General features: G+C 39.2%; 53 protein-coding genes (2 of these 53 cut by a window edge). 36 read left to right on the top strand and 17 right to left on the bottom strand.

What is annotated here, in order from left to right:
* Window positions 1–787, top strand: the 3' portion of a protein-coding gene (uvrB, locus tag NE535_RS08525) for an excinuclease ABC subunit UvrB (RefSeq protein WP_261298215.1). It extends 1,232 nt beyond the left edge of the window; 787 of the gene's 2,019 nt are visible here — the last part of the coding sequence; its start codon lies beyond the left edge, outside the window; it ends in the stop codon at window positions 785–787.
* Between the two features lie 93 nt (window positions 788–880).
* Here the strand turns inward: uvrB and asnS are convergent, their stop codons facing one another.
* Window positions 881–2,281 (bottom strand): asparagine--tRNA ligase, encoded by a 1,401-nt coding sequence (gene asnS, locus NE535_RS08520; protein WP_261298214.1) that lies wholly within the window; start codon window positions 2,279–2,281, stop codon window positions 881–883.
* Window positions 2,282–2,511: 230 nt separating this feature from the next.
* Between asnS and NE535_RS08515 the strand changes: the two genes are divergently transcribed.
* On the top strand, window positions 2,512–2,847 hold the full coding sequence (locus NE535_RS08515; RefSeq protein WP_261298213.1) for a hypothetical protein: 336 nt from the start codon (window positions 2,512–2,514) through the stop codon (window positions 2,845–2,847).
* A gap of 3 nt (window positions 2,848–2,850) precedes the next feature.
* On the opposite strand, the gene NE535_RS08510 is transcribed toward NE535_RS08515, so the two are convergent.
* Window positions 2,851–3,426 (bottom strand): CoA pyrophosphatase, encoded by a 576-nt coding sequence (locus tag NE535_RS08510; RefSeq protein ID WP_261298212.1) that lies wholly within the window; start codon window positions 3,424–3,426, stop codon window positions 2,851–2,853.
* 222 nt (window positions 3,427–3,648) lie between these two features.
* Here NE535_RS08510 and NE535_RS08505 point away from each other — a divergent pair, with 222 nt between their 5' ends.
* Window positions 3,649–4,554 carry a DMT family transporter gene (locus NE535_RS08505; RefSeq protein ID WP_261298211.1) on the top strand — a complete coding sequence of 302 codons (906 nt, stop codon included), beginning with the start codon at window positions 3,649–3,651 and terminating at the stop codon, window positions 4,552–4,554.
* A gap of 299 nt (window positions 4,555–4,853) precedes the next feature.
* Here the strand turns inward: NE535_RS08505 and NE535_RS08500 are convergent, their stop codons facing one another.
* Window positions 4,854–6,263, bottom strand: coding sequence for an anti-phage deoxyguanosine triphosphatase (locus tag NE535_RS08500; protein ID WP_261298210.1), 1,410 nt, complete (start codon window positions 6,261–6,263; stop codon window positions 4,854–4,856).
* A gap of 193 nt (window positions 6,264–6,456) precedes the next feature.
* On the opposite strand from NE535_RS08500, the gene NE535_RS08495 reads away from it, so the two are divergent.
* Window positions 6,457–7,122, top strand: coding sequence for an SDR family oxidoreductase (locus tag NE535_RS08495; RefSeq protein WP_261298209.1), 666 nt, complete (start codon window positions 6,457–6,459; stop codon window positions 7,120–7,122).
* Between the two features lie 410 nt (window positions 7,123–7,532).
* Here the strand turns inward: NE535_RS08495 and yfaE are convergent, their stop codons facing one another.
* The 5 genes from yfaE to ubiG all read right to left on the bottom strand — a co-directional run bounded on the left by yfaE (window position 7,533) and on the right by ubiG (window position 13,397).
* A complete protein-coding gene (gene yfaE, locus NE535_RS08490; RefSeq protein ID WP_261298208.1) occupies window positions 7,533–7,931 on the bottom strand; it encodes a class I ribonucleotide reductase maintenance protein YfaE in 399 nt (132 codons plus the stop codon).
* Window positions 7,921–9,051 carry a class Ia ribonucleoside-diphosphate reductase subunit beta gene (gene nrdB / locus NE535_RS08485; protein WP_261298207.1) on the bottom strand — a complete coding sequence of 377 codons (1,131 nt, stop codon included), beginning with the start codon at window positions 9,049–9,051 and terminating at the stop codon, window positions 7,921–7,923. The genes yfaE and nrdB overlap by 11 nt, the downstream gene beginning before the upstream one ends.
* Window positions 9,052–9,128: 77 nt before the next feature.
* Window positions 9,129–11,417: a class 1a ribonucleoside-diphosphate reductase subunit alpha gene (nrdA, locus tag NE535_RS08480; RefSeq protein WP_261298206.1), complete on the bottom strand. Its 2,289-nt coding sequence runs from the start codon at window positions 11,415–11,417 to the stop codon at window positions 9,129–9,131.
* 569 nt (window positions 11,418–11,986) lie between these two features.
* Entirely contained in the window at window positions 11,987–12,673 is a 687-nt protein-coding gene (locus tag NE535_RS08475; RefSeq protein ID WP_261298205.1) for an HAD family hydrolase, read from the bottom strand.
* A gap of 1 nt (window position 12,674) precedes the next feature.
* Window positions 12,675–13,397, bottom strand: a complete 723-nt coding sequence (gene ubiG / locus NE535_RS08470; RefSeq protein WP_261298204.1) for a bifunctional 2-polyprenyl-6-hydroxyphenol methylase/3-demethylubiquinol 3-O-methyltransferase UbiG — start codon at window positions 13,395–13,397, stop codon at window positions 12,675–12,677.
* 379 nt (window positions 13,398–13,776) lie between these two features.
* On the opposite strand from ubiG, the gene gyrA reads away from it, so the two are divergent.
* Window positions 13,777–16,473 (top strand): DNA gyrase subunit A, encoded by a 2,697-nt coding sequence (gene gyrA / locus NE535_RS08465; RefSeq protein WP_261298203.1) that lies wholly within the window; start codon window positions 13,777–13,779, stop codon window positions 16,471–16,473.
* A 173-nt stretch (window positions 16,474–16,646) separates the two neighbouring features.
* Window positions 16,647–17,738, top strand: a complete 1,092-nt coding sequence (serC, locus tag NE535_RS08460) for a 3-phosphoserine/phosphohydroxythreonine transaminase (RefSeq protein WP_261298202.1) — start codon at window positions 16,647–16,649, stop codon at window positions 17,736–17,738.
* Window positions 17,739–17,795: 57 nt separating this feature from the next.
* Here serC and NE535_RS08455 read toward each other — a convergent pair whose 3' ends face one another.
* On the bottom strand, window positions 17,796–18,986 hold the full coding sequence (locus NE535_RS08455) for an amino acid aminotransferase (RefSeq protein ID WP_261298201.1): 1,191 nt from the start codon (window positions 18,984–18,986) through the stop codon (window positions 17,796–17,798).
* Window positions 18,987–19,376: 390 nt separating this feature from the next.
* On the opposite strand from NE535_RS08455, the gene aroA reads away from it, so the two are divergent.
* The 9 genes from aroA to NE535_RS08410 all read left to right on the top strand — a co-directional run bounded on the left by aroA (window position 19,377) and on the right by NE535_RS08410 (window position 27,496).
* On the top strand, window positions 19,377–20,678 hold the full coding sequence (gene aroA, locus NE535_RS08450) for a 3-phosphoshikimate 1-carboxyvinyltransferase (protein ID WP_261298200.1): 1,302 nt from the start codon (window positions 19,377–19,379) through the stop codon (window positions 20,676–20,678).
* A 172-nt stretch (window positions 20,679–20,850) separates the two neighbouring features.
* Window positions 20,851–21,537 (top strand): (d)CMP kinase, encoded by a 687-nt coding sequence (cmk, locus tag NE535_RS08445; protein WP_261298199.1) that lies wholly within the window; start codon window positions 20,851–20,853, stop codon window positions 21,535–21,537.
* 137 nt (window positions 21,538–21,674) lie between these two features.
* Window positions 21,675–23,342, top strand: a complete 1,668-nt coding sequence (gene rpsA / locus NE535_RS08440) for a 30S ribosomal protein S1 (RefSeq protein WP_188839695.1) — start codon at window positions 21,675–21,677, stop codon at window positions 23,340–23,342.
* Window positions 23,343–23,421: 79 nt separating this feature from the next.
* Window positions 23,422–23,709 (top strand): integration host factor subunit beta, encoded by a 288-nt coding sequence (gene ihfB / locus NE535_RS08435; RefSeq protein WP_261298198.1) that lies wholly within the window; start codon window positions 23,422–23,424, stop codon window positions 23,707–23,709.
* Between the two features lie 122 nt (window positions 23,710–23,831).
* On the top strand, window positions 23,832–24,140 hold the full coding sequence (locus NE535_RS08430) for a LapA family protein (RefSeq protein ID WP_261298197.1): 309 nt from the start codon (window positions 23,832–23,834) through the stop codon (window positions 24,138–24,140).
* Between the two features lie 2 nt (window positions 24,141–24,142).
* A complete protein-coding gene (gene lapB, locus NE535_RS08425; protein WP_261298196.1) occupies window positions 24,143–25,303 on the top strand; it encodes a lipopolysaccharide assembly protein LapB in 1,161 nt (386 codons plus the stop codon).
* Between the two features lie 72 nt (window positions 25,304–25,375).
* On the top strand, window positions 25,376–26,080 hold the full coding sequence (gene pyrF / locus NE535_RS08420; protein WP_261298195.1) for an orotidine-5'-phosphate decarboxylase: 705 nt from the start codon (window positions 25,376–25,378) through the stop codon (window positions 26,078–26,080).
* A 38-nt stretch (window positions 26,081–26,118) separates the two neighbouring features.
* Window positions 26,119–26,931 carry an SDR family oxidoreductase gene (locus tag NE535_RS08415; RefSeq protein ID WP_261298194.1) on the top strand — a complete coding sequence of 271 codons (813 nt, stop codon included), beginning with the start codon at window positions 26,119–26,121 and terminating at the stop codon, window positions 26,929–26,931.
* A gap of 13 nt (window positions 26,932–26,944) precedes the next feature.
* Complete coding sequence (locus tag NE535_RS08410; RefSeq protein ID WP_261298193.1) at window positions 26,945–27,496, top strand: DUF2058 domain-containing protein; 552 nt, start codon at window positions 26,945–26,947, stop codon at window positions 27,494–27,496.
* A gap of 37 nt (window positions 27,497–27,533) precedes the next feature.
* Here NE535_RS08410 and NE535_RS08405 read toward each other — a convergent pair whose 3' ends face one another.
* A complete protein-coding gene (locus tag NE535_RS08405) occupies window positions 27,534–28,418 on the bottom strand; it encodes a hypothetical protein (protein ID WP_261298192.1) in 885 nt (294 codons plus the stop codon).
* A 172-nt stretch (window positions 28,419–28,590) separates the two neighbouring features.
* On the opposite strand from NE535_RS08405, the gene NE535_RS08400 reads away from it, so the two are divergent.
* On the top strand, window positions 28,591–30,345 hold the full coding sequence (locus tag NE535_RS08400) for an acyl-CoA dehydrogenase family protein (protein WP_261298191.1): 1,755 nt from the start codon (window positions 28,591–28,593) through the stop codon (window positions 30,343–30,345).
* 218 nt (window positions 30,346–30,563) lie between these two features.
* On the opposite strand, the gene dacB is transcribed toward NE535_RS08400, so the two are convergent.
* Window positions 30,564–32,084, bottom strand: a complete 1,521-nt coding sequence (gene dacB / locus NE535_RS08395) for a D-alanyl-D-alanine carboxypeptidase/D-alanyl-D-alanine endopeptidase (protein ID WP_261298190.1) — start codon at window positions 32,082–32,084, stop codon at window positions 30,564–30,566.
* A 231-nt stretch (window positions 32,085–32,315) separates the two neighbouring features.
* Between dacB and NE535_RS08390 the strand changes: the two genes are divergently transcribed.
* From NE535_RS08390 to NE535_RS08365, 6 genes are all read left to right on the top strand, one after another.
* Window positions 32,316–32,648 (top strand): DUF1904 domain-containing protein, encoded by a 333-nt coding sequence (locus NE535_RS08390; protein ID WP_261298189.1) that lies wholly within the window; start codon window positions 32,316–32,318, stop codon window positions 32,646–32,648.
* A 10-nt stretch (window positions 32,649–32,658) separates the two neighbouring features.
* Entirely contained in the window at window positions 32,659–33,972 is a 1,314-nt protein-coding gene (gene pssA, locus NE535_RS08385; RefSeq protein ID WP_261298188.1) for a CDP-diacylglycerol--serine O-phosphatidyltransferase, read from the top strand.
* Window positions 33,973–34,041: 69 nt separating this feature from the next.
* A complete protein-coding gene (locus NE535_RS08380) occupies window positions 34,042–34,803 on the top strand; it encodes a tRNA-uridine aminocarboxypropyltransferase (RefSeq protein ID WP_261298187.1) in 762 nt (253 codons plus the stop codon).
* A gap of 97 nt (window positions 34,804–34,900) precedes the next feature.
* The gene (locus NE535_RS08375; RefSeq protein WP_261298186.1) at window positions 34,901–35,269 is read left to right on the top strand and encodes a hypothetical protein; all 369 of its coding nucleotides are present in this window, start codon (window positions 34,901–34,903) and stop codon (window positions 35,267–35,269) included.
* 21 nt (window positions 35,270–35,290) lie between these two features.
* Window positions 35,291–37,249: a RecQ family ATP-dependent DNA helicase gene (locus tag NE535_RS08370; RefSeq protein WP_261298185.1), complete on the top strand. Its 1,959-nt coding sequence runs from the start codon at window positions 35,291–35,293 to the stop codon at window positions 37,247–37,249.
* Window positions 37,246–37,521 (top strand): hypothetical protein, encoded by a 276-nt coding sequence (locus NE535_RS08365; RefSeq protein WP_261298184.1) that lies wholly within the window; start codon window positions 37,246–37,248, stop codon window positions 37,519–37,521. The genes NE535_RS08370 and NE535_RS08365 overlap by 4 nt, the downstream gene beginning before the upstream one ends.
* A 60-nt stretch (window positions 37,522–37,581) precedes the next feature.
* On the opposite strand, the gene eco is transcribed toward NE535_RS08365, so the two are convergent.
* Window positions 37,582–38,127 carry a serine protease inhibitor ecotin gene (gene eco / locus NE535_RS08360; RefSeq protein WP_261298183.1) on the bottom strand — a complete coding sequence of 182 codons (546 nt, stop codon included), beginning with the start codon at window positions 38,125–38,127 and terminating at the stop codon, window positions 37,582–37,584.
* A gap of 260 nt (window positions 38,128–38,387) precedes the next feature.
* On the opposite strand from eco, the gene NE535_RS08355 reads away from it, so the two are divergent.
* On the top strand, window positions 38,388–39,419 hold the full coding sequence (locus NE535_RS08355; RefSeq protein WP_261298182.1) for a GGDEF domain-containing protein: 1,032 nt from the start codon (window positions 38,388–38,390) through the stop codon (window positions 39,417–39,419).
* Between the two features lie 7 nt (window positions 39,420–39,426).
* Here the strand turns inward: NE535_RS08355 and NE535_RS08350 are convergent, their stop codons facing one another.
* A complete protein-coding gene (locus NE535_RS08350) occupies window positions 39,427–40,476 on the bottom strand; it encodes a GGDEF domain-containing protein (RefSeq protein WP_261298181.1) in 1,050 nt (349 codons plus the stop codon).
* A 232-nt stretch (window positions 40,477–40,708) separates the two neighbouring features.
* On the opposite strand from NE535_RS08350, the gene NE535_RS08345 reads away from it, so the two are divergent.
* The 8 genes from NE535_RS08345 to NE535_RS08310 all read left to right on the top strand — a co-directional run bounded on the left by NE535_RS08345 (window position 40,709) and on the right by NE535_RS08310 (window position 49,705).
* Complete coding sequence (locus NE535_RS08345) at window positions 40,709–41,626, top strand: M14 family metallopeptidase (RefSeq protein WP_261298180.1); 918 nt, start codon at window positions 40,709–40,711, stop codon at window positions 41,624–41,626.
* A gap of 284 nt (window positions 41,627–41,910) precedes the next feature.
* Complete coding sequence (locus tag NE535_RS08340; RefSeq protein WP_261298179.1) at window positions 41,911–43,503, top strand: ABC-F family ATPase; 1,593 nt, start codon at window positions 41,911–41,913, stop codon at window positions 43,501–43,503.
* Window positions 43,504–43,601: 98 nt separating this feature from the next.
* Entirely contained in the window at window positions 43,602–43,970 is a 369-nt protein-coding gene (locus NE535_RS08335; RefSeq protein WP_261298178.1) for a hypothetical protein, read from the top strand.
* A 31-nt stretch (window positions 43,971–44,001) separates the two neighbouring features.
* Complete coding sequence (locus NE535_RS08330) at window positions 44,002–44,811, top strand: alpha/beta fold hydrolase (RefSeq protein WP_261298177.1); 810 nt, start codon at window positions 44,002–44,004, stop codon at window positions 44,809–44,811.
* Between the two features lie 123 nt (window positions 44,812–44,934).
* Window positions 44,935–46,932: a methyl-accepting chemotaxis protein gene (locus NE535_RS08325; protein WP_261298176.1), complete on the top strand. Its 1,998-nt coding sequence runs from the start codon at window positions 44,935–44,937 to the stop codon at window positions 46,930–46,932.
* A 169-nt stretch (window positions 46,933–47,101) separates the two neighbouring features.
* Complete coding sequence (locus NE535_RS08320) at window positions 47,102–47,893, top strand: class I SAM-dependent methyltransferase (RefSeq protein WP_261298175.1); 792 nt, start codon at window positions 47,102–47,104, stop codon at window positions 47,891–47,893.
* A gap of 133 nt (window positions 47,894–48,026) precedes the next feature.
* Window positions 48,027–48,437, top strand: coding sequence for a LexA family protein (locus NE535_RS08315; RefSeq protein ID WP_261298174.1), 411 nt, complete (start codon window positions 48,027–48,029; stop codon window positions 48,435–48,437).
* A gap of 11 nt (window positions 48,438–48,448) precedes the next feature.
* Window positions 48,449–49,705 carry a Y-family DNA polymerase gene (locus tag NE535_RS08310; RefSeq protein ID WP_261298173.1) on the top strand — a complete coding sequence of 419 codons (1,257 nt, stop codon included), beginning with the start codon at window positions 48,449–48,451 and terminating at the stop codon, window positions 49,703–49,705.
* A 146-nt stretch (window positions 49,706–49,851) separates the two neighbouring features.
* Here NE535_RS08310 and NE535_RS08305 read toward each other — a convergent pair whose 3' ends face one another.
* From NE535_RS08305 to NE535_RS08295, 3 genes are all read right to left on the bottom strand, one after another.
* Window positions 49,852–50,991: a serine hydrolase domain-containing protein gene (locus NE535_RS08305; RefSeq protein WP_261298172.1), complete on the bottom strand. Its 1,140-nt coding sequence runs from the start codon at window positions 50,989–50,991 to the stop codon at window positions 49,852–49,854.
* 495 nt (window positions 50,992–51,486) lie between these two features.
* The gene (locus tag NE535_RS08300) at window positions 51,487–51,675 is read right to left on the bottom strand and encodes a G5P family DNA-binding protein (protein ID WP_261298258.1); all 189 of its coding nucleotides are present in this window, start codon (window positions 51,673–51,675) and stop codon (window positions 51,487–51,489) included.
* Window positions 51,676–51,926: 251 nt separating this feature from the next.
* Window positions 51,927–52,148 carry a hypothetical protein gene (locus NE535_RS08295; protein ID WP_261298171.1) on the bottom strand — a complete coding sequence of 74 codons (222 nt, stop codon included), beginning with the start codon at window positions 52,146–52,148 and terminating at the stop codon, window positions 51,927–51,929.
* A gap of 176 nt (window positions 52,149–52,324) precedes the next feature.
* On the opposite strand from NE535_RS08295, the gene NE535_RS08290 reads away from it, so the two are divergent.
* On the top strand, window positions 52,325–53,896 hold the full coding sequence (locus NE535_RS08290) for a DUF3369 domain-containing protein (protein WP_261298257.1): 1,572 nt from the start codon (window positions 52,325–52,327) through the stop codon (window positions 53,894–53,896).
* A gap of 7 nt (window positions 53,897–53,903) precedes the next feature.
* Here NE535_RS08290 and NE535_RS08285 read toward each other — a convergent pair whose 3' ends face one another.
* Window positions 53,904–54,353 carry a hypothetical protein gene (locus NE535_RS08285; protein WP_261298170.1) on the bottom strand — a complete coding sequence of 150 codons (450 nt, stop codon included), beginning with the start codon at window positions 54,351–54,353 and terminating at the stop codon, window positions 53,904–53,906.
* A gap of 266 nt (window positions 54,354–54,619) precedes the next feature.
* Between NE535_RS08285 and ccoN the strand changes: the two genes are divergently transcribed.
* The 4 genes in view from ccoN to ccoP are tightly spaced (at most 12 nt apart) and all read left to right on the top strand, a layout consistent with a single transcriptional unit that may run on beyond the window.
* Window positions 54,620–56,053, top strand: a complete 1,434-nt coding sequence (gene ccoN / locus NE535_RS08280; protein ID WP_261298169.1) for a cytochrome-c oxidase, cbb3-type subunit I — start codon at window positions 54,620–54,622, stop codon at window positions 56,051–56,053.
* A gap of 12 nt (window positions 56,054–56,065) precedes the next feature.
* A complete protein-coding gene (gene ccoO / locus NE535_RS08275; RefSeq protein WP_261298168.1) occupies window positions 56,066–56,680 on the top strand; it encodes a cytochrome-c oxidase, cbb3-type subunit II in 615 nt (204 codons plus the stop codon).
* A 9-nt stretch (window positions 56,681–56,689) separates the two neighbouring features.
* Window positions 56,690–56,866, top strand: a complete 177-nt coding sequence (locus NE535_RS08270; protein ID WP_261298256.1) for a cbb3-type cytochrome oxidase subunit 3 — start codon at window positions 56,690–56,692, stop codon at window positions 56,864–56,866.
* 5 nt (window positions 56,867–56,871) lie between these two features.
* Window positions 56,872–57,671, top strand: partial view of a cytochrome-c oxidase, cbb3-type subunit III gene (ccoP, locus tag NE535_RS08265; protein WP_261298255.1) — the 5' portion only. 157 nt of this gene lie beyond the right edge of the window; only the first 800 of its 957 coding nucleotides appear in the window; it begins with the start codon at window positions 56,872–56,874; the stop codon falls past the right edge of the window.

Below are 57,671 nucleotides of genomic sequence, written 5' to 3'. Positions count from 1 at the left end.
ACAGGTTGTAAGGCCTACAGGGTTACTCGATCCTGAGATTGAAGTAAGACCTGTTGGTATTCAAGTTGATGATTTACTATCTGAAATTCATAAAAGAGTCGCTGTTAATGAGCGGGTGCTTGTGACGACATTGACCAAAAAAATGAGCGAAGATTTAACTGACTATCTTGACGAGCATGGGGTAAAAGTTCGTTATATTCATTCAGATATTGATACCGTTGAACGGATGGAAATTATTCGTGATCTACGCCTAGGGCATTTTGATGTGATCGTCGGAATCAACCTATTACGTGAAGGTTTAGATATGCCAGAAGTGTCGTTGGTATGTATTTTAGATGCGGATAAAGAAGGCTTTTTACGCTCAGAACGATCACTTATTCAAACTATTGGACGTGCGGCGCGTAATATCAACGGCAAAGTGATCCTGTATGCTGATAGGATCACAAACTCGATGGCCAAAGCGATAGGTGAAACTGAGCGACGTCGTGATAAACAGCGTTTACATAATCAAACCCACGGTATTACGCCAAAAGGGGTCGTCAAGAGTATTACTGATGTCATGGACGTGGGTGACAGTAAGCAAGGTAAACGCTCTAAAACTTTTGAGAAGAACGATAGAGTGGCAGAATCTAGCCCTCAATACCTGAGCATAACGGATATTAGTCATCAAATAGATTTACTTGAAAAGCAGATGCTTGAACACGCTAAAAATCTTGAGTTTGAACAAGCCGCAGCGTTAAGAGATGAGGTTAAGCAACTTAGAGAGCAACTTATTATCGCTTCTTAGCCGTAAAATTGTTGAGTGTTATTATTTAAAAATAAAAAATTTAGACATAAAAAACGCGCTAATTAAGCGCGTTTTTTTCTGCAAGCTGATTATTTAGAAGTTTGCTGAACGTGGTGCGCGAGGGAATGGTATCACATCGCGAATGTTGTTTACGCCAGTGACATAAGAGACTAAACGCTCAAAACCTAAACCAAAGCCCGCATGTGGCACAGTACCGTAACGACGTAAATCGCGATACCACCAATAATCTTCCTGGCTTAGATCCATTTCAGCTAAACGGGCATCAAGTACATCCAAACGCTCTTCACGTTGCGCACCCCCGATAATCTCACCAATACCGGGCGCTAAAACGTCCATTGCAGCAACAGTTTTGCCGTCATCGTTCAGACGCATGTAGAAAGCTTTAATGTCTTTTGGATAGTTTTTAACAACTACAGGCGCTTTAAAGTGTTCTTCTGCAAGGTAACGTTCATGCTCAGATTGTAAATCGATACCCCATTCAACGGCGAATTCGAATGTCTTGCCACAATTCTTTAAAATTTCAACAGCGTCAGTATAATCGACCTGCGCGAAATCGCTGTTTACGAATGATTGCAAACGCTCAATCACTGTGTTGTCTACACGCTGATTAAAGAAAGTTAAATCATCCATACGCTCTTCAAGTACAGCATTGAATGCGAACTTAAGCATTTTTTCAGCAAGTTCTGCAGCATCATCTAACGTTGCAAACGCCACTTCAGGTTCTACCATCCAAAATTCAGCCAAATGGCGAGTGGTATTGGAGTTTTCTGCACGGAAAGTTGGCCCAAAAGTGTACACTTTAGATAAAGCACACGCATAAGTCTCAGCATTTAACTGACCCGATACGGTTAGGAATGCTTCTTTACCGAAAAAGTCTTTGTCATAATCCACTTTACCTGCGTCAGTTAGCGGTAAGTTTTCCATGTCCAGTGTTGAAACACGGAACATTTCTCCCGCACCTTCACAGTCAGAAGCTGTGATAAGTGGGGTAGAAACCCAAATAAAACCTTCTTGATGGTAAAAACGGTGAATAGCCTGTGATAAACAGTTACGTACGCGGGCAACTGCACCAATGATATTGGTACGTGGACGTAGATGAGCTAATTCACGAAGGTGTTCAATTGAGTGACGCTTAGCTGCCATTGGGTAGGTATCTGGATCATCGACAAAACCCGTTACATTTATTGAGGTAACTTGTAACTCAAATGCTTGTCCTGCACCTGGAGATTCTACAACCGAACCGGTCATTTCAACGGCACAACCTGCGGTTAATTTTAAAACGTCTTGCTCATAATTATCTAAGCTATTTGGCACAACGCCTTGGATAGGGTCAAAACATGAACCATCATAAACGGCTAAGAATGAGATACCCGCTTTTGAATCACGACGAGTTCTAACCCATCCTTGTACGGTTACTGATGAACCAACAGCGTGTTCACCTTTAAAAACTGAAGCGACAGATGCAATGCTCATTGTTGCTTTATTCTCCAAGATCAAAATAGTAAGTAATTTTGTGTTTATCTTACCTTTATGGTGGCTTTTCTCAAGCTGAAAAAGTTATTCTAAGCGTATTAATGTGATAGTTTTACCAAGCAGAGGTAAATAATCTGCTAAATTGATACTTTTAAAGTTATTTAAGCAATTTTGATGTGTTGGGGTAAATGGTTAATGACCACAAATCAAATATTGGATAAGGAAGTAAAATGTCTCGGTTAGATGTACTACAAGTTATATTGACAGTGTTGTCAATTCTAGGTTGGAGTTTGGCCATCTATGCATTACTGATTTATGGTGAAGCAAGACCTGATCGTGCGGTAGGCTACTTTTTGTCCAAAGGCGTTGAAGTCCGTTTTGATTGGGATCCGGCGTTAACTGTGAAGTTAGAACATATTATTTGGTGGTGCGCAGGAGTGAGTTTACTTAACTTACTGGTAAATTTTTATGCCAAAACCACTGCTCGAATTGGATTTTGGTTTAATATTCCATTGTTGTGTCTTGTTTCTTTATCAGCAGGTTTGTATATACGCTACGTTGTGTAGCGTTCAGTTATCAATATGGCGGCACAATAAATCAATAATGGCTGCTGTGACGCCCCAAATAAATTTATCTTCGAACGGCATATAATGCACCTTATATAATTTACCTTTGCGCCAATGTTGTCCCAAATGACGATTTTCATTTTGTTTAAAGTAATTCAAAGGTACTTTAAAGCAACTGTCTACCTCACCAGGATCGATAACTAACTCGAATGGTTTGTTAATAATGCCTACAATCGGGGTGATGGTAAATCCGGTAAAGGTTTTATGGGGAGGAAAAGCACCGATAACCGTTACATTGTTTCTCTTTAATCCAATTTCTTCTTCTGCTTCACGTAATGCGGTGTCCATCGCATCTTTATCCTTAGCTTCAAATTTACCACCTGGAAAACTGATTTGGCCTGGATGATGCCTAAGGTGTAGCGGGCGTTTAGTTAACAATAAGTATAGCTGGTCATCAATTTGCTCAATTGGGATCAACACGGCGGCTTCACGTCCAGGAAAATGAGCTGGGGCTGAAGTGATGTTATTGGCAGAAAGTGGCTGTAATTGAAAGCGGATCAAGAATTCATTTAATTGCATAAGAAAGTGTATAAGCCATTAGTATCTTGCAAAAGTGCTGTCATCGGTTAGCTGACAATTGAAAAATTGTGAGTGTGTTAATGCGATTAGTTTAAGTTAACTCAGTCGTGGTCTAATCAAAAGCAATATCTTAATTTTGTCTTGGAATAATAATTATCTGTGGTGCTTGTAGTCAATCGGCAACTTAAGTAGTCTTGTTTTCTTTTGTCGATGGAATGCGCTGTGATAGCCAATTTATTACTCCTGTTAACTGCTGCGGTATGGGGCTTTGGTTTTGTTGCTCAATCAATGGGTATGGACCATTTATCGCCTTTTATGTTCAACGGGTTACGCTTTTTAATTGGGGCGATAAGTTTACTGCCTTTGCTGTGGTATTTTGCGAATAAAAAAACACTGTTAGTCGGTAATCAAAAGTCATTACTTTTGGCATCAATTAGCGCGGGTTCTGTGCTGTTTTTCGCTGCTTCATTACAACAGGTAGGATTGCAATTTACCTCTGCAGCCAATGCCGGTTTCATCACGGGATTGTATATTGTCATTGTCCCAGTATTGGGATTAATCCTTAAGCATCAGACCGGAGTGAATACTTGGGTCGGTTGTGCTATTGCTGTTGTTGGGCTTTATTTTTTAAGTATTAAAGATGACATGAGTATTGGCTATGGAGATTTATTACAACTTATCGGTGCGTTTTTTTGGGCTATTCATATTCTCATTATCGACCATTTTGCTAAAAAGCATTCTCCAATTTTATTATCACATCTACAGTTTATTTTTTGTGGTTTGTTAAGTATCGCTGTCTCTTTGATAATTGAGACTACGGTTGTAGGTAACATAGGGTTAGCCTGGGCTGCATTGGCATATTCTGGCATTGTTTCTGTTGGTGTTGGGTATACATTACAGGTAGTCGCCCAAAAAAATGCTCATCCAGCGCATGTGGCCATTATTTTAAGCTTAGAAACGGTTTTTGCTGCCGTAGGTGGCATTTTATTATTAGGTGAAACACTAGAACCACGCGCTTTGTTAGGCTGTAGCTTAATGTTGGCGGGGATTTTAGTCTCACAGATCCCACTGCGATATTTTATTAAATCGTGGAAACAAACTAAACATACTCAAGTTCAATCTGATTAATGTATGACTAGCCCTTAAGCATCTTATTGAATGAATAGTGATTTAAAGCTGTGACAGGTAATTATTTAATATTGAATAGTCTAATGGTTCCACTCAATTTTACCGCTAACTAAAAATCAATGATTTATTAACGGTAAAGTTGAGTAGTTTTAATCAATAATGCTTTTTCTGTTGTTCATTTAAAGGCTTAAGCAGAGCCTAACTTGCTATGCCTGCTTGTTTCAGTGTTTGTGCCTTAATGTTTCGCAAGATAAGCATAAACTCAGTTTTAAAAATCGACCATGACAAACATTTTTTTGTTAAAGCTCTCTATTCAGTTCTAAAATACCGGCATTTTTACTACCAAATAGCTGTTGATGAAGCCTTGCCGCGAATTCGTCTGTCATGCCAGAAATATAATCCGCCATCACCCTCATGGGATTATTGTTTTCTTGTTCAGATTTTGCCCAACGTTCTCCGGTGTTTAGGGGCAAAAGCCGCTGTGGATCTGAAGCAAAAGCTTCAAACAATTCCATCACAATTTGCTGACCTTTATATTCAAGCATTTGAATTTCAGGCTTTCGGATCACGTACTTAAAAACAAACTGTTTAAGCACAGTTAATGTGGTGGCAAAATCTAATTCAAGTTCAGCATGATACTTGAGTAAATGTTCATCAAATTCAGGTTTTATTTGAATATTGATTGCCGTGACAAACGCGTTAACCAAAGTGCCGATAGCGTCTTTACGTAAATGATGTTGATTCGAGAATAATTTGGCACCTATGCTGTGAATTTCATTCTTTAGCCAGCTATCTTGTATGTGTTGCAACGAGGCCACTACATCTTCCTGCCACTGGTGTGGATTAACGATCCCCATGACGATAGCATCTTCTAGATCGTGTACCGCATAAGCAATATCGTCGGCTAATTCCATAATGGAACAATCGAGTGATTTAAATTTTGTTTTTAAATGTGGGTAATTAGGGTGGTGCTGACTTTGCTCACTTGATAAAAATAACCGGCGATCATTTTCTGTTAAACTTGATAACACCCAATCTAAGATGGGTTTATCATCATCGAACACCCCCTTAACGGGTGGCCAATCTGATGGTTTTAACTGCCTGTGATTTATCACAGGGGCGGGATGAGTGTTTATTCTTAATTGGGAATAGGGTGCTGGATATTTCAATATACCCAATAGTGTTCTACGGGTTAAATTCATCCCTGTGGATGGAGTGTATGGTTCTAAACGAGTCAATATTCTGAATGTTTGGCCATTTCCTTCAAAGCCCCCATGATCGCGCATCATGTAATGTAATGCGACTTCCCCCCCGTGGCCAAAGGGCGGATGACCAATATCATGTGCTAAACACAATGATTCTATTAAGCTCATGGAGTTAAGCAAATATTTAAGGTTAGGGTATTTACGTCTTAATTGCGCGGCAATACCCGTGCCTATCTGTGACACTTCAAGTGAGTGAGTTAAGCGTGTACGATAAAAATCATTCATGCCTATGCCTAAAACCTGTGTCTTTGCTTGTAGGCGTCTAAACGCTGCACTGTGTAATATTCTTGCTCTGTCACGCTGAAAAGGGCTGCGATGATCGTTTCTGCGCTGTTTATCTTCACCGGATATGCGCTGGTGCCAGATATTCTCATGGGCCTGAATATTATCGGGACTTGAAATAGCAGATTGAGGTAGAGAAGGTGAATTAGAGGCAGATGGCATAGCCGAAAATCCTTATAATTTCAGATGAACATTACCATTTAACTATTTTGTTAAAGCATGCTCAAACATTGGCTAAATTAATAACCAGATCTTACTGTACTTTACGCACTAATATCTTGATATGCTAGTTTTTATCTTTTGCACAATGGTATTGATTCATCCAATATTGATACGAAAAGTAAGGTAGATGATTATGAATAAGAATGTGGTTATTACAGGGGCTAATCGGGGTATTGGACTGGCCTTGGTAAAGGGTTATATTGCACAAGGTTATCAAGTGTATGCAGTTTGTAGGCATTCATCTGTTGAGTTAAATGCATTACCTGTTATTACGGTCAAAGATGTAGATGTGACGTCTGATGATGGGATTAATAAGCTTTTAAGAGACCTGGAACAGATAACCATTGATGTGCTTATTTGTAACGCTGGGATACTTCGTGATGAAAGTTTATCCGAACTAAACATTGATACCATTCGCGCACAGTTTGAAGTAAATGCCCTCGCGCCTCTTAGAATCGTATCTGGATTACAAGCACAATTAAACAGTGGCGCTAAAGTCGCCATGATAACCTCTCGAATGGGTTCTATTGCTGATAATGGATCTGGCGGGCGTTATGGATATCGCATGTCAAAAGCTGCCTTAAACGCCGCTTCAATGTCGCTCAGTATAGATCTTAAACCCCGTAATATCGCTGTTGGCATTTATCACCCAGGGTATGTGCAAACTGATATGGTTAATTACGGCGGAGATATTTCTGCAACAGAATCAGCGTCGCTATTAATCGGCTTAATCAATCAACTCGATGTTACGGAAACAGGAGTGTTTAAACACTCAAACGGACAAATGTTACCCTGGTAACAATGATAATCCAGACTTTTTAACCATTCTTTATAACCACTCTATTCTAGAGTGGTTATTCGATTTAATAACTTAAAATAGCATGACGAGTTTTATGTTGAGGATTGCTTCAATAACAATGTCAATTAATAAGTGTTTTTATATTTAACACACTCCACTAAATACCCTGATGCACATGTTGAGAAACTTGCAATCAAGATGATGTTAATCATTTTGAAACTGTTGATTTATAGATTCAATTTCAATGTGATAAATGGTGAGGATATCACTAAGCTTAATATGAATTATTTTTGTCGATGAAAGTGGTTTTTGTAATGTTTGAACTCTTTCTGTAGAATATTACGCTTATTAACAAGTGCTTGGGGTGTAAGTTTGGTTTGATTTAATTTGATGAGTTTAGTTTTAATGCGTTAGCTTTGCGGTGCTGTTGCCGTTTCAATATCGAAATTTAATGCAGCCGTATCTGTAGATTGGGTTGTTGAGATTTTCTGAATGGGCTTTTTTCGAACAGCTAACTCGACACTATCTATTGATAAAGCAAGATTAAGATCCGTTTGCGGAATACAACAGCAAGGCAAGCATTCGTTTGCTTTAAGTTCAGCTAATGGTTCTTTGATATAAGTCACTTCGCCTGAAATGACTTGGGTTTTACAAGCACCGCAAAATCCATTGCGGCACTCTGAAAACACTTTTACTTTTTTATGTTCAAGCGCCTCAAGCAAGGTTTCTTTCTTGCCATCAAATAAGATAGCAGGTTGGCCTTTGAGGCTAACTATCGGCGCTTTAATAAAAAAATGCTTATAGGTCAAAATCAGAAAACTCGTCGCTGTCAACCGCAGAATCAATTTGGCCAACAAGGTAAGAAGAAACTTCCACTTCCTGTGGAGCCACTTGAACAGCATCACTTTCTAACCAATTTTTCATCCAAGGTAGTGGGTTTGATTGCTCTTCGTAAGGAAGAGGTAAGCCTACGGCTTTCATACGCTGATTCGTGATGTATTCAACATATTGACAAAGGATTTGCTCATTAAGACCAATCATTGAGCCATCTTTGAATAAATATTTGGCCCATTCTTTTTCTTGTTCAGCGGCTTTAAGAAATAGGTCATATGACTCTGAATAACATTCAATTGCTATTTCTGCCATTTCAGGGTCGTCTTTACCGCCTTGCATCAAGCTAAGAATGTGCTGTGTACTGTTTAGATGCAGCGCCTCATCACGGGCGATTAAACGAATAATCTTTGCATTACCTTCCATTAATCGACGTTCTGCAAAGGCAAATGAGCATGCAAAGCTGACATAGAAACGAATGGCTTCTAATGCGTTAACCGACATCATGCAAAGATATAAAGTCTTCTTTAAAATACGAAGGCTAACAGTGACTTCTTGACCACCAATCAGGTGAGTGCCTTCACCATGTAAATTATGAATTTGCGTTAAAAAAATCAAATCATCATAATATTTAGCAATATCACCCGCACGTTTTAAAATCTGTTCATTTTCAACGATATCATCAAAAACAACTGAAGGGTTATTGACAATATTACGAATAATATGGGTATAAGATCGTGAATGAATGGTTTCAGAAAATGACCAAGTTTCTATCCATGTTTCTAACTCTGGGATTGATACTAACGGTAAAAATGCCACGTTAGGAGAGCGACCTTGAATCGAATCAAGTAAAGTTTGATACTTCAAATTAGACAGGAAGATGTGTTTTTCATGTTCAGGAAGACTGGCAAAGTCAATTTTGTCGCGGCTAACATCCACTTCTTCTGGACGCCAAAAGAAAGACAATTGTTTTTCAATTAACTTTTCAAATATCTCATACTTTTGTTGATCGTAGCGTGCAACGTTAACGTTTTGACCGAAGAACATGGGTTCTTGGGTTGCGTCATTCGGTGTTTGACAAAATGTTGAGTAAGCCATGTTTGTTTTCCTAAAAAGCGGGGAAGTTACCCCGCATTTAATTCCTTATTAAAATTAGCAATCAATAAACCTAAGATTTATATCTTGCACGCACCACCGGCACAATCATCATCTTCTTTTTCGATAGACAAAATATCATCGTGTTGATCAGATGCACCGTCACGGGTGTTATGATAATAAAGTGTTTTTACACCAAGTTTGTATGCGCTAAGTAAATCTTTTAATAAGGTTTGCATTGGCACTTTACGGCTTGGGAATTTAGTAGGGTCATAATTGGTATTAGCAGAAATAGCCTGGTCAATAAACTTCTGCATAATGCCCACAAGCTGTAAGTAACCTTCATTATTTGGCATATTCCAAAGTAACTCATATTGATCTTTTAATAGATCAAAATCGGGAACAACTTGCTTTAACTGACCATCTTTACTGGCTTTAACACTGATTAACCCGCGTGGAGGCTCTATACCATTGGTTGCATTTGAAATCTGAGACGAGGTTTCTGATGGCATTAATGCAGATAACGTAGAGTTTCGTAAACCATATTGTTGGATATCTTTACGTAAACCTTCCCAGTCTAAATGTAATGGCTCATCACAAATTTTGTCCAGATCGCGTTTGTAAGTATCAATTGGCAAGATGCCTTTAGAATAAGTGGTCTCATTAAATAACGGACACGCACCTTGCTCTTGAGCTAACTTCATTGACGCTTTTAACAAATAAAACTGGATAGCTTCAAATGTTTTATGGGTGAGGTTGTTTGCTGAACCATCAGAATAACGTTTACCATTTTTTGCTAGATAGTTAGCAAAGTTAATCACACCTATCCCTAAGGTACGGCGATTCATCGACCCCAATTTGGCCGAAATAATAGGGTAATCTTGGTAATCCAATAAATTATCTAATGCTCGTACAGCCAATTCTGCTAAAGGCTCTAACTCTTCCAAATGCTTAATTGCACCTAGATTCAACGCCGATAAAGTACACAGTGCAATTTCGCCATTTGGATCATCGATATTCTTTAATGGCTTGGTTGGCAGGGCAATTTCTAAACATAAGTTCGATTGTTTAATTGGCGCAACTTTAGAATCAAAAGGACTGTGCGTATTACAATGATCAACGTTTTGAATGTAGATACGACCTGTAGAGGCACGTTCTTGCATCATTAACGAGAATAATTCGACAGCTTTGATTTGCTTTTTACGAATAGCTGGATCCTGTTCGTACTGAAGATACAAACGTTCAAACTCAACCTGATCTTCAAAGAAGGCATCGTACAAACCTGGAACGTCAGATGGGCTAAATAAGCTGATATTTTCAGCTTTAATCAAGCGTTGGTACATTAATTTGTTTAATTGCACACCATAATCTAAATGGCGAACACGGTTATCATCAACACCGCGATTGTTTTTCAATACAAGAAGCGATTCAACTTCTAAATGCCATAACGGGTAGAATAGGGTGGCAGCACCACCACGAACACCGCCTTGAGAACAAGATTTGACCGCAGTTTGGAAGTATTTATAAAAAGGTAAGCAACCCGTATGGAAGGCTTCACCGCCGCGTATAGGGCTGCCTAATGCACGAATTCGACCCGCATTGATACCAATACCTGCACGTTGGCTAACATATTTTACAATAGAAGATGCGGTGGCATTGATTGAGTCTAAGCTGTCGTCACACTCGATTAATACACAAGAGCTAAATTGACGCGTAGGTGTGCGTACACCTGCCATAATTGGGGTCGGTAGAGATATCTTGAAGCTAGAAGTCGCATCATAGAAATCTTTTACATATTGTAAGCGGTTCTCTTTTGGATATTTTGAAAACAGGCATGCTGCAACAAGAATGTATAAGAACTGTGCGCTTTCATACACCTCGTGTGTCACACGGTTTTGAACTAAATATTTACCTTCTAACTGTTTCACGGCCGCATAAGAAAAGTTCATATCACGCCAGTGATCAATATAGCTGTCGAGTACATCTAATTCTTCACGGCTATAATCTGCCAGAATATGCATGTCGTATTTACCCATTTCAACTAAACGGGTGACATGGTCGTAAAGCTTTGGTGGTTCGAACTGACCAAAGGCTTTTTTACGTAAATGGAAAATGGCTAAGCGTGCGGCAACAAATTGATAATCAGGTGCTTCTGGCGAAATAAGGTCAGCTGCAGCCTTAATAATCGTCTCATGAATAGCTTCAGTCGGAATACCATCAAAGAATTGCAGGTGAGATCTGAGTTCAACTTCAGAAACCGAAACGTTTTTTAATCCCTTGGCAGCCCAAGTGATCACGCGGTGAATTTTATCTAAATCGATAGTTTCACGTTCGCCACAGCGTTTTGTGACAGTCATATTGCTATTCATTGAAGAGAGGCCTTGATTATATCTGTTATTGTGATTGAGCGCTTATTACAACAGGCGATCGTGTCTAACCACACGGTTACGTTCCCTTGTAAAAACAATCATCCTTAAGCATTAAAGACGACGGTTTGTGACATTTCAGCAAGATAAGTCACCCGTTCAGCTTAAAATAGTGAGTCGTTTATATTGACACACTAGTGTCTGAGATTGTATTTGACACACAAGATATGGTGTTATTTAGAATCTAAGATACAAGATAGTGAGGTTGGCGGCATTTTGCAAGCCACAATTTTCAGAACATCTTGTGGATAAGTTGAGGATAAATGCTGGGGTTAGTAAAAGCTAACCCTACACCCCAAATTTCAATAGCTTTTCTATCTACTGTTGTTTAATTGTTCTAAAAATGAAAAAAGTTTGATCGCTAAAATTATCGTCGATCGCATTAGCGAGCGCATTTTTTTATTGATCTTTAAATCAATGTTTGGATCAAAGACTCATGACAGGAAAATCATTTTAATTGGCCCAAAATGAGTGATTAAATTGTCACAAACCAGTTGTCATTAGAACCATATTTAAGTTGTAACAAAAAAGTCATGTAAACATTTTGAAGTTTTAAAATGTAATTGCCCAGGCCAATGTTCAGGGGTGTCAAAAGCAGACAGATAACCCCAATAGGCAACACCACCGATCATGTTGGCATTTTGTGCCGCAACGAGATCCCTTTCGGCATCCCCTAAATACAAGATATTTGATGCAGGCACACCGATTTGTTGTGCCGCAAGTAACATAGGGGCAGGGTGCGGCTTGGAATAAAGGGTGCTGTCACCACTTATGATTGACTTCATCCTTGAGGTTAAGCCCAGTTTATGGACTAAAGGCCGCGCGAAACATGCATGCTTATTGGTAACAATGCCATATGGAACGTTATTTTCATCTAAATAAGTTAACAGTTTATCAAGCAGGCCAAATAAAACGCTTTTATCGCCATTAATGACTTTATAGTGACTTAATAATGATTGTTGTAACTGGCATTGCAATGCTTCATCAACATTAGGAAGCGCAGCTTTTACTAGGGCGAGACTACCATGGGTTACAGCATGTTTAACCTGTTCAATCTGGCACGTTGCAAAGCCTGCATCTATTAAAGCAAGATTCAACGCGTAGATTAAATCGGGCGCGGTATCAGCAAGCGTACCATCTAAATCAAACAGCACGCCTTTAATCGCTGACTTATCAAGTCCATGGGTTGAAGTTGCCAATTTAATCAATCTTTTGAGTGGCAATCATGTAATTCACATCAACACTTTTACTGTATTTAAATACACCAGATAACGGGTTGTAAATTATACCTAAAGCGTCTTTGCACAGTAAATCCGTTTTATCGACAAGATCAATCAACTCAGACGGGCGAATAAATTTACTATGATCATGGGTGCCAACTGGCAGCATTTTTAACAGATACTCTGCACCAACTATCGTTTGTAAATAAGACATCCAATTTCGGTTAATGGTTGAGAAAAACACATAACCATTCGGTTTAACCATGTCGCAACAGGCTTGAATAACCGATAAGGGGTCTGGTACATGTTCAAGCATTTCCATGCAAGTGACGACATCGTAATAACCTTTATGGCTATCCCTATGTTGTTCAGCGGTACTTTTTATGTAGTTTACCGTGACACCACTTTCTAAGGCATGAAGACGAGCAATGTCTAACGGCTCATCACCCATATCGAGTCCATCGACATGGGCACCAATTTTAGCCATGCTTTCTGATAAAATCCCACCGCCACAGCCAACATCAAGCACTTTTTTAGCAAAAATGCCCTTTGAGGTTTGATCGATATAGTTAAGTCGTAACGGATTTAATTGATGCAATGGTTTGAATTCACCATTTGGATCCCACCATGTTTGAGCCATTGCTTCAAATTTCGCAATCTCTTGTGGATCGACATTTATATTAGAAGAGGTTTCAGTAGACATGCGGTACCTAATTTATCCATTATTGATTATGTCGACATTATATCGACTCAAACAGTTTTTAATAGCGCTAAAATATCGCATTGCGTGTGATCAGCCTCGATAATCAAAGTGAAGCGCATGTTATTTGAACAATTAATCGAGTTGATACTCACATATCTGTAATTTAGGATAAATTTTAGCGTAATTTTATTGAATACAAACTTTGCTAACTTATTGTCACATTTGTTAATTCGTATTTTTTTTATCCCTAAAATCAAATTGGTTTCGGTTTGCTCTAGCGACAATATATATCTGTGTTAGAATGCCAAATCACGTTTTAAAGCTCGACGATAATATGGAATAAAAGTCGTCAGCTCAATTTCAGGGGAACGCGCAGTTTATGACTGATCTGGCTTCATCTATTTCGCCAATTAATATTGAAGACGAACTAAAAAATTCGTATCTAGATTACGCTATGAGCGTAATTGTGGGTCGTGCATTGCCTGACGTGCGTGACGGCTTAAAGCCGGTACACCGCCGCGTATTATTTGCGATGAGCGAACTAAAAAACGACTGGAACAAACCTTATAAAAAATCCGCTCGTGTTGTTGGTGACGTTATCGGTAAATATCACCCGCATGGTGATACTGCTGTTTATGACACTATCGTTCGTATGGCGCAGCCATTCTCGTTACGTTACACCTTAGTAGACGGCCAAGGTAACTTCGGTTCGGTTGACGGTGACTCAGCGGCGGCAATGCGTTATACCGAAATTCGTATGGAAAAGTTAGCCCATTCTTTATTGGCTGATTTAGAGAAAGAAACTGTAGATTTTGTACCTAACTACGATGGTACTGAATTTATTCCTGCTGTATTACCAACACGAGTGCCGAACTTATTAATTAACGGCTCTTCAGGTATTGCGGTAGGTATGGCGACCAATATTCCACCACACAACTTAAGTGAAGTGGTCAAAGGCTGTTTGGCATTAATTGATGAACCTAGCTTATCGATTGAACAGTTAATGGAATACATTCCTGGTCCAGATTTTCCCACTGCTGCATCGATTAACGGACGTAAAGGCATTATTGATGCTTATAACACCGGCCGTGGTCGCGCCATTATGCGCTCTAAAGCCGACGTTGAAACCGATGAAAACGGCCGTGAGCGTATTATTGTTCATGAAATTCCTTATCAAGTTAACAAAGCACGTTTAATTGAAAAAATTGCTGAGCTTGTTAAAGATAAGAAAATCGAAGGTATCAGTGGATTACGTGACGAGTCTGACAAAGACGGTATGCGTATTGTCATTGAAATTAAACGCGGTGAAGTAGGCGAGGTTGTACTTAACAACCTATATGCGCAAACTCAAATGCAATGTTCTTTTGGTATTAACATGGTTGCCCTAACGAATGGTCAGCCTAAGTTATTCAATCTAAAGGAAATGCTAGAGTGCTTCATACTTCATCGTCGTGAAGTTGTCACTCGCCGTACGGTATTTGAATTACGTAAAGCTCGCGATCGTGCTCACATACTTGAAGCATTAGCCATTGCATTAGCTAACATTGACCCAATTATTGCGTTAATTAAAGCCTCTCCAACTCCAGCTGAAGCCAAAGCCAAATTAATATCCCAAGGTTGGGAATTAGGCCACGTTCAAGGCATGTTGGAAAAAGCTGGTGATGATGCAGCACGTCCAGAATGGTTAGAACCTGAATACGGTATCCGTGATGGTCAGTACTATTTAACTGAACAGCAAGCGCAAGCCATTCTTGAATTACGTTTACATCGTTTAACCGGTCTTGAACACGAAAAAATTCTGAGTGAATACGAAGAATTATTAGTGCTTATTGCTGGATTGCTGCTGATTTTGCGCAGCCCAGAACGTTTGATGGAAGTCATCAAAGAAGAATTGCAAGAGATCCTTGAGCAATACGGTGATGAGCGTAGAACCATTATTAACGCTAATGAAATTGATATGAGTCTTGAAGATTTGATCAATGAAGAAGACGTTGTGGTAACGCTCTCTCACTTGGGCTATGCCAAATACCAGCCATTAACAGATTATCAAGCGCAGCGTCGTGGCGGTAAAGGTAAAGCCGCTACCAAAGTTAAAGATGAAGATTTTGTTGAAAAACTATTAGTAGCTAATACCCATGATACGATTCTTTGCTTCTCTGATTTTGGTAAAATGTACTGGTTAAAAGTTTATCAATTACCGCTTGCAAGTCGTACGGCTCGTGGTCGACCCATTGTTAACTTATTACCGTTATCTGATGGTGAGCGTATTACCGCGATTTTACCTGTTCGTGAATATGCTGATGATAAATTTATTATCATGGCTACCGCGCACGGTACTGTAAAGAAAACAGCCTTAACCGCTTATAGCAACCCACGTGCAAACGGAATTATTGCTGTTAACCTTAAAGAAGGCGATCAGCTTATTGGTGTTGATATTACTGAAGGTAGTGACGACATCATGTTGTTCTCTAACGAAGGTAAAGTGGTACGCTTTAACGAGAAAGCTCGCGATTCTGAAACTGGTGCAGTGAAAATTGACCCTGAAACCGGTGAAGAAATCATTGCGCTACGTCCGATGGGTCGTACTGCAACGGGTGTTCGTGGAATCAAGTTAGAAGAAGGCCAACGCGTTGTATCCTTGATTGTTCCTAAGGGTGATGGTGCCATTTTAACTGTGACTGAAAACGGTTACGGTAAACGAACTGAGCTTGAAGAATATCCTGCTAAGAGCCGTGGCACTAAAGGTGTGGTTTCAATCAAAGTAAGCAGTCGTAATGGTGCCGTTGTTGGTGCTGTTCAGGTTGGTAGTAACGATGAAATCATGTTAATTAGTGACAAGGGGACTTTAGTACGTACTCCCGCTGAAGGTGTATCTGTGATTGGTCGTAACACCCAAGGTGTCACTATCATTCGTACAGCTGAAGATGAAAAAGTGGTTGGCTTACAACGTATTGAAGAAATTCAATCTGATGAAGAGTTAGATGAAGAAGGTAATCCAATTTTAGTTGATTCAACTGAGTCTGAAGATGTTACGGTTGAAAACACTGAAGTAGAAGAGTCAGACGAACAAGAGTAATCTTGTGGTTTACTTAAATGAAAACGAGCGCCTATGGCGCTCGTTTTATTTTACGGAAAAAAATTCATCAAAAACGACTCATAAAGCACTATTCATCAGCTAATAAAGCCCTTAGTATTACATGTCTATTATCATCTAACTGATATCAATAACATTGAGTGAAGGAGTTGTCTGTGAGCACAATTTATAATTTCTGTGCAGGTCCTGCGATGTTGCCTCAACCGGTAATGCAAAAAGCACAACAGGAATTAATTGATTGGAATGGCTTAGGGGTTTCCGTAATGGAAATCAGTCACCGTAGTAAAGAGTTCATTGCTTTAACACAGCAAGCTGAAAAGACACTCCGTGAGCTCATGCATATTCCACAAAACTATCATGTGTTATTCATGCATGGTGGTGGCAGGGCACAATTTACCAATGTGGTCACTAATTTCTTGGGTAATAACGGACGCGCTTTATATTTAACATCAGGGCAATGGTCTAGTTCAGCTGTTAAAGAAGCCAAACGTATTGCCGGAGAATCGCAGATTGATGAGATCAATATTGTTGAAACCATTAATGGCTTACATCAGGTGTGTTTGCCTGATCTAAACCAAATCAACAAAGATTATCGATTTGTGCATTATTGCGCGAATGAAACCGTTGACGGTATTGAAATATTTGAGTCACTTACTAGCCCTTGGCCGATTGTTGCTGATTTATCATCAACCATTATGTCTCATGAAATTGATGTCAGTAAATTTGGTCTTATCTATGCGGGCGCCCAAAAAAATATCGGCCCTTCTGGTTTATCGATTGTGATTGTACGCGATGATATGTTGTCATTGCCTAGTTTAGTACAATCTTCAGTGATGGATTACAACATCACTAAAGATAATGACTCGATGTTCAATACTCCACCCACATTTGCTTGGTATTTAGCTGCTGAAGTATTTGAATGGCTAAAAAGTGTCGGTGGCGTCAGTGCCATGGAAAAAATCAATCAACAAAAAGCGCAATTACTTTACGAATGTATTGATCTACTCCCATTTTATAAAAATGGTGTTGCCATTGAAAATCGATCTAGAATGAACGTAACATTCCAACTGGCTGATAGTGCGTTAGATAGTCAATTTTTAGCGGACGCAGAGCAGGCGGGGTTAGTGGCCTTAAAAGGACACCGTATAGTCGGTGGTATGCGTGCAAGTATTTACAATGCTATGCCAATTGAAGGCGTACAAAAATTAGTTGTGTTTATGCAAGAATTTGCCAAGCAACACAGTTAGTATTAACGATTAATAGCGATAATAAAAAGGGCTGATGAATCAGCCCTTTTTAAATTTTTACAATATTGATGCGATTGATTTTGCTAAGTAGTCCACATTCGACTCACTGATCCCAGCAATGCTGATCCGGCTTGAACCCACCATGTAGATACTGTGTTGCGATTTAAGTGTTTCAACTTGAGTTTGATTAACGCCTAAGAAAGAAAACATCCCTTTTTGTTGAGCTATAAAACTAAAATCCTGCTCAACACCGTTTTCAATTAATTTATTAACCAACATGCTGCGATTACCGTTAATACGGTTACGCATCACAGCTAATTCATCTAACCACTGCTGTTTTAAATCTGCGTCCGCTAAAATGGTTTCAACAATTGCGGCACCATGAGCTGGCGGCATAGAGTAGATACAACGTACGACATATAATAATACCGAAAATGCCACATCAGTTTGAGCAGCATCTTTGCCAATAATAGAGCAAGCACCAATACGTTCACGATATAAGCCAAAGTTTTTCGAACATGAGCTACATAGAATCATGTTTTCTACGGCTGCTGCCATTTGACGAACACCATAAGCATCTTCATCAACGCCATCACCAAACCCTTGATATGCCATATCAATAAGTGGTGTAAAACCTTGTTTTGCCGTCACACTAATGACTTCATCCCATTGTTCTGTGGTTAAATCCATACCGCTTGGGTTGTGGCAACATGCGTGTAAAAGCACAACATCATCTTTTGATACCTGATTTAACGCTGCAAGCATTTGCTCAAATTTTAATGATTTTGTGTCGTAATCATAATAAGGATAAGTTTTAACAGTTATTCCCGCAGCTTCAAATAATCCTGTGTGGTTCGCCCATGTAGGATCGCTCACCCATAGCACCGCATTAGGGCGGCAACGTTTAATGAAATCTGCAGCAACACGAAGTGCGCCTGTGCCGCCGGGGGTTGAAACTGTTCTAATACGATTGGCAATTAAAGCGACATGATTTTTACCAAAAGCGAGTTCGGTCATTAATTGATTGAACAGAGGTGAACCAGTAGGACCAATATAAACCTTAGTATCTTCAGAATCCGTACGTCGTTGTTCAGCCACTTTTACGCAAGCAAGAATAGGAGTGTGACCCTGCGGATCTTTATAAACCCCCACGCCCAAATCTACTTTTTGTGGATGTGAGTCAGCACGATATTGAGTCAACAAACCTAAGATAGGATCAGCAGGCATGGCTTTTAATAATTCAAACATGAGAAGACCTTTTAATGAATGACATTTCTTTTTATATTCAGCTAGGATAGCGCGCTTTAAACACTTAGTTAAAGCCCTTATTTATCTCAAATCAGTTTAATTGCTAAGTTGAGAATATTTCAGTTGGAAACTAATAATGACATACAAAAAATACTGTCATCTTTACCCACAATCTGCTGTAATGGCTTCCCATTACATAGAGTGGCATTTTATTCAATAAAGCTGATAATCTCGCCGTTAATCGTGAAAATGACTTGAAACCTGTGGTTCATTCATTAATGTATAGCGACTATGGTGAATGTAATTAAATAGTTCCAGTTATTTTATGTTCACCATAAGGTCACTACAGTTTGAATCCTGAATTTAATTAATTGATAGAAGAAGACATACATGAAGCAACTGCATTTAGAGCCTATCGAAAAGATGAATGGCGAAATTAATATTCCAGGTTCGAAAAGTATCTCTAACAGGGCATTGTTGCTAGCGACTTTAGCTAAAGGCACCACAACACTCACAAATTTACTCGACTCTGACGACATTCGATATATGTTAGCCTCACTTAAACAGTTAGGTGTTAAATTTGAGCTCAGTGAAAACAACACAGTGTGCAAAGTTCAAGGCCTTGGTGGTGTATTGAATTCAGTTGAGCCGCAAACGCTTTTTCTTGGAAATGCCGGTACCGCTATGCGTCCACTATGCGCAGCCTTAACCTTAGGGCAAGGGCAGTTTACTTTAACGGGCGAACCTCGTATGGAAGAAAGGCCTATTGGAGATTTAGTAGACGCTTTACAACAACTTGGTGGTGCTATTACTTACCTTAAAAATCCGGGGTTTCCACCACTAACTGTCAATGCGACGGGGCTAAACGGTGGTGATGTTGAGATTGCAGGTGATTTATCAAGCCAATTTTTGACCGCTTTGTTGATGGTCGCACCTTTAGCAAAAGACAGCGTTAATATTGTGATTAAGGGAGAGCTGGTTTCAAAGCCCTATATTGATATCACTATCGCATTAATGAAGCAGTTTGGTGTAGAGGTGATTAACCATAACTATGCTCGTTTTGAAATTATCTCCGGTCAGCGGTATATTTCGCCTGGTAAAGTGCTTGTTGAAGGGGATGCCTCTTCAGCATCTTATTTTTTGGCTGCAGGTGCCATTTGTGGCGGCGATGTAAAAGTGACTGGCGTAGGAAAACTCAGTATTCAAGGTGATGTAAAGTTTGCTGATGCACTTGCAGCTATGGGCGCCGAAATTGAGTGGGGAGATGATTTTATTATAGCAAGAAAGTCGTCTTTAACTGCCATTGATATGGACATGAATCACATACCAGACGCGGCAATGACGATTGCGACTGCAGCTTTGTTTGCTAAAGGCACTACATCTTTACGTAATATTTATAACTGGCGAATAAAAGAAACCGATCGATTAGCTGCAATGGCGACTGAACTGCGTAAGGTAGGTGCCATAGTAGAGGAAGGGCACGACTACATTACCATCACGCCACCTAACACAATCAATACAGCTGCAATTGATACTTATAATGATCATCGAATGGCGATGTGTTTTTCATTAGTGGCATTTGCTGATTGCGGCATCACCATTAATGATCCAGATTGCACCTCAAAGACATTCCCAACGTATTTTGACGAGTTCCAACGCTTATCAACTCATTCTATTAATCAACTTAAATAACCCTGAAGCCTTGTTTGCCAACGAGATTGTCATATAAATTGCCAATCTCGTCTGCTTTTGAGTAATTTTTTAGCCCATTAAAGGTTTTTTAATTAGAATTGATATACAATACCGCCGCTTAATTTTGGGTAAAACTTTTTATATTCATGGATGATGTTTTTCGGAGGAATTTATGACTGAACGGGCTCCAATCGTGACTGTGGATGGTCCTAGCGGTGCAGGTAAAGGGACGATATGTCAGTTATTATCCAAACATTTAGGATGGCATTTATTAGATAGCGGTGCAATTTATCGCGTACTTGCCCTTGCAGCTATTCATCACGATATAGAATTGAGTAATGAAGAAGCATTAACCTTGATGGCCGCTCACTTAGACGTGCAGTTTTTAACGAATACTGACAGTAATGCCATTAAAGTTGTGCTTGAAGGCGAAGACGTGACTACAACGATTCGTAGTCAAGAGTGCTCTGATGCTGCATCTAAAGTCGCCGCCTTACCGCGTGTTCGTGAAGCATTATTACGCCGTCAACGTGCCTTTTCAGCAATGCCTGGACTAGTGGCAGATGGCCGAGACATGGGAACTGTTGTGTTTCCTCAAGCGCCCGCGAAAATTTTCTTAACCGCTTCAGCTCAAGAGCGAGCGGAAAGACGCTTTAATCAGTTGCAGGACAAGGGCTTCGATGTTAAAATCGACCGCCTTTTAGCTGAGATTATAGAACGAGATGAACGTGATATTAATCGTTCAGCCTCACCTTTGGTTCCAGCTGAAGATGCATTAGTTATCGATACTAGTGGTATCTCAATTGAAGGCGTACTTGCTCTTGTATTAGAGCATGTAAACAAAAAAATTACGGACTAGTTAAGATTTATAGTAACTTTATTAGTTATTTAAGCTAAACTAGCTGTAGGTATTCACGTTAAGGATGACGTGGATAATATTACTAGACTCCACATCTAGGATGGATGGTGGTTTATTACATAAAGTAACTTAAAAACATGACTGAATCTTTTGCTGATCTATTTGAACAATCCCTTCAAACTCTTGAGTTCCGTCCAGGTTCTATCGTTCGTGGTACAGTTGTTGCCATCGAAAACGGTATGGTACTTGTAGACGCAGGCCTTAAGTCTGAAAGCCCAATTTCTGCTGACGAATTCAAAAACGCACAAGGCGTTTTAGAAATTCAAGTTGGTGACGAAGTTGACGTAGCGCTTGACTCTGTTGAAGATGGCTTTGGTGAGACTCAATTATCTCGCGAAAAAGCTAAGCGTCATGAAGCTTGGATCGTTCTAGAAAAAGCGTACGAAGATGCTGAAACTGTAATCGGTATCATCAATGGTAAAGTTAAAGGTGGTTTCACTGTTGAATTAAACGGTATCCGTGCCTTCTTACCAGGTTCTCTAGTTGATGTGCGCCCAGTTCGCGACACCGCTCACTTAGAGTACAAAGAATTAGAATTCAAAGTTATCAAGCTAGACCAGAAGCGCAACAACGTTGTTGTTTCTCGTCGTGCTGTTATCGAATCAGAAAGCAGTGCTGAGCGTGATGCACTTCTTGAAAATCTACAAGAAGGCCAAGCAGTTAAAGGTATCGTTAAGAACCTTACTGACTACGGTGCATTCGTAGATTTAGGTGGTGTTGACGGTCTATTACATATCACAGATATGGCATGGAAACGTGTTAAGCACCCATCTGAAATCGTTAATGTTGGTGACGAAATCAACGTTAAAGTACTTAAGTATGACCGTGAGCGTACTCGCGTATCACTAGGTCTTAAGCAACTTGGCGAAGATCCATGGTTAGAAATCAGCAAGCGCTACCCAGAAAACACACGTTTAACTGGTCGCGTAACTAACTTGACTGACTACGGCTGTTTCGTGGAAATCGAAGAAGGCGTTGAAGGTCTAGTACACGTTTCTGAAATGGATTGGACTAACAAGAACATTCACCCATCTAAAGTTGTTAACTTAGGTGATGAAGTTGAAGTGTTAGTTTTAGACATCGATGAAGAACGTCGTCGTATTTCTTTAGGCTTAAAACAGTGTAAAGTTAACCCATGGGATGACTTCGCTACTAAGTTTAACAAAGGCGACAAAGTATCAGGTAAGATCAAGTCAATCACTGACTTCGGTATCTTCATTGGTCTTGACGGCGGAATCGATGGTCTTGTTCACTTATCTGACATTTCTTGGAACGGTACTGGCGAAGACGCAGTTTCTGAATACAAGAAAGGCGATGAAATCCACGCTGTAGTTCTTTCAGTAGACCCAGAGCGTGAACGTATCAGCCTAGGTGTTAAGCAAACTGAAGATGATCCATTCAATGCATATTTAGCTGACAAGAAGAAAGGCACCGTAGTACACGGTACCGTTGCTGCTGTTGATGCTAAAGGTGTTACAGTTGAACTAGCTGAAACTGTTGAAGGTTATATCCGTGTTGCTGACATTTCTGCAGAGCGCATCGAAGATGCATCTACAGTATACTCAGTAGGTGATGCAATCGAAGCTAAGTTCATGGGTGTGGATCGTAAGAACCGTTCTATCAGCTTATCTATCAAAGCGAAAGATGAAGCTGAACAGAAAGAAGCGATTGCAACTTTGAACAAGCAAGACGATGCTGTAATCAGCAACGCAATGGCTGAAGCTTTCAAAGCAGCTCGTAAGTAATCGAAAATCGTCTGTTGTATGGGGAGTATCCCTCCCCATTAGGCGACTGTGTTTGGCTTGGAAATAGGGGATAGCTAGGATGACTAAATCTGAACTTATCGAAAAACTCGCCACCAGGCAGTCGCAACTGTCGGCGAAAGAAGTTGAAAGTGTTATCAAAGAAATGTTGGAGCAAATGGCAACAACATTAGAAACCGGTGATCGTATTGAAATCCGTGGATTTGGTAGCTTTTCTCTTCACTATCGTGCACCACGTGTTGGCCGTAATCCTAAAACTGGAACCTCAGTTGAGTTGGAAGGCAAATATGTACCGCACTTTAAGCCGGGTAAAGAACTGCGCGAACGTGTCGATGCTGTTAATCAATGATTAACGCTTGAGTAAAAAGCCTCCAGTTGGAGGCTTTTTTGTATCTATTCAAAGTCAAAGCTGGTCAGCACAGTAAATATCTTGGATAATCATTTTATTGCTTTGTTCAAATGGAGAATCGCGTGAAGTCTTTTTTCGCAATTATTATTGTAGGACTGTTGTTTATCTTGGCCTTATTATTCGGTGCTAAAAATGAACAGATAGTCACTTTAAGTTACTTTGTCGCCGAAGGTCAGTATCGTTTACCCGTTGTATTAGCTGTCGTATTTTTAACTGGATTTGTGTTGAGTTGGTTGCTTGCCAGTTTTTATATTATGCGAATGAAACTTGCTTTACGAAAGGCGAACAAAAGCCTTGCCAAATTAGGGGACGTTCAAACAGAAAATAGTAAAAGCTTAGCGGCACAGCCCCACGTGGATATCGCACCTTAAATATGCTTGAAATACTGTTTCTATTATTGCCTATCGCAGCGGGTTACGGCTGGTATATGGGGCGGAGAAGTATTCTGCAACGTGATAGTCAAAAAAGTAAAAAATTAAGCCGTGATTATTTTACGGGCTTAAACTTTTTGCTTTCAAATGAATCAGATAAAGCCGTCGATCTTTTTATTAGTATGTTAGATGTTGATGATGAAACCATAGATACACATCTCTCATTAGGCTCACTATTTCGAAAACGTGGCGAAGTTGACCGCTCGATTCGTATTCACCAAAATTTAATTGCCAGACCACACTTAACCACAGAGCAGCGTGATATTGCGATGATGGAATTAGGTAAAGACTATATGGCAGCAGGTTTTTACGATCGCGCCGAAGAAATTTTTCTTAACTTGGTTAATCAAGATGACCATAGTGAAGAAGCTGAGTCACAATTGATTTCTATTTATCAAGTCACTAAAGAGTGGCAAAACGCCATTAACGTGACCCAAAAGCTTCCCAAAAAACGTCAACAGGTGTTTAAATGCACCACAGCGCATTTTTATTGCCAGCTCGCAGATGAAGCATCTGATACACAAATTAAAATCCAAAAGTTACATTCTGCAATTAAGCAGGATGAAAATTGTGGTCGCGCCTGGTTAGCTCTGGCAAACATATACTTAGATAGTCTTCAGTTTAAAGAATGCAAACAAGCGCTGGTACAATTGTTAGATGCGGATCACGTACTTTTCCCTGATTGTATAAATATTGCTAAACAGGTTTACCGCCAAACATCAGATTGTGATGGTTATGAAAAATTGCTCAGTGAAGCATTAGCTAAAGGCGCTGGTGCAACGGTTGCTATTGCATTAGCGGAACATCAAATTAGCAAAGATAACAGTGAAAAAGCCGAAGCTATGATGCTGGATAATCTATATCGACACCCTACAATGAAAGGGTTTCAGCATTTAATGAAACTCCATATTCAACAAGCCGAAAATGGCAAGGCTAAGCAAAGTCTAGCTATGCTTGAAAAGTTAGTAGAACAGCAAATTAAATATCGCCCAAGTTATCGTTGCCATGAATGTGGTTTTCCTGCGCATGCTTTGTATTGGCATTGCCCATCATGTAAGCAGTGGGGCAGTATAAAACGTATTAAAGGGTTAGACGGAGAATAGTTTACTTCTCTGTAATTACAGAACATAAATCAATATTATTTAAAAGCACTAGATGTTTAAGTTGGAGACAGTATGACGGATAAACCGATTGTTGTGGCATTAGATTACGACAACAAAGCTGATGCCTTAACGCTTATCGATAAATTAGACCCTGCAATGTGTCGATTAAAGATTGGCAAAGAGATGTTTACTTTGTTCGGACCAACATTAGTTAAGGATATCCATAATCGTAATTTCGATTTGTTTTTAGATTTAAAGTTTCATGATATCCCTAATACGGTTGCTAAAGCAGTCAGTGCTGCTGCAGACTTAGGCGTTTGGATGACAAACGTCCATGCTAGTGGTGGCTTAGCCATGATGCAAGCAGCCAAAAATGCACTAAAATCACACGGCAAAGATGCACCATTATTAATCGCCGTAACGGTTTTAACCTCAATGTCAGATGAAGATTTGGCGTTACTTGGTATCAATGTGCCTGCATTCGAACATGTATTACGCTTGGCTAAACTGACACATCAAGCGGAGTTAGATGGTGTAGTTTGTTCGGCTCAAGAAGCAAAATTGCTAAAATCTACTTTTGGTGAAGATTTTAAGTTAGTGACTCCTGGAATACGCCCAGCGGGAAGTGACGCTGGTGATCAACATCGCATTATGACACCGCCACAAGCTATCGCTGTCGGCTCAGATTATTTGGTGATTGGTAGACCTATTACCAAAGCTGTTGACCCATTAGCGGCATTGACGGCAATTCATCAATCGTTACAAACTCAAGTTTAAGTTTTTATCGACTCACTGCATTTTTATAAGGATTAAATATGTTTGATTATACTAACCAGAACGTTGTTGTGGTCGGTGGTACCTCAGGTATTAACTTACAAGTTGCAGTGAGCTTTGCCAACGCCGGGGCCAATGTGGCTGTTGCCAGCAGAAATATTGAGAAAGTGAATGCTGCTGTGGCATTATTAAAACAAGCTAACCCAAACGGCAACCACCTTGGTGTCAGTTTTGATGTGCGTGATGAACACGCTTTAGCACAAGGTTTCACTATTATTGCAAAATCATTTGGCCATATTAATGTACTAGTCAGTGGCGCCGCAGGTAACTTCCCCGCCAGTGCAGCCAAACTCTCTAATAACGGTTTTAAATCTGTTATCGATATTGATCTCATTGGTAGTTTTCAAGTGTTAAAGCAAGCTTATTCGTTACTTAAGCGCCCAAATGCTTCTATCATTCAAATTTCAGCCCCACAAGCCTATATCGCAATGCCGCTTCAAGCACATGTTTGTGCAGCTAAAGCCGGGGTTGATATGTTAACTAGAACCTTAGCAATTGAATGGGGAATCGAAGGCGTTAGAATTAACTCGATTGTGCCAGGCCCTATCGCTGACACTGAAGGTTTTAATCGATTAGCGCCCAACGATGCTTTGCAGCAAAAAGTTGCCTCAAGTGTGCCATTACAACGCAATGGTCAGAAACAAGACATTGCTAACGCCGCATTGTTTTTAGCTTCAGATATGGCCTCTTATATTACAGGTGTAGTTTTACCTGTAGATGGCGGTTGGTCTTTGGGTGGCGCCAGTATCGCAATGACCGAATTAGGCAGCATGGCTGTAAAACAGGGTTTATAATTAAGGATTTACTATGGCGAATGCATTACAAGAACAGTTACTTAAAGCCGGTTTAGCCAGCAAACAAAAAGTAAAAAATGCTAGAACACAACAGCGTAGAGATAAAAAAGCAAAAGTTGATGATGGCAGTGCAGCATTGAAACAACAAATTGCGGAACAAAAATTACAGCAAGCGAATAAAGACAAACAATTAAATGAACAGCGATTTAAAGAGGCAACAGAAAAAGGCCAAGTAAAAGGTTTAATTACCGAATTTACACGCTTTGCCATTACACTGCCTAAAGAGGCTGAAACCAAATTTAATTATACGTTAGAAAACAAAATCTATTCTGTTTACATTAACGACAAAATTCAAGCTCAACTGCTTAATGGGTCGTTAGGTATTATACGTTATGAAGACAAGAGCTATTTAGTGCCACATAAACTGGCTGTTAGAGTTCAGCTTTTAGTGCCTCAGTGGTGTGGCTATCTTTGGGATGAAACGGCAAATAATGCGGTAGAGCAGGTAAGTGATGCAGATGATCCCTATGCCGACTATGCGATTCCAGATGATTTAATGTGGTAATCAACATGCTTGTTAAAGCCTCACATTGTGAGGCTTTTTAATCTTTGATGTGCTGTAATACTAATACTTGCTGACAATATGCTAACTGGTGACGGATAGGATCTAGTAGTTGCGAGGCTTTCAAATCGACCAAAAACCAATTCGACAACTTATCCTCAGGAGTTTGGTTATAAAACAATTTTTCACATTTTAGCAGCTTTTGTTGAGTCGCTGCGCTCAACCAATAGTGAATATCGAGCGATGCTAAATTTTTTAAAATAGTTAATTGTTCTTCATAGTCATTTGGACGTTGAGCTTGAATTTTCAATCTTGAAATCTGGCTTGGATCTATTTCTTCATTTTCTGAGCTCTTGCCAGCTCCCAATAGTATGGCAAAAGGGTCATCAATAAATTGTTGCGAACTCTCATGTAAAACAGTCGGCTGAATATATAACTCAGGCCAATACAAATGAGGATGAGTGAGGGCAATACCCAAGGCTATTCTTCGCTCTCCAAGCCAATTGTGTACCATACAGGGTAATGTTTCAGAAGCAGCCATATTTTCACAGCGGGCCAATGATGGCAAAAGAGACATTCGCATTAAAGAAACGTGTTTTGAGATCACCGCCAACATAACCGCTGTGGTTAACCCAGACGATGGCCAACAATCAATCTGACTAACTAGGCTTTGTGCCACAGTGGTGAGTATTTCAACAAATGCTTGATCATTTTCGCTTCTATCAACGGTAAAAGCTTCACTTACACCAGCATAGGGACCATTACAAATATTAATGGTGTTGGTGTGCACGGTTGCGTTAAAAGTGATGGTTGCACCATCGTTGCAGGGGGACCAATCACCATCTGCATTGCCGATTATGGTTGCACGTTCAAGCGAGTGGTATAGCGGTGTTAAAGACATCATGTTTTCTATAGATTCAATCACTGACTCTATTCTAACCCAAAAGGTGAATTAGAATAAACCTGAGAGGGTAACTTACCACTCATCAATAAAAAAATGTGTTTCGCATCGTTTATTACAGAGTTTGTTCTTGTATTCATCTCGTAATTTATATAAATTTAAACAACTGTTTTAATTATTCGTTTGAGAGACTTATATGAACCCTTACCAAGCGCCGTTAAAGGACATGCAATTTTTGTTAGAAGACGTATTTGAGGCAACAAGTACGTGGCAACAATTGCCAGAACTATCTGAAATGGTCGATATTGACACTGCGCTTGCTATTTTAGACGAAGCCAGCAAAATCAGCCGTGATCTTATTCATCCTTTAAACAGAACAGGTGATGAGCAAGGGGTCGTACACGAGGGTGATAACATCATTACCCCAGATGGGTTTAAAGAGGTTTATACGCAATTCTCAGAAGGCGGCTGGGTCGGTTTATGTGGCGACGCTGAATTTGGTGGTATGGGAATGCCAAAAATGCTGGGTATTCTTGTGGATGAGATGGGATATAGCGCCTGTAATTCATTCGTCCTTTATAGCTCACTTACCGCCGGTGCCGCGCTGTGTATTAATGCTCATGCGAATGAAGAATTAAAAAACACTTATTTACCCAACCTTTACTCTGGTCAATGGGCTGGTGCAATGGATATGACAGAGCCTCATGCAGGTTCAGATCTGCGTGGTATTCGCACCAAAGCAGTACCTCAAGATGATGGGAGCTATGCCATTACGGGTAACAAAATCTTTATTACTGGCGGCGATCAAGATTTAACAGAAAACGTCATTCACCTTGTGTTAGCAAAATTGCCCGACTCTAAAGGTATTTCACTATTTCTTGTACCTAAAATTAAAGTGAACAAGGATGGCAGTCTTGGTGAATCAAATGGTGTAACTGTAGGGTCCATTGAACATAAAATGGGCTTAAAAGCATCGGCTACCTGTGTGATGAATTACGATAGCGCCATTGGTTACTTAGTTGGTGAGCCTGAACGTGGTTTAGTTTGTATGTTCACTATGATGAATTACGAGCGTTTAGCAATTGGCATTCAAGGCTTAGGTAACGCACAAGCGGCTTATCAAATGGCAAGTGAATATGCAAAAGAGCGTTTACAAGGTGTTGCTGCTGGTGTTAAACCAACTGGTGTGTCTGATCCAATTATTGTACATGGTGACGTTAGACGTATGTTGTTAACCATTAGAGCAATGACTGAAGCGGGTCGTGCGTTGTCGGTATTAACAGGTAAGCAATTAGATTTAGCAAAATACGCTGAAGGTGATGTTAAAGCTAAAGCAGCACAATATGTAGGATTGTTGACACCAGTTGCCAAGGCATTTTTAACTGATAGGGGTTTAGATGCCACTATTATGGCTCAACAAGTCTTTGGCGGTCATGGCTATATTCGTGAAACTGGTATCGAGCAATTTGTAAGAGATACTCGTATAGCGCAAATTTACGAAGGCACCAATGGAATTCAAGCTATCGACTTTTTAGGCCGAAAAGTCACGGGAGATAACCTTGAGACACTCACACTATTCGTTAATGAATCCATTCACACGCTAAACCAGTTAACGCATGTTAAACCTGAACATGTTGAAGTTGTTACCTTAAGACTTAATGCGCTTTTAACCACTGCGACCTATATCAATGATAATAAATTATCTCAACCCGCATTGATTAATGCTTGTGCGGTAGACTTTTTAGATGCATTTGGCTACACCTTGTATGGTTACTTCTGGTTAATTATGGCAGACAAATCTACCGATAACGTTGATACTGATTTTGCCACTCAAAAGCGTTATCTGTGTGATTTTTATATTGATAAATTATTAGTTAAAGCTGATTATCATTTAGCGCAAGTCAATAATGGTGATGCTTCGATTATGCAAATGCCAGCAGAGATGTTCTAAATTCAACCAATTTAACTTAGTATAAACAGACAATAAAAAAGCACCATTTTGGTGCTTTTTTATTGTCTAAGTTTGAGCTAAATCAACATAACAAGTGTTTTCTAACTTGTCTCTCACTCGGACATGCGATTGAATTTCGGTGTTACTTGCAGAAAATTTAATTTTTCGCAGCCAAAACTTTATGATGCTTAGATAAAATGGTGAGTCATTTCTCAAGATCATTTAGATAAAGGTTTAATCATCATTTGCGGGTGTTGTACTAAAGGTATATCCATTAAACCTTGTAATAATACTGCCGAAAAGGGCGCTTTTTGTTTGCGTTTGATTTGTGGACTTAAGCCATTTTCTATCAACACAAATAAATACGTTTTGCCGTTTGAAGCAACGAACTGCCCAGCCAAATTTGCGACACCCAACATACTGCCCGTTTTCGCCATAACCTTGTTTTTTAATGGTGGTTTGTTGAAATATCGCTTGTATCTTAATGTACCGCTTTTACCGGCCACTGGAAAACTATTGAGAAGAAATTGATAACTAGGATCAGTTGCGATGACTTTCAATACCGACATAACGTGTTCAGCAGATAATAAATTATAACGTGACAAGCCTGATCCATCCGCGACATTGGCGATCCTTAAATCAATACCAAGATCTTGCAACATAGCAATAAACGCTTTGGTGGTTTGATTAAAATTTAATGGGTGATTAAAATATTTTTCTGCACTGGTACGTAATAAAGCTTCAGCCATTAAATTATCAGATTTGAGTAACATTTCATCAATCAATTCGGTAAGCGGCGCTGATAAGTGCTGTGCAATGATGGTTAATTCTGTTGGATTTCGTGGTTTTGACTCAACAATTATTTGACCGTTAACACTAATATTATGCTTTTTGAAAATGCTGTTAACTACATTTACCGCATATCCTTGCGGCTCACTAACCGCAATTGCCAAAGGCAGCGATTTAGCCCCAGAATAACAGCCTTTGAGTATAAAGTGATTACTGTCTTTACGTGACAGCTGCAGATCACAAGGTACTTCTCTTTGATTGGTTTGTGTATACACCGCTTCACTTTCAACATAGATAGGTCTTTTACCCATCACTTTTAATGTTGCAGTGTTATTGACTCCATTAGCACTAAGACGGGCAAAAACGCAGTTTTTATCGATGATAAAACTCGACAAAGGCGCAGCATAACAAATACCTAAATCATCCCACACCCAACCAGGTGCTTGAAGTTGATCTTGTTGATGGCCGATTAAATGAATGTCACCATTAATTTGCTTCACTCCAGCCTTTGATAAATGTGATATCAAATCAGTCAAATCACCCTGTTTTAAAGTAGGATCACCCGAGAATTCAACATAAACATTATCATCCAAAATGCCATTTACAACGGCTAAAGGCTTTTCGGTATATAAACTGGTTTGATAGCGGAAAGATTGACCAAGCTGTTTTGCACTCACTAATGCGGTCAGTATTTTTTGAATGCTAGCAGGATTCATCAGTGCATCTGCGTTTTGTTGATAGACATTTCTATTATCACTTAAATCCCAAATGCTGAGCGCCACTAAAGACTGGTTCGGAGTGATAAAATCCATCAATGCCATAACATGTTGTTGATCTTCGGGCGGTAACATTGCTGATGATTCAGCTGAATGAACAAGGGTTAACGAAAAACTAGCAGTTGTTAATAACAAATAAGGGAATATGAAACGGCTAATATTAGCTAAACGCATAATGATACTAAGTTTGAACAACATAACCACTAAATTACGTCATATTGTTGCGTTTTGAAATGCTTTGCATCAAATAAACATTAAATGCGTTTTTACTTAACCAATGACACAAATGCATATAAATTAGGCGTTAGGTGCGCTTGTTTGATGTGTTTTATCAGAAATTTCTTGCTCATTAGATGTTAAATCGGTACTTTCTATGCCAATTTATTCATCATTCGAGTTAGCGAGATGCCTCATTTAACAATACGCGGAGTAAGTCCGTACATTGCCGAGAACATAAGCGACTCACTATTTGAACAGTTATCAAATATCTGCGGTAACACGAGAAATAGTTATACGCTAGAGTTATTAGCATCAAAACAATTCACAGGTACTACACCTTTTTTGAAATTCGTTTTGGTTGAGATATTTTGGTTTCCCCGTGAGAAACCCATTCAAGATGCTGTCGAATGCGCTATTCGCGATGCCCTAACAACAGCGGACGATTCAATTAAAGATATCGCTGTTATGTTTCACGTATTAGATCGTGAACGTTACTATCGCAATGGTAAACATTTTTAAGGAGGTAGCCTTGCTGGATAAGCTAGGTGGAATTTCACTATCACCTGATGCACTCAGTTGGTTATTAACGCCCGAAAATTTCAAAAATACGTTAATGAACCACATTGCTTCAGCTAAACAATCAATTTATATCGCGGCTTTGTATCTTGAAGATGATGAAGCTGGCAGAGAAGTACTGCAAGCACTTCTGGATGCTAAAGCGCGTAATCCTGAGTTAGATGTTAAAGTCCTTGTTGACTATCATCGCGCTCGGCGCGGATTAATTGGCCAAAAAGGTGACAGTGGTAATTATATTTTATATCGCAAAGCCATTGCTGAAGCTAAATACCCAATTGACATTTTGGGTGTACCAGTTAAGTCTCGTGAATTTATGGGTGTCCTTCATTTAAAAGGATTCATCATCGATGACACTGTGATTTACAGTGGTGCAAGTATTAATAATATTTATATGCAACAGGGCGATAAATATCGTTTTGATCGCTACCATGTTATCAAGAGTGCTGAACTCGCTAAAAGCATGCGTGGCATGATCCAGAAGTTTATCAGTAATGATCCTGCTGTAGCTGCATTAACTCAACCCGCTGACACTGAAGTTGTTGGTGAGAAAAATGACATTCGCAGTTTTAAAGGTCGTTTAGCTCAAGCAAAATATGAGTATGTGTCAACTCGTACGGGAAATCGAGTTACGCCGTTAATTGGCTTAGGTAAAAAAGATAATTTACTAAACCAAGCGGTTATTGATTTAGTTGATAGTGCAACAAAGCATTTATTCATCTGTACGCCTTACTTTAATCCCCCTGCAGCCTTGTCCAAAGTCATCACTAAAAAGTTAAAAGAGGGGATTAAAGTTGATATTGTCGTTGGCGATAAAACCGCTAACGATTTTTATATCCCACCCGAAAAAGATTTTTCAACTATCGGGGCTTTGCCGTATATGTATGAGCAATCTTTACGTAAGTTTGCTAAACGTCAACAATGGGCTATAGAGACGGGTTTACTCAGCATCTACTTATGGAAACATGAACATAATTCCTATCACCTAAAAGGAATTAGTTGTGACAACAAGAAACATTTGATCACGGGTTCTAATCTAAACCCAAGAGCTTGGGCGCTTGATCTTGAAAATGGCTTACTATTGCATGACGAATCGGGAAGCTGGAAACAGCAATTTACAGATGAACAAGCGCATATTTTGCAACACACTGAAAGGCTATTTCATTACAGCCAATTAGATTCTTTGCGAACTTACCCTCAACCGGTTCAAAAAATTATGAATCGTATTCGGCGATTAAAAGCAGACTTTTTGCTTAAACGTATTTTATAATGGCATAATAATTTTTACAAAATCATCACTGTCAACAGTGGTGATTTTTTCATTACATGAGCCAAGGTTATGACTGACAAGTCAATAGCATCACCGCACGCCGTCCACCAGTTATATCAGTATAGAAAATCACTATCAATAAAGCCTTTTGGCGCCAGAGGCAAAAAGCTCATTCGCTGTGATTTATGCTTACTTGGCGTGCAATTCTGTACCTGCCATCTTCGTCGAACACTTAATTCAACACTCAGTTTTATGTTGATAATGTATGATGATGAAGTACTAAAACCCACTAATTCCGGTAGATTAATTGCTGATTTGATTCCTGACACACATGCATTTTTGTGGAATAGAACCGAGCCAGCACAAGAAATGCTAGCTTTACTCGAAAGTGATCTTTACCAACCTTATTTGATTTTTCCTGAGCAATACATTGAAAATGATCAATCAGTTATTCGTCAGATAACTAATGAAAATTTATCCAACAAGCGACCATTACTGGTGATGTTGGATGGTAGTTGGCGTGAAGCAATCAAAATGTACCGTAAAAGTCCTTACCTACAAAAGATGCCAGTGCTATCTTTCGCGCCAGAAATGTTAGCGACTTATGCATTACGTAAAGGCAGTCATGAATTCCAATTGGGTACGGCTGAAGTTGCGGCGTTAGCAATTGAAGCCGCAGGCGAGCGTCTTAACGGTGTCGTGCTTCAAAAGTGGTTTGATTTGTTTGTTGAATCTTCATTACTTGGCCGAAATCGTCGAGCCAAAGAAACACTTACACCCATTATCGAGTTTGAAATGCAGTATAAAAATGCTCTGCAGGCAGCTAAATAAGTGCTTTGAACGACTAAATTATTCGCGATTAGCCTATAGAAGCAGTAAGATAAAGACAGTTAATGAGATTTTATTTCTTCCAAGGACAATTAAAGCCATGAGTGATGGAGCCACTAACCAAGGTTCAAATAGTGTTAATCATAAATTGGTGATCCTATACAGACTTGAGCCTGGATGTTTGGGACCTGATGGTATAGATCATATAGAAGTGTTTTGTATTATTGCCCAGAAGGCATTGCAATCACTTAATGCTGATATTTGTCAGTGGCAGTTGACCCCAAGATTTGATAAAAGCCTAGATGAAGCACAATACAGTCTAGCGGGTAAAATTCTAACCAAAGACAAAGCGACTAAATACGTTCAAGCCTGTAATGCAGAACTTAGTCAACTAGAAGAATTTTTTGAAGATAAATTAACTGAATTGATCAATAAATATATTGCGAGGAAACACCCCTCTACTGAATAGACGATGACATTAGGATAACCCATGTTTGAACATCAGAACCGCGCCACTTTATCAATTCAGTTACAACAGTTTTTTGGTTTTGATTCATTTAGGGAAGGGCAGTTAACCACGATCCAGCAAGTCATTGACGGTCATTCCACCCTAGCTATATTTCCAACCGGCTCTGGTAAGTCTTTGTGTTATCAACTGAGTGCGCTGAATTTACCCCACGTCACCTTAGTTATTTCACCACTATTAGCATTAATTCAAGATCAACTGTTATTTTTGAAGTCAAAAGGTATTCACGCCGCGAGTATTGATTCCAGTTTAAATCAACAACAAATTCAATCTGTGATGCAATCGGTCAAACAAGGTGATTGCAAAATTTTAATGGTTTCCGTTGAACGTTTTAAAAACGAGCGATTTAGACAATTTCTAACACAAATAACTATATCTCAACTTGTGGTTGATGAAGCGCATTGTATTTCAGAGTGGGGACACAATTTTAGGCCTGATTATTTAAAAATCCCCCAAATTTGTCGTACATACGCTATTCCCCAAGTGCTATTACTGACCGCCACAGCAACTAAGAAAGTTAAAATGGACATGTGTGCTCGGTTTGATATTGAACCGCAACATGTAGTGCAAACGGGGTTTTATCGTAATAACCTTAATTTACAAATTCAGCCTGTGGTTCAAGCTAATAAAAATATTACTTTATCTGGCAATATTAGCCGCCTAGTTGGCAGTGGTATTGTTTATGTTACGCTTCAACAGACTGCTGAGCAGGTTGCTCAATATCTTCAAGTCGCGGGCGTTAATGCCTGTGCCTACCATGCTGGAATGGATACCGAAACAAGGCAACGAATTCAGCAACAATTTATGTCCAATCAAGTGCAAGTGATTGTAGCAACCATCGCATTTGGTATGGGGATTGATAAATCAGACATACGTTTTGTGATTCATTATGATTTACCCAAATCGATTGAGAATTACAGCCAAGAAATTGGCCGTGCCGGACGAGATGCTCAGCCATCAACTTGTATCACCTTAGCGAATTTAGATGGTTTAAACACCCTCGAAAACTTTGTATATGCAGATACCCCTGATTTAGTAGATATTGAATCATTACTTAATATCATTAAACAGGAAACCGATAAAACAGGCACATGGGAGATGCAAGAATTAGCGCTTTCAAAAGCCTGTAACATTAAAACCTTGCCATTAAAAACGTTATTAGTGCAACTTGAATTACAGGACATTATAGCCCCCAGCTTTGCCTATTTTGCCGATTTTAAATATCAACTTTTAGTCGAAAAATCTGAACTGCTTAGCCGTTTTAACCCATCTAGGGCCGATTTTTTGCAACATATTTTTGATCATACCCAGTTTAAAAAGATCTGGGGCCAATTAGATTTTGATGGTCTACATCAAGCAACACAAGCTCCTCGCGCAAAGATTGTTGCAGCATTGGAATATTTAGCAGAGCAAGATCTGATTATTTTAGAAACAAAAAAAATGACCCAGGTATTTCATGTTAATATGGTCAACCTTGCTCAGCATTCAATTGCAGAACAAATGCAGCGTTACTTTAAAGATAAACAAAATAAAGAAATCCAACGTATAGCCCAATTGGTACGTTTTTTTGAGCTAGAGTCTTGTTTATCACATAACTTAGCCCGCTATTTTGATGATAAAAATGCTCCAATCTATTGCCAACATTGTAGTGTGTGTGATGGATTACCAGCAAAGTTACCAATAACTCAAATTAACCAAGTCATTGACGATGTTAAACTGAAACACTATATCGACGAATTGAAACAACACGTTGCCAGTAAAAATATCACTGTTACCCATAACACAATCATTAAATTTTTAGCGGGTATGAGTGTGCCGATTTTTGCTAGATTGAAGGTGAAAAATTTAGCTGGGCATGGTGCGTTAAGTGAATGGCGCTATCAAGATATCGCTAATGCTATAAACACTTTGGAGGATAAATGACTACTGATAGTGATGAATTACTTAAGAAACATTCTAATTTGATCCACAGCGAGGGGGTAACTGTTGAATCGCATACTCAACGCGAGCAAGGAGAATGGTTTTTACAAACTTTGATGGTAAAAGGCTATGACGTACCTTTTAAGTATCGTCGTAATAAAAAATATAAAAACTTAACAGGCCAAAAAGTCAATTTAACCTATTACCCAAGAGAGGAAACCATCGCGGGTTTCAAAGTTGAAACCATGCAAGTAGTGCGTGTAAGAAGGTTTTAACCAAAACTAAAATTTAGCTCGGCGTTGAAGCCGAGCTAATAGAAATAGTGATACCTAATATTACTTACTGAAAGTAAAAGGGCCATCAGCGCGCCATATACGATATCGTAATTCAGTATTTTCAGGTAAGTAGTATATTTTTGGTAAACGACTATCGTAATTTACCTTAATGCTCTCTCCTAACATGACAAATTGGGTTGTTTTAGGTTCAGTGCACATCATCATTGTACTTGGGCCTGACATGATCTTATCTACTTTTACATAATCATAACCCCAGCCTTCAAGAGTGACTTTTTGCACTTCACCCATTAATCTGTGTCGATTACAATCAACAAGTTTATTTTGACCAATTTGAATCTCTATCAGAAAATCTTCTTCATTTGCTAATTTCGGTAACGTTATAACATGTTGTTGCATGCCCTCTGCCGCGACAGGAAACATGCTAATTTGATCTGAGGTACTCGGCTGAGTGCCAGTAAATATTTCGGCTTGAATCGAAGGAGTATTAAGTTGCTCTTGTTTTACAGGACTTGTAGCCATTGCACTTCCAGACACAGCAAAACCCAATCCAATCAATCCAGCAATAATATGTGATGTTTTAAGCATAAATACCTCTGTAGAAAGCCTTAATTTTTAAAGACTTTTAAATGATTTCATTCAGTAAAGATAAGTGTAAACGTAATTAATAATGAAAAGGGTTAAATTTTTTTAAAATTAATCTCAATTTTTGATTGTTTATAATTTTGAGACAATTACGTAAATTGGCAATAACATATTACAGGTAAACATTTGTTTTCCTGCAACAAGTATGACATAACATGGTGATAAGATTTAACATGACGAAAGATATTCTTAGGCAATCGTAGATGATACAACATAACCAAAATATAGAACAAACTGCAGATATACTGAGATTAGCAGTGCCGAAAATGACAGATCTTAATATTCCTGTCACCCCTGAAAATTATGCAATCTGGTACGATTATTTCGCAGAAACAAACTTAAACTTAAAACGTGCCATTGATGGGTTAATTGCGAATAAAGTCGTCTTTACACATAACGTGAATGCGGGGCTTTATAATCGATTTATTGAAGAGCGTAGTCCAGAAATTATCGAAAACGTACAAATTGAAACCCAAATTCTGATCAAAAGTCTATTCAATAAAATTGATGAAATAACGGAAGGCACAAGTTCATTTGGTGACAACTTGCATCAATTTGGTGACCAATTACAGCAAAATCCAACAGCTGAAGTGCTCAGTGATTTAGTATTAAATTTAGTGGCAGAGGTCGATCAGGTCATCGCCGACAATGCCAAGATGAAAGCCGATTTATCTACCCTTGGCGAAGAGCTTTATAATCTTAAAGGTGAAATGGATAACTTAAGCAAAGTCGCAATGACAGATGAATTAACCTCGTTAAATAACCGTCGAGCTTATGAGACCTTCGCATTGGAACAGCTCACGCGCTTTCAAGAAGCACAGGTTGATTGTTGTTTACTGTTAATTGATATTGATCACTTTAAAATTTTCAACGATACCTATGGCCATCTTATTGGTGATAAGGTGTTAGCCTACGTTGCGCTTGCGCTTAAGAATGCGGTTAAAGGGGATGACTTTGTCGCACGCTATGGTGGTGAAGAGTTCATTATCATGCTGCCTGACACTAAAATAGCAGACGCATTAATGGTCGCTGAAAAATTACGTGAACGTATTTGTGCAAAACAATTAACCATAGGTAAAGAAACCAAACAAAACTTAGGGCATATCACAGTCTCTATTGGTGTTTCAAAGTTCAAAACAGGCGATGATCTGGACACTTTACTGGCAAGGGCAGATAAACAACTGTATCTGGCAAAATCAGATGGTAGGAATTGTGTGAAGTATTATCAAGAATGATAAATTATCAGGCAGGTATCGATCGATTTCTGCCTAACCTTTTGGCCTCGTATAGTGCTTTATCGGCATCATTAATCAGCTGATCACTGGTTAAATCTTGCTGATATTCCTTAATACCAATACTGATAGTGACTTTAATATCTTCATCATCAAGACTAACCGTATGTTTAAAAACAGCGCACCTTAATCGTTCGGCCACATCAAATGCCGCAGCTTGATCTGTTTGTGCCAGAATAAACAAAAACTCTTCACCTCCCCAACGTGCTACATAATCCGTTTCTCTAAGTGATGCTTTAAACACTTGTGATAATTCAGTGAGCACAGCATCTCCAGCGCTATGGCCGTACTTATCGTTTACCAGCTTAAAAAAATCAATATCACATAATAAAATAGACAATGGCTTGGATGTATCAGCCACAGCAATTTTTTTATTCAATTTACGTTGGGCATCACGACGGTTATGTAATCCCGTTAAATCATCATAATGGGCTAAATGGTGTAATTTTTGATTTAATTCCAGTGCATTGTTATAAAGCTGACTTCTTGAATATTCATACAAAGCGGATAAAAAGCTGATTGTCAGAAACGAGTAAAGTAAACGCAGTTTAAATTCGATCGGGTAAATGGCATGGGCGTAAACTGATTGCGGAATAAACATGATTAAGCAAATCAGCAAAACAAAAACGGTGATATTTATCAAGCCTCGGCGTAAGCCATGTACATACAAAGATACAGGAGGAACAATAAAAATCCATAACGGGCCAGTAGAGGCAACGCCTCCAGAATAAACAAGATACAGCATCAAAGCATAAAGTGAATAAATAATGATGTAAGAACTTAATTTTACATGGTTTTTATTGTTAACCAAATAAAAAGCAACCCCATATACAGCACTGGCAAATAGTAAACTGATTGCAAGTGTGATGTTTGCATTCTTAATTGCAAAACACATCATGAGAAAGGTGATTGACATGCCAACTAACGAAAACAAGGCGATGACACGAGCTTGCTGGAGCTCACCAAAACGTTGCAATTTACTCTGGTTTTTTATGCTCAATGATATTCCTTATCAATGCTGTATTTATCTCAATAGTATCATCGAGATTCATATTGGCAAATGGTTGTTTTATGTCGTGAAATTTACATAAAAAATATCAATTCCCGAGTAGTTATCCGTCGTTTACAGTCTTTCAACGCGCATTAAACCTTGGTTAATAGATATCAGATATTCAATCAGTTAGAATTCGTGCCATTAATATAGACATTACTTTAGCAAGGGTAGAGCATTTATGACACAAGACGTATTTTTCCCCATAGGAACACCTGGACAGCCTTGGAATGAACATGAAAGGGCTCAATGGCTTGAGCAAGTGACCATTAAGCGTAGTTATCATGATGAGGTAGTAAGCCAGTTTTCTGATTTAACCGATATTTTTGAAATGGTTAATTATGGAGCCCTTGATTTTGAACCCGTAAAATACCCATTGTTTGCCTTCAAATCTAAAAACTGGGATGACAATAAAAAAACCATTTTAGTGACCGGTGGTGTTCATGGTTATGAAACCAGTGGTGTGCATGGTGCTATCCAATTTTTAAAAACAAAAGCCTCTTTTTATCAATCATTTTTTAATATTGCTGTAGCCCCTTGTGTCAGCCCATGGGGATACGAAACAATCAATCGTTGGAATCCTTATGCTGTTGATCCCAATCGCTCATTTTATGCCAACAGTCCAGCCAATGAGTCGGCCGCATTAATGTCGTTTGTCGCAACACTGGGTGATATTTATGCCCATATTGATTTACATGAGACAACTGATACTGATGAGTTAGAATTTCGTCCTGCGCTTTCAGCTCGTGATGGTAAAAACTACGAAAAGGGACTAATTCCGGATGGGTTTTATCTAGTCGGGGATTCTGATAATCCTAGCCCTGAGTTTCAAAAAGCCATTATTGAATCAGTGCAAAAAATTACCCATATTGCCCCGGATGACGATGGTGAATTAATCGGCGTTGCGATAGAGCAGTTTGGAGTCATTAATTATCCAACTAAAAAACTGGGTTTATGTGCCGGAATGACAAATAATCATTTCAATACCACCACAGAGGTTTATCCTGACAGTCCTTTGGTTACCACACAGGAATGTAACGACGCTCAGGTAGCAGCAATTACCGGAGCCCTGGATTACATCATTGATTACCTGAAGTAATTCATTTAGATACCAACGCTAAAGCGAATTAACTTTGCTTTAGTGTTGAATTGATTATTTTGCTGTATTGCTTTATTTGCCATCATTTCACTCAATATCATTGTTTATCTTCAAAGCTGGGCTTTTGGTTGATACCTCAAGCAAAAATCTCTATAATACAGCGCTTATTTTTGCTTCATTTTTAATATTTTTTTGTCTATGCCTTGCATGGTGCAGGTCATTATTTTGTCAACTATGCTTGCTAAAGTACGGCATTCGCAGACAACCCGATTTGGAATTTCATTTTGATTACTACAGCTAATATCACAATGCAGTTTGGTGCAAAGCCACTGTTTGAAAACATCTCTGTTAAATTTGGTGGCGGAAATCGCTACGGTTTAATTGGCGCAAATGGTTGTGGTAAATCCACCTTTATGAAAATTCTTGCTGGCGATTTAGAGCCATCAAGCGGTAACGTATCGTTAGATGTTAACGAGCGTATGGGTAAATTGAATCAGGACCAATTTGCTTATGAATCCTTCTCGGTTGTTGATACGGTCATCATGGGCCACCGTGAACTGTGGAAAGTGAAACTTGAGCGCGATCGTATTTACTCGCTTCCTGAAATGAGTGAAGAAGACGGCATTAAAGTTGCTGAACTTGAAATGGAATTTGCAGAAATGGATGGTTACACCGCAGAATCTCGTGCGGGTGACCTACTATTAGGTGTTGGTATCGGTACTGATCAACACTTTGGTTTAATGAGTGAAATTGCACCTGGTTTCAAATTACGTGTGTTATTGGCTCAAGCACTTTTCTCTGACCCAGATTTACTCCTGCTTGACGAACCTACCAACAACTTGGACATTGATACCATTCGTTGGTTACAAGACATGCTAAACCAACGTAACAGCACCATGATCATCATTTCGCATGACCGTTACTTCCTAAACTCAGTTTGTACTCACATGGCTGACTTAGATTACGGAGCATTACGTGTTTACCCAGGTAACTATGATGAATACATGATGGCAGCACAGCAAGCGCGTGAACGTTTGCAATCTGATAATGCCAAGAAAAAAGCCCAAATTGCGGAACTACAAACATTCGTCGCGCGTTTCTCTGCTAATGCTTCAAAAGCAAAACAGGCAACATCTCGTGCCAAGCAAATTGATAAAATCAAACTTGATGAGATTAAAGCATCAAGTCGTGTCAATCCGTTTATTCGTTTTGAACAAGAAAAGAAACTATTCCGTAATGCATTAATCGTTGAAAATCTTGCTAAAGGCTATGATGCGCCATTATTCAGCAACTTAAACTTAATGGTTGAAGTCGGTGAGCGTATTGCTATTTTAGGTGAAAACGGTATAGGTAAAACAACCTTACTACGTACTTTAGTTCACGACATCCCGCAGGATGAAGGGACAATTCAATGGTCTGAAAACTCCAACATTGGTTATTATGCACAGGATCATGAAGCTGACTTTGCTAACGACATGACCTTGTTCGAGTGGATGAGCCAATGGCGTAAAGAAAATGACGATGATCAATCGGTACGTGGCATTTTAGGTCGTATGCTATTTGGATCAGACGACATTAAAAAGTCAGTTAAAGTTTTATCTGGTGGTGAAAAAGGGCGCATGTACTTTGGTAAACTTATCATGCAAAAACCTAATATTCTATTGCTCGACGAACCGACTAACCACATGGACATGGAATCGATTGAGTCATTGAATAATGCATTAGAACTTTACGAAGGCACTTTGATCTTCGTATCACACGACCGTGCATTTGTGTCATCTTTGGCTACACGTATTATTGAAATCACCTCAAAAGGTATTAATGACTTTAAAGGAACATATGATGAGTTCCTTGCAAGTAAAGGTATTGAAGGCTAATTCCGGCTCTTGAAAATGAACAAGCCCTGAACGAAAGTTCGGGGCTTTTTGTTTTCAGGGATGTAGACTCAATCTATGACTAAATATGAGAGACCAATATGAGTTTAACTCACGAACAAGTTGTTCAAACAATGACAAAAATGCTTTGCCGTAGCAATTTTAATATTAAAAATGTTACTGAATTTATGTTGCCCGAATTGAAAGAAGCCGTCTATTTACACCTTGACGCTAAAACACCATTACTGATAATTAGACCCGCTTTTGAGGTTTTTTCTGGCGAATTAGCTACCATTAATGGTGTACATGCAAAATACGATTATCATCATAATGCGCAAATGACCCGTTTTCCGACTCGTCGTAATAAGGGAGTGTCAGAAGTTCATTATGGTTTAGCTTTTAAGTTTGATGACCAAGATGCCGTTGAAGCATTTATAAGTCGTCTTATTGAAATCGTTAAAGGCGGGTGATAATCAGGTAATCATTAGCAAGGGAGGCTCTATGACACAGTCGTTTGATATAAGTAAGTTTAATTATTGTTCCACTGGTTTTGGTCAGCCTCTTGTGTGGTCGCATGGTTTATTAGGTTGCATGCAAAGTGAAGATGCTCTTGGAATTTATGCATGGCATCGATTTCCTAAAAAACTGACATTATTGAGATATGATGCCTGTGGTCATGGTCTTTCTGCGTCATCCACAAACAAATCAAATTATTTGTGGACTAGCCTTGCAAATGATTTACAGCAATTAACACTTAACGTACTGGGTAATCAAACGGTCATTTTAGGTGGTCAATCAATGGGCTGCGGCAGTAGTTTGTTTGCTGCATTGAATAAACCTGATAGGGTAAAAGGACTCATTTTAATGAATCCACCTACCGCTTGGGAATTAAGAACCTCACAACGCGATTACTATATCAAAGTGGCCAAAGCCGCAAAAATGCTTGGTGGAAAAGGGCTTGCCAAAATCAACGCTAAGCACATTGATAGAATGTTACCTTCATGGCTAGTAGATGCGCACAAACATAGTGTGCTGGGTATGTTGGATGGCTTAAAAAGCATGAAACGTTCAAGTCTTGAAGCCATATTTTTAGCCGCAGCAGAAAATGATTTTCCCACCCCTCAGCAACTTGCACAGTTAAACATTCCTTGCTTAATTTTAGCCTGGGATAATGATGCAAACCATCCTTTATCCTGCGCGACCACCCTAGCTGATTTGTTACCTTTAGCTGAATTACACGAGGCAACAAATATGGCTGATGTTGACGAATGGCCAAGCCTCATCATTGATTTTTGTTTAAAATTAGCCTAAATACATGACAGAATTCACAAATATGCACTTATTTTGTGATCTAACACTTTAGTTTTGTAGCGGTTTGACCGATATAGATTAATACTGAAAGAATAAACTCTCATAAAAACAGTAGGGATACACATGAATTGGCAATGGATTGGTAATCTTAAAATTTTTCAAAAACTTGCATTGTTAGCTATTCCTCCTCTTTGTATTTCTATCATTTACGGCGGCATGTTTGTTCATAATAAGTATCAAACTCGTCAACAACTAACCCTTATCATGTCGTTAACTGAACTTGCGGTGACTAATGGCGCATTTGTCCATGAGTTACAAAAAGAACGCGGTATGAGTGCAGGATTTATTGGTTCACAGGGTAAAGCTTTTAAAGATAATTTACCGCAACAACGCCAGCTAACCAATCAACAGTTGCAGCTGTTTAACGATTTCATTGCTAATGTCGAATTACCTCAGGCATTCAACACTAAACTGAATCAAGTATCACAAGCCTTAACGCAACTCAACTCAATGAGAGATTCTGTCGATTCATTGACAGTCTCGGTGGCTGATGAAGTAAAGTATTACACCTTAATGAATACGCTTCTTTTGTCTATGGTTGATGATGCTGCGACCGAGACCCAAATTAGTGATCTAGCATTAAGATTAAAATCTTTTGCAGCCTTCTTACAAGCTAAAGAACGTGCAGGTATAGAAAGAGCCGTTTTAAGTTCAACCTTTGGACAACAAGGGTTTAAACCAGGTGTGTATCGTAAATTTATTACCCTTGTGGCCGAACAAAACACCTATGCAGAACGATTTTTAGCATCCGCTCAGCCTGATGAAGCACAATTATATCAACGCGCATTAAGTTCATCAGCCTTTACTGATGTTGATAAGATGCGTGAAATCGGTTTTTCACAAGAGCCTGCTAACATTCAGCAACAATCGCCTGAAGAATGGTTTAAAACATCAACAGCACGCATTAATGGCTTAAAAGATATTGAAAATCAGCTTACACAAATGCTAAAACAATCTGCCCAATCTAGTTTAGATAATGCTTCCCAGCATATGTTGACATCTTTACTTGCATTAATAATCGCACTTGCATTTGTTATTTCAGTCACTATGAGTATTTCAAAATATTTGCATGTCAGCTTACGCAAAGTGCAAAAAACCATTACCCATGTTGGCGCAAATTTCGATTTAACGTCACGGATTGAGCATCAAACCTCAGATGAATTTGGCCAATTAGCATCATCTTTTAATAGCATGATGAATGAATTTGAGACCATCATTGATCAAGTGAGAAAAAATGCCATAACGCTCGTTAATGCTGTGGAAACAATGAATGGCTTTACCCACTCAATGCAAAGTGATGTTTCTCAAGGGTCCGCCGAAGCTGAGCAAGTTGCTTCTGCAATGACAGAAATGAGCGCTACGGTAACGCAAATTGCAGCCAATGCAGTGCAAGCCTCCGAGGCATCCACTCAAGCCAATTCAGAAGCTAAAGCGGGTAACTGCGACGTTAGCAAAACCAGTGATGCAATTAAAATCTTAGCCGTTGAAATTGGCGATGCTGCTGCGGCTATTCAAACATTAGATAAAGATGTACAGGATATTGTCACCTTACTGGATGTGATCAGTTCAATTGCCGAACAAACTAATTTATTGGCACTTAATGCGGCAATTGAAGCGGCTAGAGCAGGTGAGCAAGGTCGAGGATTTGCGGTTGTAGCAGATGAAGTTAGAACCTTGGCTCAACGATCGCAAAAATCGACAGAAGATATTAAATGCATGACAGATAAATTGAAATCTGGGGCATCATTAGCGGTGCAGGCAATGGAGCGAGGTCAAACCCAAGCCCAACAAAGCGTTGAAGAAGCTGTACATGCAGGTAAAGAACTGAATCTTATCGTTCAGCATGTTGGTGTTATTGACAGTATGAATGAGCAAATTGCTACCTCTACCCATGAGCAATCTGCTGTAGCTGAAGAGGTTAACCGTAATGCACTTAAAATCAGTGAGATATATCAACATACTAGAGAAACCGCACAGCAAATATCTGAATTAAATGACCAATTACTCAATGATGCTAGCGCCATGACAAACATTGTCAGTAAATTTACGCTTAGTCGTTAATGTGACTAAATATCAGTACTCGTATGATATTTTTTCAATACCTTTAAATACGCAATACCATGAAGCTGGATACCATTAAACATTCATTAAGCAAGATGCCGATTGATAAATAGCATTTTTACATGATAACACCGGGCAATAGCCCGGTTTTTTTGTAGGACCAAACTAAATGGATTTATGTAAAGATTACCTCACCACCAATAAAGCAACATGGAACGCTCGCACTGATATTCATGTTGCTTCAAAGTTTTACAACATTGACAATTTTTTACAGGGATCGTCATCGTTAACTGAAATCGAAACGGCTGAATTGGGTGATGTTACTGGCAAGAAGTTACTGCATTTGCAGTGTCACTTTGGACTTGATAGCCTTTCATTCGCCAGAAAAGGGGCAATAGTAACAGGTGTCGACTTATCCGATAAAGCAATAGATAAAGCCAACGAATTAGCGGCTAAAACTGAGTTAAATGCTAGATTTGTTTGTCATGACGTTTGTTCATTCGAACACACTGCCAAAGCGAACTTTGATATTGTTTTTACCTCTTTTGGTGTCATTTGCTGGCTACCTAATTTATCACTGTGGGCTCAAACGATTGCGGATAACTTAGCCTCAGGTGGCATTTTTTACATGGCTGAGTTTCATCCATTTCACGATATTATTGAAGGTTACGCTTATTTTAATCATCAGCAGCCCGATGTTGCACAAGAGGGCACCTATACAGAAAATTGTACCGGTGAAAAACATACCGTTATCACATGGGCACATCCCATCAGCGAAGTTATCAATGCCTTACTTTGTGCTGGTTTACAGCTAAAGCATTTTAATGAATTTGACTATAGTCCCTACAACTGCTTTGCCGGACTGACTCAAAACAACAACCATTCCACACCTCGCTATCAACTGCTTAACGATAATATCCCGATGCCATTAGTTTATTCATTGAGCGCTATAAAACCATAACACGACTTCTGTCTAAGCCTAATCCGCTGTTTGTTGAATGGTTTAAGTTTGCACTCGAAATTTTCTAATAAAAACTTTGCATAAAGGCTAAAACAACCTAAAATAACTGTATATATAAACAGTGGTTGTTGTTATGCGTATTATTCCTATTCATGCCAGTGCGGGGATTACCGGTTTTGAGTCGCCTGCATCTGAGTACTTACAATTATCTTTAAGCTTAGATGAGCTGCTTGTTGAGCATCCAAATGCGACATTTATTGGTATTGCTAAAGGAGATTCAATGCAAGGGTGCGGTATTTTTTATGACGATTTATTAATTGTAGATCGCTATGAAACCGCACGTCATGGCGATGTGATCGTTGCTAATTTCAATGGCGAGTTTGTCTGTAAAATTTTAGATAAAAATCGCCGAATGCTACTTTCATCGAATGAAATGTATCAACCACAGGTTATTAATGACTATGACTCATTCAATATAGAAGGTGTGGTGATCCGTTCTATTCGTTGTCATCGTCAAAGTCCATTACTAGTCAACCAATCTTAAGTGGGTAAACCATGTTTGCCTTAGTTGATGCTAATTCATTTTATTGCAGTGCAGAGCAGGTTTTTCGTCCCGATTGGCGCGGTAAACCCATCATTGTATTAAGTAACAATGATGGTTGTATTGTAGCGGCTAATCGACAAGCCAAAGAGTTAGGTGTGCCTAAATTTGCGCCTTATTTTCAAGTAAAAGATTTATGCGTTAAGCAGGGCGTTATTGTTTGCTCAAGCAACTATGAACTTTACGCTGATTTATCCATGAAAATGATGAATGTTATTGGCCGTTTTGCTCCAGATCAGCACGTGTATTCAATTGACGAAAGTTTCTTATCTTTTAAACAATCTTATCCAGCCATCAAGTGTTTACATTCCCAGGGCCAGCTTATACGCAGAGCTGTTTGGAAAGAGACTCGTTTGCCAGTTTGTATCGGTATCGGGGCCACACTAACCCTGGCTAAAGTGGCAAATCACGCGGCTAAAAAACTTCCTGGTTACCGAGGTGTTTGCGTCATAGATAACGAACAAAAGCGAGTGAATATATTGCAGTCGATGGCGGTAGGAGAGGTATGGGGCATAGGTCGACGTATAAGCAAAAAATTAGCCCTAATGAATATCAACACCGCTTTTGATTTAGCCAATATGCCAAATGGGTTAGCCCGTAAGCAATTCAGTATTGAAATTGAACGTACGGTGCGTGAGTTAAACGGTCAGGTGTGTAAAGTTTGGGATGAGGCGAGGGCAGATAAACAGCAAATCTTTTCTACTCGCAGTGTTGGTGAGCGTATTGTCGATTATGACTCTTTGCAGCAAGCGTTAAGTAAACATATAGCTATTGCTGCAGCAAAAGCGAGGCGTCAAGGCTCGCATTGTAAAACCATGATGCTGTTTGCCAATAACTCACCCTATGATGAGCATCCCGTCAGCTTTAAAGCACTGGTTTATTTTGCTTGCCCGACTCATTGTACCGCTGAATTAACCAAAGCAATGACAGAAGCAGCGCCTAAACTGTTTAGGTTAGGTGTACGTTATTATAAAATAGGTGTCGGTTTAATTAACTTAACCAGTCAAAAACATGTACAACTGGATTTATTTAACCCTCCTAAGGCTAATCCGGCGTTAATGAATGCGCTTGATGGCATAAATCAACGCTATGGCACAGACACCTTATTTCTAGCCGCCCAAGGCATTGAACATAAATGGGCTATGCGGCGAGAACTGCTCACCCCGCAATACACAACCCAATGGCAGTCAATTCCTGCCATTAAATGCTAAAGGCACAAGCTTTGATACATAGTGATGATAGATGTACAATTTATCACTTTACCAATACAGCTTGCATAAACACAATCTATCCAAACAAGAATAAATTACTTCATTATTCAATAGCATAAAGCTTAAATGCAAATAAAAAAGAGCGACTATTTGATAGCCAGTAGTTGTTCCCGAATGTTTTCACGTATCTGGTTATGAAGTTGAAACACACGGTTAAGGTCATCTAGATTCAACGATATGTTTTCTAACATCACAAGATCTAAATTAAACTCAGGATAGTGGAGTGACATAGACATGTAACCTGGTAAGTAGCCCGTATGACTGTACTCTGTGAGGCCACCTTGTCGATTAATCCTCAGACCATAACCGTAGCTCATATCAGGCCATAAAAATTTTATATTTGTATGAGGGTGGGTCATTAATTCATAACTTTCATGACTTAAAAATTTACCTGAATGTAATTGGTGCTGAAATAATGCAAAAGCCTTTGCTGATGCAATCAAGCCGCCAGCAGCAAGTAATGATTCATCAATAACGATATTAGACGGAATTAACGTATCTGATTCATTGAATCCAACGGCAAGCGAAGGTAATCGCTCTCGAATGGCATCAATACTGCCTACTTCAGCATAAAGTGCATTGAGGCTATTTACCTGAGAAAATTGAGAAATCTGACTAGAAAATGATTGTTGATTGATCTTTTCGAGCAACTCACCTAGCAAAGCATAACCAACATTCGAATATTCAAATTGGCTGCCAGGTTCAAATCGATTCGGTTTGCCTAACTCAGCAACACCTGATGTGTGACTCAAAAGATGATGTATGGATATTCTATAGTCATACCTCTGGGGATTCGGCAGGCTATGGCTCGTTTGAGCAGTAGTATTATGTATTGCCTCATTAAAGAGATAGCTATTTAATGAGCGGTTTAAATTAAGCTTGCCTGCATCAACCGCTTGTAAAATCAAAGTTGCCGTGATCTGTTTAGAGAGTGACGCAATGACAAAACTAGAATCAGGGGAAATAGCATGACCTTTTTGTAATGCCAACACCGGAAGCCCATTATTTAACAGAATCACGCTACCACTGAAAGGTAATAATGATTCATCTATAGCTTTTGTTGTTGCCAACCTTATCGTATTAATCCATGGTGCTGTGTTATTTGATAAAGCAGTATCAACTGCAGATGAATCATTACTGCTTGATAAAAGTGACTTAGCGTAGCTATGCAGACTAACAGGTAATACAGAAAATACGACTAAGGTAATGATGGCGTGAAACTTCATAAGTTGTCCCTAATTTATTACCGTGATGTAATGCTGCTTAAGAAAATTCAATTTAAAACCTATGTTAATTAATAACAACCTTTATCGCTGTACTGTTTAAGCACACAAGGGCATATGATGTAATGCATACACACTCTATTTAACATAATATACATTGTACGCAGTTATGTGTAGGTGTAGTGATGGGGGCTATTTATGCCGGAATGGCGCTTCTTCTGTGAATAAACTTAAATGGCCGTTGCAGTGCTCACATGCAATGAACAACGACGCGCATTGGTCGAACCATGACGACTTATGGCAATCATCACACTGTAGTTCAGGTTTATCTTGGCGCGTGACCATGGTTACACCACCAGGATATGTGATAGGTAATGATCTGTTTAGGTGCAAGATTAAACGTTTCCATCATGTGCTCTGCATCATTGTCCATGGTTAATCCCCTTATTTGGTAGTTATCGCGTCGCTGCTTGTTTGCTTGGGTACTTTGCTGAGTGTTTACCCGAAGCGTTTAAACTCAAGGCAGCCAAAGTTGTTAACGATAAAGTTAGCGCTATCCAATGTGTATTCACCGGCTGGATATGTTTCAGCTTGGCTGGCGACTTGTAAGGTTAATTGCACTGGAAATTTACCGCCTAGATAAGTGTATGCGGTTTGTTGGTAAAATGTCCGCGCGGCTTTCCATATTTAAATACGATGAACCCCAGCTTTACTGAACATCTTCTTGATAGACTTTAATTGGGAAAAGTGATTAATAATGCTGATACTATATTGAAACGAATGAGAATATCAGCAATCTAATTGATTGAGACATTGCATTGCAATCCGTCAGAAATTAACTTCAACAGTTAAAGAACACACTGCGTACCGCGTTTAATTAAAAGCATTTTTTCTATTATTAGTCGCTGATATTTAATTAAAGATGATTAAATATTTCACTAATATACTGGTGATAAGGTGGCCTGACTCTGTTGATGCTCATCCTGATGACATGCAACTTGTTTACAATAAATTCGCTTTTGACAACACCATAAACATAACTGCCAGATAATTTTTTTACTCGACTTATCAAGACATTGAATATCTGCCGCACACAGATGCCCCTCGTTAATCAATTGAGCAATTTTCGTCTCACTCAAACCAATATTCACTGTATTCATGCCATTTCCCCCTAAAAAAACATTTGAATCATTATACTCAGATGATAATGATTATCAAATGCATTTGAGAGATATTAAATATTTATGTGATCACTGCACATTTCATTCTACGTATTAATAAGTGGTCTACACTTAAACCAGAATATGTTTATACATCGTCTTGTAGAGAGGTGAAAATGCTTTTTGAAATCTCGAAGAAAAAGCCTTTATTTTCAGCAAACAAAAGCAATGAGCAATCACTAGACTTACCGGCATGGAAGATATTGATTGTTGACGACGAACCTGACATACACTCTGTCACTAAGTTAGCTTTATCTCGCTTTAAGTTAGATGGTCGATCATTGGCATTCTCAAATGCTTACAGTGGATTGCAGGCCAAAGAATTATTAGAGACAGAAAAAGATATTGCCATTGCCTTTATAGACGTTGTAATGGAAAGCGATCACGCTGGATTAGAATTAATAAAATGGATCCGCGATGATCTCAAAAACCGGACAATGCGAATCATTTTGCGTACCGGACAACCAGGGCAAGCCCCTGAAGAAGATGTGATTGTTAATTATGATATCAATGATTACAAGGCAAAAGCTGAACTAGATTCTCGCAAACTAATGACTAGCGTGTACTCTGCCCTACGCTCTTATCGTGACATAATGGAAATAGAACAAGCCAGAGTTGCTCAAGCTCAACATCGCCAAGGTTTAGAAAGAGTCTTAGAAGCCACTTCAGGCTTATTTGAACTTCGTACTCTACATCGATTTGCAGATGGATTATTGAATCAAGTTGCTTCACTTTTAAACCTCAGAAACGAAACTCTCCTCTTAACTTGCAATGCTATTGATGCGATGAGTGGCCATGTTGATAACAAAGACATTGAAATTTTAGCCGGCACTGGAAGATATCAAGATTGTGATGGAAAGGCATTACCTCAAGAAATTATGTCTTTATTGAATCGCGCATTAGATGAGAAACGCTGCCTTTATGAAAACAATTGCTTTATTGGCTATTTCCCGACTAAATCCAGTAAATGGATAAACATTTTGTACATGGACGGTCTAGATAAAATAAGTGATTTAGACAAAAAACTCGTTGATATATTTGCGATAAATGTTGGTGTAGCGTTTGAAAATCTTTTACTAAACCAAGAAGTAGAAGATACACAATCGGAATTAATTTTACGCTTGGGAGATGTGGTTGAAAGTCGGTCAAAAGAAGCCGCGCATCATGTTAAAAGAATGGCTGGATACTGCTATGAGCTTGCCTTGCTTGCTGGCTTGTCTGAAAGGGATGCAGATTTGATCAAACGCGCTTCACCTATGCATGATGTTGGTAAAATTGCGACACCTGACTCTGTCTTACTTAAGCCAAGTAAATTAGACGATGAAGAGTGGGATATCATGAAGCAGCACCCTATTATAGGGCATCAAATAATGGCCAACTCTGAGCGGCCTATTCTAAAAGCGGCTTCAATTATCTCACTTCAACACCATGAAAAGTTTGATGGAAGTGGTTATCCGTATGGCTTATCAGGTAAAGATATTCACATTTTCGCAAGAATTGTGGCTATAGCAGATGTGTTTGATGCATTAGTACATAAACGTTGTTATAAAGAAGCATGGCCATTAAGTGAAGTGCTCGCTGAAATGACTAGATGTTCAGGTAGCCATTTCGATCCAGATTTATTAGCTCTTTTTATTGATAATATTGAGATTTTTGAACAAATAAAAATCCATTGGGTAGATATTTAACTCGGTCTTAAGGTTGAGCGTCCGCCAAGAAATCAAACCAGACTTGTCGGGTTACTCCTTGGTAATCAAAAGTGATATTTGCCCGCCAAACCATATAGCCACTACTACACGACCCATAGATTAATTGCGATTGATACGTTTGTTTATCATCTGTGTTTAAGAATACAGGGATCACCCCCATAAACATGTCTCGCCCTTCTATCGACATCTTTACATCGCTGACTGCATTGGAAAATGTGACTGTCAGATCAATAGGTTTTTCACTTGGCGCGTCAGGTTGTGCAAAAGAAAGTTGCACTGCCACTTCATTAACATTTTTAATACAATTTCCAGTGTAAAAATCACATAGACTAAGGTCTACTGCTAATTGAGTTGGTTTTGTCTCGAATTTAGGCTCGCATGCTATTAAAAAACATAACGAAAATAACATCAGTCCGTACTTAAAACGTTTTTGCACAATTTTTAACCTAATGATTCAAATTGATAACATTATCTTTCAGACATTGATCTAGATCAATGTTCAGCACCCGAGTTAAGTTTCTTTTTTGATCTAGCTCAAGTATCATTACACAGCCAAGTGATAGATATCAAATTCACGAGGTAACACCTTGACTATAAGTGATAAAAAAGACAGTCAGTCTACATAGCACTTTATGTCAACTAAACAGGTAAAGTTATACTTTACCAATAATATAAGTAAAAGTAATAAGCCGTGGAAGCATTATGATGAACCATTCCCAGTCTACAGGCGCTGATTACAACTACACTATTGTCCGCCAATTTGCCTTAACCACAGTTTTGTGGGGTATTGTTGGTATGTCAGTGGGTGTATTGATTGCTGCTCAGTTAATCTGGCCGCAACTGAACTTTGAAACTCCTTGGTTAACGTATAGTCGTTTACGACCATTACACACCAATGCGGTTATCTTTGCGTTCGGTACTTCAGCCCTTTTCGCTACATCCTACTATGTTGTGCAACGTACTTGTCAAACCCGTTTATTTGCGCCTAAATTAGCCGCATTTACTTTCTGGGGCTGGCAAGCAATTATTCTTTCAGCTGCTATTACATTACCTTTAGGTTTTACCTCAGGTAAAGAATATGCAGAGCTAGAATGGCCTATTGATATCGCAATTACCGTTGTTTGGGTATGTTATGCGGTTGTATTCTTTGGCACTATCGTAAAAAGAACGACATCACATATCTATGTGGCTAACTGGTTCTTTGGTGCTTTCATTATTACGGTTGCTGTATTGCACATTGTTAACTCGATGGCAGTTCCTGTGAGTTTGACTAAGTCATACTCAATGTATTCAGGCGCTGTAGATGCAATGGTGCAATGGTGGTATGGCCATAATGCGGTAGGTTTCTTACTTACAGCAGGTTTCTTAGGGATGATGTATTACTTCGTACCTAAGCAAGCGGGTCGTCCAGTGTATTCTTACCGTTTATCAATTGTTCACTTCTGGGCATTGATTGCATTGTACATTTGGGCAGGTCCTCACCATTTACATTACACTGCCCTACCTGACTGGACTCAGTCTTTAGGTATGGTTATGTCGTTAATTTTGTTCGCACCTTCTTGGGGTGGCATGATCAACGGTATTATGACGCTTTCTGGTGCGTGGCATAAGCTTCGTACTGACCCAGTACTTCGTTTCTTAGTTGTTTCGTTGTCTTTCTATGGTATGTCTACCTTCGAAGGTCCAATGATGGCAATTAAAACCGTTAACGCCTTATCTCACTATACTGACTGGACCGTAGGTCACGTTCACTCAGGTGCGTTAGGTTGGGTTGCTATGGTGTCGATTGGTTCTTTATATCACCTAATTCCGGTGTTATTTAATCAAGGACGCATGTACAGCACTAATTTAGTGAATGTGCATTTCTGGTTAGCAACTATCGGTACTGTTTTATACATAGTATCTATGTGGATTTCAGGTGTGATGCAAGGTCTGATGTGGCGTGCAGTTAACGCTGACGGTACATTAACCTACAGCTTTGTAGAAAGCTTAGAAGCATCTTATCCTTTCTACTTTGTACGCTTTATTGGTGGTGTATTCTTCTTAACTGGTATGTTTATTATGGCATACAACGTTATTCGTACAGTTAAAGCCCCTAAAGATTCATTGCCAGCATTAGCTGAAGCAAAAGCATAAGGAGCAGATTCGATGAAATTTAGTCATGAATTAATTGAAAAGAACATCGGTTTGCTTGGTATTTTCACTGTTATCGCCATTAGTTTTGGTGGTTTAGTGCAAATTACCCCGCTTTTATTCCAAAAAGACACAACTGAGCCTGTTGAAGGATTAATTCCTTATACAGCATTGCAGATTGAAGGCCGTGACATCTATGTACGTGAAGGTTGTTACAACTGTCACAGCCAGATGATCCGTCCTTTACGTGCGGAAACTGAGCGTTACGGTCATTACTCTGTTGCGGGTGAATCTGTTTGGGATCACCCTTTCCAGTGGGGTTCAAAACGTACAGGTCCTGATCTTGCTCGTGTGGGTGGTCGTTACAGTGATAAATGGCATGAAGTGCATTTAATCGACCCTCGTGCAGTGGTACCTCAATCAAACATGCCAGGTTTTCCTTGGCTTATGGACAACACCTTAGACGGTAAGTTGACTCGTAAGAAAATGGAAATTCTTAGCAACTTCCACCCAGAGCACAATATGTATTCTGAAGAAGAGTTTGCAGGAGCACAAAAAGCGGTTGAAGGTAAAACTGAAATGGAAGCACTAATCGCATACTTACAGTCTTTGGGTCACGCACTCAAGTAGGAGGTAATGATGGATTATGGCACTTTTCAAGGCATTTTAACCATTGTTGTAATGGTGACATTTGTTGGCATTTTCTTCTGGGCATACAGTAAGCATAGTAAGTCAAAATTTGACGAAGCAGCTAACTTAGTATTCGCAGACGATGATAAACCAACAACGTCGCAAGACTCAGGAGAACAGAAGTAATGATTATGAGTAACTTCTGGAGTATTTGGATTACCGTACTCACACTAATCGTAATTGCAGGCTGTTTTTTCATACTTCGTAAAATGTCGCAAAATAATACCGGCATCAAAGAAGGTGAATCTATGGGTCACAGCTTTGACGGTATTGAAGAACTGAATAACCCACTACCGAAGTGGTGGTCATATATGTTCTATATCACTATCGTATTTGGCTTGATTTATTTAGCTATGTACCCAGGTCTTGGAAACTACAAAGGCTTATTTGGTTGGACAAGTTCAAACCAAAGTGTTCGGTCTATGGAAGAATCTAAAGCCGCCGTTGATTCTGCAAAAGCTGAAAACCGTTTATCTCAGTATGATCGTGAAGTTGCTCACGCTGACGAAAAATACGGTCCAATCTTCGCTGCTTACTTAGCCACTCCACTGGAAGAGCTAGTAAAAAATGAAGAAGCATTAAAAGTAGGTGGTCGCCTATTTTTACAAAACTGCGCTCAATGTCATGGTTCAGATGCTCGAGGCTCAAAAGGCTTCCCTAACCTAACCGATAAAGCTTGGTTATATGGCGGCGAATTAGCTGATATCAAAACCTCATTAATGAATGGCCGTAACGGCATGATGCCTCCAAAAGGCGGTTTACCAATTGAAGACAGTGAGCTTGAAGGCTTAGCTGAATACGTTGTTAAACTATCTGGTGGTGAACATGACGCAACTCTTGCTGCGCAAGGGCAAGGGTCATTCATGAAAGGCTGTTTTGCTTGTCATGGAATGGACGGTACTGGTAATAAATTCATGGGCGCACCTAACTT

Origin of the sequence: Shewanella holmiensis, from assembly GCF_025370255.1 — a bacterium.
GTDB classification, from domain to species: Bacteria; Pseudomonadota; Gammaproteobacteria; order Enterobacterales; family Shewanellaceae; genus Shewanella; species Shewanella holmiensis.
This window is presented reverse-complemented; position numbering and strand designations above follow the sequence as displayed.

Excerpts from the sequence above, each read along its gene's own strand:
- pyrF (WP_261298195.1), top strand. The coding sequence starts at position 25,376 with ATGACGGATAAACCGATTGTTGTGGCATTAGATTACGACAACAAAGCT.
- NE535_RS08335 (WP_261298178.1), top strand. The coding sequence starts at position 43,602 with ATGAGTTTAACTCACGAACAAGTTGTTCAAACAATGACAAAAATGCTT.
- ccoO (WP_261298168.1), top strand. The coding sequence starts at position 56,066 with ATGAAATTTAGTCATGAATTAATTGAAAAGAACATCGGTTTGCTTGGT.
- NE535_RS08310 (WP_261298173.1), top strand. The coding sequence starts at position 48,449 with ATGTTTGCCTTAGTTGATGCTAATTCATTTTATTGCAGTGCAGAGCAG.
- NE535_RS08410 (WP_261298193.1), top strand. The coding sequence starts at position 26,945 with ATGGCGAATGCATTACAAGAACAGTTACTTAAAGCCGGTTTAGCCAGC.
- dacB (WP_261298190.1), bottom strand. The coding sequence starts at position 32,084 with ATGCGTTTAGCTAATATTAGCCGTTTCATATTCCCTTATTTGTTATTA.
- nrdB (WP_261298207.1), bottom strand. The coding sequence starts at position 9,051 with ATGGCTTACTCAACATTTTGTCAAACACCGAATGACGCAACCCAAGAA.
- ccoN (WP_261298169.1), top strand. The coding sequence starts at position 54,620 with ATGATGAACCATTCCCAGTCTACAGGCGCTGATTACAACTACACTATT.
- NE535_RS08270 (WP_261298256.1), top strand. The coding sequence starts at position 56,690 with ATGGATTATGGCACTTTTCAAGGCATTTTAACCATTGTTGTAATGGTG.
- NE535_RS08320 (WP_261298175.1), top strand. The coding sequence starts at position 47,102 with ATGGATTTATGTAAAGATTACCTCACCACCAATAAAGCAACATGGAAC.
- NE535_RS08390 (WP_261298189.1), top strand. The coding sequence starts at position 32,316 with ATGCCTCATTTAACAATACGCGGAGTAAGTCCGTACATTGCCGAGAAC.
- NE535_RS08295 (WP_261298171.1), bottom strand. The coding sequence starts at position 52,148 with ATGAATACAGTGAATATTGGTTTGAGTGAGACGAAAATTGCTCAATTG.
- NE535_RS08315 (WP_261298174.1), top strand. The coding sequence starts at position 48,027 with ATGCGTATTATTCCTATTCATGCCAGTGCGGGGATTACCGGTTTTGAG.
- NE535_RS08500 (WP_261298210.1), bottom strand. The coding sequence starts at position 6,263 with ATGCCATCTGCCTCTAATTCACCTTCTCTACCTCAATCTGCTATTTCA.
- NE535_RS08355 (WP_261298182.1), top strand. The coding sequence starts at position 38,388 with ATGATACAACATAACCAAAATATAGAACAAACTGCAGATATACTGAGA.
- NE535_RS08515 (WP_261298213.1), top strand. The coding sequence starts at position 2,512 with ATGTCTCGGTTAGATGTACTACAAGTTATATTGACAGTGTTGTCAATT.
- eco (WP_261298183.1), bottom strand. The coding sequence starts at position 38,127 with ATGCTTAAAACATCACATATTATTGCTGGATTGATTGGATTGGGTTTT.
- NE535_RS08455 (WP_261298201.1), bottom strand. The coding sequence starts at position 18,986 with ATGTTTGAATTATTAAAAGCCATGCCTGCTGATCCTATCTTAGGTTTG.
- NE535_RS08415 (WP_261298194.1), top strand. The coding sequence starts at position 26,119 with ATGTTTGATTATACTAACCAGAACGTTGTTGTGGTCGGTGGTACCTCA.
- lapB (WP_261298196.1), top strand. The coding sequence starts at position 24,143 with ATGCTTGAAATACTGTTTCTATTATTGCCTATCGCAGCGGGTTACGGC.
- NE535_RS08365 (WP_261298184.1), top strand. The coding sequence starts at position 37,246 with ATGACTACTGATAGTGATGAATTACTTAAGAAACATTCTAATTTGATC.
- rpsA (WP_188839695.1), top strand. The coding sequence starts at position 21,675 with ATGACTGAATCTTTTGCTGATCTATTTGAACAATCCCTTCAAACTCTT.
- NE535_RS08510 (WP_261298212.1), bottom strand. The coding sequence starts at position 3,426 with ATGCAATTAAATGAATTCTTGATCCGCTTTCAATTACAGCCACTTTCT.
- NE535_RS08380 (WP_261298187.1), top strand. The coding sequence starts at position 34,042 with ATGACTGACAAGTCAATAGCATCACCGCACGCCGTCCACCAGTTATAT.
- NE535_RS08375 (WP_261298186.1), top strand. The coding sequence starts at position 34,901 with ATGAGTGATGGAGCCACTAACCAAGGTTCAAATAGTGTTAATCATAAA.
- NE535_RS08345 (WP_261298180.1), top strand. The coding sequence starts at position 40,709 with ATGACACAAGACGTATTTTTCCCCATAGGAACACCTGGACAGCCTTGG.
- NE535_RS08370 (WP_261298185.1), top strand. The coding sequence starts at position 35,291 with ATGTTTGAACATCAGAACCGCGCCACTTTATCAATTCAGTTACAACAG.
- gyrA (WP_261298203.1), top strand. The coding sequence starts at position 13,777 with ATGACTGATCTGGCTTCATCTATTTCGCCAATTAATATTGAAGACGAA.
- NE535_RS08495 (WP_261298209.1), top strand. The coding sequence starts at position 6,457 with ATGAATAAGAATGTGGTTATTACAGGGGCTAATCGGGGTATTGGACTG.
- asnS (WP_261298214.1), bottom strand. The coding sequence starts at position 2,281 with ATGAGCATTGCATCTGTCGCTTCAGTTTTTAAAGGTGAACACGCTGTT.
- cmk (WP_261298199.1), top strand. The coding sequence starts at position 20,851 with ATGACTGAACGGGCTCCAATCGTGACTGTGGATGGTCCTAGCGGTGCA.
- NE535_RS08330 (WP_261298177.1), top strand. The coding sequence starts at position 44,002 with ATGACACAGTCGTTTGATATAAGTAAGTTTAATTATTGTTCCACTGGT.
- ihfB (WP_261298198.1), top strand. The coding sequence starts at position 23,422 with ATGACTAAATCTGAACTTATCGAAAAACTCGCCACCAGGCAGTCGCAA.
- ubiG (WP_261298204.1), bottom strand. The coding sequence starts at position 13,397 with ATGTCTACTGAAACCTCTTCTAATATAAATGTCGATCCACAAGAGATT.
- NE535_RS08325 (WP_261298176.1), top strand. The coding sequence starts at position 44,935 with ATGAATTGGCAATGGATTGGTAATCTTAAAATTTTTCAAAAACTTGCA.
- nrdA (WP_261298206.1), bottom strand. The coding sequence starts at position 11,417 with ATGAATAGCAATATGACTGTCACAAAACGCTGTGGCGAACGTGAAACT.
- NE535_RS08400 (WP_261298191.1), top strand. The coding sequence starts at position 28,591 with ATGAACCCTTACCAAGCGCCGTTAAAGGACATGCAATTTTTGTTAGAA.
- NE535_RS08305 (WP_261298172.1), bottom strand. The coding sequence starts at position 50,991 with ATGAAGTTTCACGCCATCATTACCTTAGTCGTATTTTCTGTATTACCT.
- aroA (WP_261298200.1), top strand. The coding sequence starts at position 19,377 with ATGAAGCAACTGCATTTAGAGCCTATCGAAAAGATGAATGGCGAAATT.
- NE535_RS08290 (WP_261298257.1), top strand. The coding sequence starts at position 52,325 with ATGCTTTTTGAAATCTCGAAGAAAAAGCCTTTATTTTCAGCAAACAAA.